The sequence below is a fragment of the Nocardioides sp. genome, assembly GCF_025964975.1.
Taxonomy (GTDB): domain Bacteria; phylum Actinomycetota; class Actinomycetes; order Propionibacteriales; family Nocardioidaceae; genus Nocardioides.
In genome coordinates this window covers 1-45,068 of sequence record NZ_JAOPXV010000131.1, presented here as the reverse complement: position 1 = coordinate 45,068, position 45,068 = coordinate 1, and the positions used below count along the sequence as shown (strand labels likewise).

At 69.4% G+C, this 45,068-nt stretch carries 45 protein-coding genes, 1 pseudogene and 1 riboswitch; of the genes and pseudogenes, 27 read left to right on the top strand and 19 right to left on the bottom strand.

What is annotated here, in order from left to right; genetic code table 11:
• Together JWN68_RS09825 and JWN68_RS09820 are read left to right on the top strand one after the other, a co-directional pair.
• Positions 1-111 (top strand): annotated as a pseudogene (locus JWN68_RS09825) (Lrp/AsnC family transcriptional regulator); the annotation flags it as partial.
• A 45-nt stretch (positions 112-156) separates the two neighbouring features.
• The gene (locus JWN68_RS09820; protein ID WP_297738198.1) at positions 157-1,515 is read left to right on the top strand and encodes a hypothetical protein; all 1,359 of its coding nucleotides are present in this window, start codon (positions 157-159) and stop codon (positions 1,513-1,515) included.
• Here JWN68_RS09820 and JWN68_RS09815 read toward each other — a convergent pair.
• A complete protein-coding gene (locus JWN68_RS09815; RefSeq protein ID WP_297738196.1) occupies positions 1,456-3,234 on the bottom strand; it encodes a DEDD exonuclease domain-containing protein in 1,779 nt (592 codons plus the stop codon). The two genes, JWN68_RS09820 and JWN68_RS09815, sit on opposite strands and share 60 nt — an antisense overlap.
• A 62-nt stretch (positions 3,235-3,296) precedes the next feature.
• Here JWN68_RS09815 and JWN68_RS09810 point away from each other — a divergent pair, with 62 nt between their 5' ends.
• The 6 genes from JWN68_RS09810 to JWN68_RS09785 all read left to right on the top strand — a co-directional run bounded on the left by JWN68_RS09810 (position 3,297) and on the right by JWN68_RS09785 (position 8,997).
• Positions 3,297-3,572, top strand: a complete 276-nt coding sequence (locus tag JWN68_RS09810; RefSeq protein WP_297738194.1) for a hypothetical protein — start codon at positions 3,297-3,299, stop codon at positions 3,570-3,572.
• Between the two features lie 11 nt (positions 3,573-3,583).
• Positions 3,584-4,954: a hypothetical protein gene (locus tag JWN68_RS09805; protein WP_297738192.1), complete on the top strand. Its 1,371-nt coding sequence runs from the start codon at positions 3,584-3,586 to the stop codon at positions 4,952-4,954.
• A 41-nt stretch (positions 4,955-4,995) separates the two neighbouring features.
• Positions 4,996-5,202, top strand: coding sequence for a hypothetical protein (locus tag JWN68_RS09800; protein ID WP_297738191.1), 207 nt, complete (start codon positions 4,996-4,998; stop codon positions 5,200-5,202).
• A 131-nt stretch (positions 5,203-5,333) separates the two neighbouring features.
• A riboswitch (cyclic di-AMP (ydaO/yuaA leader) is annotated at positions 5,334-5,487 on the top strand.
• Between the two features lie 27 nt (positions 5,488-5,514).
• Positions 5,515-6,513, top strand: coding sequence for a C40 family peptidase (locus JWN68_RS09795; protein WP_297738189.1), 999 nt, complete (start codon positions 5,515-5,517; stop codon positions 6,511-6,513).
• A gap of 37 nt (positions 6,514-6,550) precedes the next feature.
• Positions 6,551-7,762, top strand: a complete 1,212-nt coding sequence (locus JWN68_RS09790; RefSeq protein ID WP_297738187.1) for a hypothetical protein — start codon at positions 6,551-6,553, stop codon at positions 7,760-7,762.
• A complete protein-coding gene (locus JWN68_RS09785; RefSeq protein WP_297738185.1) occupies positions 7,759-8,997 on the top strand; it encodes a M48 family metallopeptidase in 1,239 nt (412 codons plus the stop codon). Before JWN68_RS09790 ends, JWN68_RS09785 begins: the two co-directional genes overlap by 4 nt.
• A 52-nt stretch (positions 8,998-9,049) precedes the next feature.
• On the opposite strand, the gene JWN68_RS09780 is transcribed toward JWN68_RS09785, so the two are convergent.
• The 10 genes from JWN68_RS09780 to JWN68_RS09735 all read right to left on the bottom strand — a co-directional run bounded on the left by JWN68_RS09780 (position 9,050) and on the right by JWN68_RS09735 (position 20,355).
• Positions 9,050-9,196 carry a Flp family type IVb pilin gene (locus JWN68_RS09780; protein ID WP_297738183.1) on the bottom strand — a complete coding sequence of 49 codons (147 nt, stop codon included), beginning with the start codon at positions 9,194-9,196 and terminating at the stop codon, positions 9,050-9,052.
• An 80-nt stretch (positions 9,197-9,276) separates the two neighbouring features.
• Positions 9,277-9,453 (bottom strand): Flp family type IVb pilin, encoded by a 177-nt coding sequence (locus JWN68_RS09775; RefSeq protein ID WP_297738181.1) that lies wholly within the window; start codon positions 9,451-9,453, stop codon positions 9,277-9,279.
• Between the two features lie 256 nt (positions 9,454-9,709).
• Positions 9,710-10,357: a response regulator transcription factor gene (locus tag JWN68_RS09770; RefSeq protein ID WP_297738179.1), complete on the bottom strand. Its 648-nt coding sequence runs from the start codon at positions 10,355-10,357 to the stop codon at positions 9,710-9,712.
• On the bottom strand, positions 10,332-11,906 hold the full coding sequence (locus JWN68_RS09765; protein WP_297738177.1) for a histidine kinase: 1,575 nt from the start codon (positions 11,904-11,906) through the stop codon (positions 10,332-10,334). The genes JWN68_RS09770 and JWN68_RS09765 overlap by 26 nt, the downstream gene beginning before the upstream one ends.
• Complete coding sequence (locus JWN68_RS09760) at positions 11,903-12,847, bottom strand: type II secretion system F family protein (protein WP_297738175.1); 945 nt, start codon at positions 12,845-12,847, stop codon at positions 11,903-11,905. The genes JWN68_RS09765 and JWN68_RS09760 overlap by 4 nt, the downstream gene beginning before the upstream one ends.
• Before the next feature lie 3 nt (positions 12,848-12,850).
• Positions 12,851-14,752, bottom strand: a complete 1,902-nt coding sequence (locus tag JWN68_RS09755) for a type II secretion system F family protein (protein WP_297738174.1) — start codon at positions 14,750-14,752, stop codon at positions 12,851-12,853.
• A complete protein-coding gene (locus JWN68_RS09750; RefSeq protein ID WP_297738172.1) occupies positions 14,749-16,293 on the bottom strand; it encodes a CpaF family protein in 1,545 nt (514 codons plus the stop codon). The genes JWN68_RS09755 and JWN68_RS09750 overlap by 4 nt, the downstream gene beginning before the upstream one ends.
• A 1-nt stretch (position 16,294) precedes the next feature.
• Complete coding sequence (locus tag JWN68_RS09745) at positions 16,295-17,527, bottom strand: AAA family ATPase (RefSeq protein WP_297738170.1); 1,233 nt, start codon at positions 17,525-17,527, stop codon at positions 16,295-16,297.
• Positions 17,524-18,300, bottom strand: coding sequence for a Flp pilus assembly protein CpaB (cpaB, locus tag JWN68_RS09740; protein WP_297738168.1), 777 nt, complete (start codon positions 18,298-18,300; stop codon positions 17,524-17,526). The genes JWN68_RS09745 and cpaB overlap by 4 nt, the downstream gene beginning before the upstream one ends.
• A 261-nt stretch (positions 18,301-18,561) precedes the next feature.
• Entirely contained in the window at positions 18,562-20,355 is a 1,794-nt protein-coding gene (locus tag JWN68_RS09735) for an AMP-dependent synthetase/ligase (RefSeq protein ID WP_297738167.1), read from the bottom strand.
• A 90-nt stretch (positions 20,356-20,445) separates the two neighbouring features.
• Between JWN68_RS09735 and JWN68_RS09730 the strand changes: the two genes are divergently transcribed.
• From JWN68_RS09730 to JWN68_RS09710, 5 genes are all read left to right on the top strand, one after another.
• The gene (locus JWN68_RS09730) at positions 20,446-20,883 is read left to right on the top strand and encodes an SRPBCC family protein (protein WP_297738165.1); all 438 of its coding nucleotides are present in this window, start codon (positions 20,446-20,448) and stop codon (positions 20,881-20,883) included.
• A 17-nt stretch (positions 20,884-20,900) separates the two neighbouring features.
• Complete coding sequence (locus JWN68_RS09725; RefSeq protein ID WP_297738163.1) at positions 20,901-22,070, top strand: ArsA family ATPase; 1,170 nt, start codon at positions 20,901-20,903, stop codon at positions 22,068-22,070.
• Positions 22,067-22,486 carry a hypothetical protein gene (locus JWN68_RS09720; protein ID WP_297738161.1) on the top strand — a complete coding sequence of 140 codons (420 nt, stop codon included), beginning with the start codon at positions 22,067-22,069 and terminating at the stop codon, positions 22,484-22,486. The genes JWN68_RS09725 and JWN68_RS09720 overlap by 4 nt, the downstream gene beginning before the upstream one ends.
• Entirely contained in the window at positions 22,483-23,469 is a 987-nt protein-coding gene (locus JWN68_RS09715) for an ROK family glucokinase (RefSeq protein ID WP_297738159.1), read from the top strand. Before JWN68_RS09720 ends, JWN68_RS09715 begins: the two co-directional genes overlap by 4 nt.
• Positions 23,470-23,652: 183 nt before the next feature.
• Positions 23,653-24,621: an ROK family protein gene (locus JWN68_RS09710; protein ID WP_297738157.1), complete on the top strand. Its 969-nt coding sequence runs from the start codon at positions 23,653-23,655 to the stop codon at positions 24,619-24,621.
• Here JWN68_RS09710 and JWN68_RS09705 read toward each other — a convergent pair.
• Genes JWN68_RS09705 through JWN68_RS09695 form a run of 3 tightly spaced genes read right to left on the bottom strand, consistent with a single transcriptional unit; the run spans position 24,606 to position 27,071 of the window.
• On the bottom strand, positions 24,606-25,832 hold the full coding sequence (locus JWN68_RS09705; RefSeq protein ID WP_297738155.1) for a TIGR00300 family protein: 1,227 nt from the start codon (positions 25,830-25,832) through the stop codon (positions 24,606-24,608). The genes JWN68_RS09710 and JWN68_RS09705 overlap by 16 nt on opposite strands.
• A 35-nt stretch (positions 25,833-25,867) precedes the next feature.
• Positions 25,868-26,281: a hypothetical protein gene (locus tag JWN68_RS09700; RefSeq protein ID WP_297738153.1), complete on the bottom strand. Its 414-nt coding sequence runs from the start codon at positions 26,279-26,281 to the stop codon at positions 25,868-25,870.
• A 22-nt stretch (positions 26,282-26,303) separates the two neighbouring features.
• Complete coding sequence (locus tag JWN68_RS09695; protein WP_297738152.1) at positions 26,304-27,071, bottom strand: alpha/beta fold hydrolase; 768 nt, start codon at positions 27,069-27,071, stop codon at positions 26,304-26,306.
• Positions 27,072-27,133: 62 nt separating this feature from the next.
• On the opposite strand from JWN68_RS09695, the gene JWN68_RS09690 reads away from it, so the two are divergent.
• Positions 27,134-27,874: a lysophospholipid acyltransferase family protein gene (locus tag JWN68_RS09690; RefSeq protein ID WP_297738150.1), complete on the top strand. Its 741-nt coding sequence runs from the start codon at positions 27,134-27,136 to the stop codon at positions 27,872-27,874.
• Between the two features lie 44 nt (positions 27,875-27,918).
• A complete protein-coding gene (locus tag JWN68_RS09685; RefSeq protein WP_297738148.1) occupies positions 27,919-29,022 on the top strand; it encodes a DUF5931 domain-containing protein in 1,104 nt (367 codons plus the stop codon).
• 6 nt (positions 29,023-29,028) lie between these two features.
• On the opposite strand, the gene JWN68_RS09680 is transcribed toward JWN68_RS09685, so the two are convergent.
• A complete protein-coding gene (locus JWN68_RS09680) occupies positions 29,029-30,624 on the bottom strand; it encodes a fused MFS/spermidine synthase (RefSeq protein WP_297738146.1) in 1,596 nt (531 codons plus the stop codon).
• Positions 30,625-31,355: 731 nt separating this feature from the next.
• Between JWN68_RS09680 and JWN68_RS09675 the strand changes: the two genes are divergently transcribed.
• Genes JWN68_RS09675 through JWN68_RS09660 form a run of 4 tightly spaced genes read left to right on the top strand, consistent with a single transcriptional unit; the run spans position 31,356 to position 33,918 of the window.
• The gene (locus tag JWN68_RS09675; protein ID WP_297738144.1) at positions 31,356-31,874 is read left to right on the top strand and encodes a flavin reductase family protein; all 519 of its coding nucleotides are present in this window, start codon (positions 31,356-31,358) and stop codon (positions 31,872-31,874) included.
• A 34-nt stretch (positions 31,875-31,908) separates the two neighbouring features.
• Positions 31,909-32,562 (top strand): response regulator transcription factor, encoded by a 654-nt coding sequence (locus JWN68_RS09670; RefSeq protein WP_297738142.1) that lies wholly within the window; start codon positions 31,909-31,911, stop codon positions 32,560-32,562.
• On the top strand, positions 32,552-33,031 hold the full coding sequence (locus JWN68_RS09665) for a GNAT family N-acetyltransferase (protein WP_297738140.1): 480 nt from the start codon (positions 32,552-32,554) through the stop codon (positions 33,029-33,031). Before JWN68_RS09670 ends, JWN68_RS09665 begins: the two co-directional genes overlap by 11 nt.
• Positions 33,028-33,918 carry a hypothetical protein gene (locus JWN68_RS09660; RefSeq protein WP_297738138.1) on the top strand — a complete coding sequence of 297 codons (891 nt, stop codon included), beginning with the start codon at positions 33,028-33,030 and terminating at the stop codon, positions 33,916-33,918. Before JWN68_RS09665 ends, JWN68_RS09660 begins: the two co-directional genes overlap by 4 nt.
• 9 nt (positions 33,919-33,927) lie before the next feature.
• Here the strand turns inward: JWN68_RS09660 and glpK are convergent, their stop codons facing one another.
• A complete protein-coding gene (gene glpK, locus JWN68_RS09655; RefSeq protein ID WP_297738136.1) occupies positions 33,928-35,397 on the bottom strand; it encodes a glycerol kinase GlpK in 1,470 nt (489 codons plus the stop codon).
• 70 nt (positions 35,398-35,467) lie between these two features.
• On the opposite strand from glpK, the gene JWN68_RS09650 reads away from it, so the two are divergent.
• Positions 35,468-36,064 (top strand): class I SAM-dependent methyltransferase, encoded by a 597-nt coding sequence (locus JWN68_RS09650; RefSeq protein ID WP_297738134.1) that lies wholly within the window; start codon positions 35,468-35,470, stop codon positions 36,062-36,064.
• Here JWN68_RS09650 and JWN68_RS09645 read toward each other — a convergent pair.
• Both JWN68_RS09645 and JWN68_RS09640 read right to left on the bottom strand, forming a co-directional pair.
• Positions 36,048-36,869, bottom strand: coding sequence for a DUF1028 domain-containing protein (locus tag JWN68_RS09645; protein ID WP_297738132.1), 822 nt, complete (start codon positions 36,867-36,869; stop codon positions 36,048-36,050). The genes JWN68_RS09650 and JWN68_RS09645 overlap by 17 nt on opposite strands.
• The gene (locus JWN68_RS09640; protein WP_297738130.1) at positions 36,866-37,084 is read right to left on the bottom strand and encodes a hypothetical protein; all 219 of its coding nucleotides are present in this window, start codon (positions 37,082-37,084) and stop codon (positions 36,866-36,868) included. Before JWN68_RS09640 ends, JWN68_RS09645 begins: the two co-directional genes overlap by 4 nt.
• A 114-nt stretch (positions 37,085-37,198) precedes the next feature.
• Here JWN68_RS09640 and JWN68_RS09635 point away from each other — a divergent pair, with 114 nt between their 5' ends.
• Positions 37,199-38,227 (top strand): 6-phosphofructokinase, encoded by a 1,029-nt coding sequence (locus JWN68_RS09635; RefSeq protein ID WP_297738128.1) that lies wholly within the window; start codon positions 37,199-37,201, stop codon positions 38,225-38,227.
• 15 nt (positions 38,228-38,242) lie between these two features.
• On the opposite strand, the gene JWN68_RS09630 is transcribed toward JWN68_RS09635, so the two are convergent.
• Entirely contained in the window at positions 38,243-39,019 is a 777-nt protein-coding gene (locus JWN68_RS09630; RefSeq protein ID WP_297738126.1) for a hypothetical protein, read from the bottom strand.
• A gap of 118 nt (positions 39,020-39,137) precedes the next feature.
• Here JWN68_RS09630 and JWN68_RS09625 point away from each other — a divergent pair, with 118 nt between their 5' ends.
• From JWN68_RS09625 to JWN68_RS09600, 6 genes are all read left to right on the top strand, one after another.
• Positions 39,138-40,592 carry an APC family permease gene (locus JWN68_RS09625; RefSeq protein ID WP_297738124.1) on the top strand — a complete coding sequence of 485 codons (1,455 nt, stop codon included), beginning with the start codon at positions 39,138-39,140 and terminating at the stop codon, positions 40,590-40,592.
• 66 nt (positions 40,593-40,658) lie between these two features.
• Positions 40,659-42,479 carry a hypothetical protein gene (locus JWN68_RS09620; RefSeq protein WP_297738122.1) on the top strand — a complete coding sequence of 607 codons (1,821 nt, stop codon included), beginning with the start codon at positions 40,659-40,661 and terminating at the stop codon, positions 42,477-42,479.
• Positions 42,480-42,522: 43 nt separating this feature from the next.
• Positions 42,523-42,936: a hypothetical protein gene (locus tag JWN68_RS09615; protein WP_297738120.1), complete on the top strand. Its 414-nt coding sequence runs from the start codon at positions 42,523-42,525 to the stop codon at positions 42,934-42,936.
• Complete coding sequence (locus tag JWN68_RS09610; protein WP_297738118.1) at positions 42,900-43,184, top strand: hypothetical protein; 285 nt, start codon at positions 42,900-42,902, stop codon at positions 43,182-43,184. The genes JWN68_RS09615 and JWN68_RS09610 overlap by 37 nt, the downstream gene beginning before the upstream one ends.
• Before the next feature lie 336 nt (positions 43,185-43,520).
• Positions 43,521-44,015, top strand: coding sequence for a hypothetical protein (locus JWN68_RS09605; protein WP_297738116.1), 495 nt, complete (start codon positions 43,521-43,523; stop codon positions 44,013-44,015).
• A 29-nt stretch (positions 44,016-44,044) separates the two neighbouring features.
• Positions 44,045-45,068: 3-deoxy-7-phosphoheptulonate synthase class II (locus JWN68_RS09600; protein ID WP_297738200.1), on the top strand; the 1,024-nt coding region annotated here is incomplete at its 3' end.

Here is a 45,068-nt window from a genome sequence, read left to right as displayed (position 1 = left end):
GCCGATTCGCTCAACAAGGTCACCGGAGTCACCTCGACCGAGACGCACATCGCCTTCCGCACCTTCTCCAAGCACGACCTCGAATCCGCGTTCTCCCTCGGTCTGGAGTAGCAGAGTCCGCAACCGGCCCTCCCGGGCCGGGCTAGCCTCCCGCGGGTGTCCGTCAACACCGACTCCCCGTGGCCCACGCGGCTGCCGCTGCTCGTCCTCCTGCTGCTGATCGCGGCCGGTGCCTTCGGGACGGCTCCCATCCTGGCCGTCAGTGTCCCCCTCACGGGTCTGCTGGTCGTGGCAGCAGCGGCGACCCGATCCCGGGGGAGCGAGTCATCGCTGACTCGACCGGCTGCCGTGGTGGTCGCGCTGCTCGGGGTCGTCGTCCCCTTCCCGCTGGTCGTTCTCGCCGTGCCGGACGCGCCGGTCCTCGTGCCCGTCGCTGTGGTCGTCGTCATGATGGCGTCGAGCGTGATGGCGACCCTCTGGCCGAGCACCTTCTACCTCCACCTCGCCGTGATGGCCGGCTACCTCGTGACGATGATCCAGCGGATCCACCCGACAGGTGACGTCGGCATCTTGGTCGAGGACTCACTCGACGGTTTGCTCCGGGGCGTCAACCCCTATTCCCTGACATTTCCCAACCCCTACAACGCCGAGGACACTGCCGCCTTCTGGTCTCCGGAGTTCATCGACCGCGGTCGCCTCGATGTGGGCTATCCGTACCTTCCCGGCTCGCTGTTCGCCGACCTGCCCGGACACCTCCTCGGCGACGTGCGCTACTCCAGCGCGCTGGCCGTCCTCGTCACCACCGCGTTGGCGTGGCGGCTCACCTCCGAGCTCGTGGGGCGCGTCGTGGTGGCGACACTGCCGGCCAACGCCCTGTCGGTGACCACGGTCGTCAGCTACTGGGTCGAACCGCTGATGCTGCTCGGCGTCGCCATCGTCGCCTTCGCGATGGCACGGGCCTGGGGACGCCTGGGAGCGATCGGACTGGTGCTCCTTCTCACCACGAAGCAGTACGCCGTCGTGCTGTTGCCGATCGAGAGGCACATCCGGGCTCGGCTCGGGACCACGTGCATCCTCGCCGCCGTCGGCACGTCGGCCCTGCTGGTCGCCGGGTTCTTCCTGCTCGGCCCCGCCGACTTCTGGAGATCGGTCGTGCTGCTGCACCTCGAGCAGCCCTTCCGGTCGGACTCGGTGTCGCTCACCGTCGATCTGGTGGGCGCGGGCGTGCCCATCCCGGCCGACGCCATGTCCGTGCTGTCCGTCGTGGGTGGCCTGGCCGTCTCGCTGTGGATCCGACGCACCGCGGAACCCTCAGCGACGTGGACGGCTCTGGGTGTCGGTCTGGCGCTCCTGGCGACGGTGCTGTTGTCCAAGCAGGGCCACGTCAACTACTACTTTCTCGTCTACGGCTGTCTGGTCATCGGTGTTGCCGCCTGGCCGGGCGACCTGGGGACGTCACCTGACCTGCCGATGGACGGAAGCCGGGAGGCGTCGCTCGTCGAACGGGACCACTGAGAGCCGGGACTCGTTGAGGGCGTCGTAGACCGCCAGGTGACGGGTGGCGCCGCCGACCGGGCAGACCCAGTCGCCATCGACCTCGACGAGCCGAACGCCCGGCGCCTCCAGCCAGCGCAGAACTTTCTCGCTCTCCTCTGCCGTGGCAGAGGGGACCGGGCCCGGTGCGCCGCTCACGGTCTCGGCGCCGGCCCGCAGCTGCTCGACGAAGTGGTGGGCGTCCGCCCCGGGTGGAATGACCCCGGCCGAGGCGAGCCTGCCGAAACGCACCACGTGGACCGCCCACCTGCCGTCGTCCTCGCGCCGGGCGGCCACGATCTCAGAACATGCGGCCAGCCCGGAGAGCCGCTGCGTCCTGGCGGCCGACCGCACGAACGTCGCGAGTCGATCCCGGTGGACCCCGGCCTCCTCGAACCGCTCAAGCTGGGCCAGCGCCGTCATCCGTGCGTTGATGGCGTCGACCACCTCGTCGGGGCGGCGCAGCATCGTGTCGCGCACGGACCTGACGACCGCGCCATAGGTCGCCGGGTCGGCGCTGCCGTCGCAGGGGGACAGGCACCGTCCCATCTCGGCCAGCACGCACGGGGTGCGTGACTGACGTGCTCCGATTCGGTCGGAGCACTGCCGCACCGGGAACGTGTCGTGCAGAACCGCCAGACACTTCTCTGCTGTCTTCCGCGACGAGAACGGGCCGAGATAGTCGGCGTCGTCGTCGAGCACGCGGCGGACCAGGGACAGTCGTGGCCAGATCTCGCGGGTGAGCTTGACGAAGTGCATCTTCTCCGGGAACCGCGAGCGCCGATTGTACTTCGGCTTGTGCTCGGCGATCAGCCGCAGCTCCCTGACCTCGGCCTCGAGCGGGGTGGCGCAGGTGATCGCGGTGACGGATTCCGCCAGTCCGATCATCTCTCCCATCCGCGACCTGGTCTCGGACGCCGTGAAGTAGGTGCGGACCCTGCTGCGCAGGTCCTTCGACGTCCCGACGTAGAGCACCCGGCTGCTGTCGTCACGGAACAGGTAGACGCCCGGAGCGTGGGGCAGCCCCTCGGCCAGGTGCCGCTTGCGCCGCTGAGCGGTGGACACCTTGGAGGTGAACGTGCGCAGCTCCTCGAGCGTGTGCACACCGACGCCCCCGAGACGCTCCATCAGCCCGTGCAGGACGTCGACTGTCGCGCGGGCGTCGGACAGCGCGCGGTGGTCGGGCGTGGTGGTGGCGTGGAACAGCTGGGCCAACGACGAGAGCTTGCAGTTGGGCGCGTCGTCCCGGGTGATCACGCGCCGCGCCAGCTTCGCCGTGTCGACGACCTCGAAGCCCGGCCAGGCGATGTCCTGGAGGCTGGCGAAGTGACGCAGGAAACCCACGTCGAACGGCGCGTTGTGGGCGACCAGGACGCTGCCGGCGGCGAACTCCAGGAAGGCGGGCAGTGCGGACTCGATGGACGGGGCGTCGCTCACCATGGAGTTGGTGATGCCGGTGAGCACGGCGATGAAGGGCGGAATGGCGGCATACGGATTGACCAGCGTCTGGAACTCGCCCAGCACCTCGCCGCCGCGGACCTTGACCGCACCGATCTCGGTGATCATGGATCCGGCGGCGGCCGAGCCGCCGGTTGTCTCGAGGTCGACCACGCAGAACGTGATGTCGCGCAATGGCCGCCCCAGCTCGTCGAAGCTGCGCTGGGCCTCCCAACGCGTGGGCGCGGACGCTGTGGTGCTCATGGCGAGGACGCTAGATCGCACCACCGACATCTGCCGGCAGGGCGCGCCACTAGGCTGAGTGCGTGACCCCAGAGCTTCCTGACGAGTCCAACCGGTGGCGATGCGGTGGTTGTGGGAACCTCACCCGCTTCGACGTGACCCGCAGCCGTCGTACGACGGAGTTCTGGCACTTCGACCTCGCGGGTGACCACGGTGTCGAGTCGATCGAGGTCAAGGACGAGTCGGTCGAGCTGGTGTCGTGCCGCTGGTGCGGGCGCGATGATGCGATCGAGCTCGTGAGCCGCCACGAGGCTTCCGTTACTGATGACCCGACCAGCCGCTCCTCGGCCTCCGACTAGACCTTGTCGCTGTGACAGGTGGACGTGACGAGCAGGACAGGACGTGCCGCGCCGTCGGGGCGAGCTTGTTCGTCAGCGGCCTCCTCCTCGCGCTGCTGATCCTGGTGGGGGCGGACCTCCTGTGGCTCGTGGCCATGGGGGATCACGTCCGCGCGACCGGCACGGTGCCCGACGGCGTCCCGTTCGCGGCTGCGAGCAGTGAGGGATGGCCTCCTGCCCTGCTGCTCTCCGAGCTCGTGCTCTCCTTCGTACATGAGGCCGGGCTCGCGGGCCTGCTGGTGTGGCACTACCTCCTTGTGCTCACGGCGCTGGGGCTCGTCGCTGTCGGTGCGCGACTCCGCGGGGGGACAGATCTCACGACGGCCCTTGTGCTCGGGGCACTGTTGCTGGGCGGCATCGCGACGTTCGGGGTCGTCCGTCTGCAGTCGTTCTCCCTCGTTCCGTTCGCGATCGTCCTCATCCTGGTCCGCGCTCAGCACGCTCGACCCAGTCGGGCGATGTGGTGGGCGCCTGCCCTGGTCGCGATCTGGGGCAACCTGCACGGCTCGGTACTTCTCGGGGTCTGTGTGATCGGCGCCTACCTGCTGTTCTCACGGCTCCGCCACCGACTCGTCGAAACCCTTCTCATCGGCATCTCGACGCTGGGTGCGTTGTTGCTCAACCCGGCTGGGTGGCGAACCCCTCACTACTACCTCGGTGTCCTGCGGAACCAGGCTGCAGCGCAGAAGGAAGGGCTCTGGGCCGCCCCCAGCCTGACCAACCCCTTCGACGTGCTCATGATCGTGGCAGCCGTCGTGCTCGGCGGATGTGCGCTCCGGCACAAGCTGGCGCCGTGGGAGTACGTCGCGCTGGCGGGTCTCGCCGTCGCCACGGCCGAGGCCGCCCGCAACGGGGTCTGGCTGCTGCTCTTCCTCGCAGCGCCGGCGGCCTACGGACTGGTCCGGGCGAGAGCCCTCGGGCGTCCCCCGCCGGGATGGCCGGGTCTGCGGCCCCTGATTGTCCTGGCAGTGGGCCTGGGGATCTGCGGTGGCGTGCTCGTGCAGCGGTCGCAGGCGAGGTCCGAGACCGACACCGCTCTCGCTGCAGAGGTACGGGAGTCGGCCCCGGGGCTTGTCGTGCTCGCCCCCGAGCCGGTGGTGGAGAGCTTGGCCGTCCACGGCGTCCGCGTCTGGCTGGCGAACCCCTTGGACGCCTTCGGTCAGGAGGACCAGAGCGCCTACCTCGACTTCATGTCAGGTCGCCCGGGGATGGCGAGAGCCGTCGCAGGCAGCGATGCCGTGCTGGTGGAGGCGGGCACCCCTGCTGCGGCACAGATGGCCGGCACTCCCGGCTTCGACCTGACCGAGCTCTCGAGCGAGTGGTTGCTCTACCTGCGCAGTTGACGATCCGGCCCAGTGTCGGTGCCGACTGTCACGGTGCACCCATGACGACACGAATCGATTGCGACACCTGCTTGGTCCGCGGTCTGGCCTGCCACGACTGCATGGTCACCGTGCTGCTGGGTCCCCCGCCGGAGCTGACCTTCGACGACGACGAACGGCGCGCCCTGGAGGCGCTCGCGGCCGGAGGACTGGTGCCACCGTTGCGCCTGGTCCAGCCGGTGGTGGCGCCCGAGGTGGAGTCTGCCTGAGCGAAGAGCAGGCGGCTGGTGCCGACATCGGGAGAAAGTTCGGCGAAGATTGGCAGGGCCCCCCGCAGGCGACTAGGGTGATGAGCTCAGGCGTTCGTGGAAGTGGGCCACTGGGGTCCGCGCGGACGCCGCGTCGAGTCCGACCCCCCTGACCCCGTCAGTGGGTCGGAGCCGGGGAACCACGTCCCGTCTGGGGTGAATCGCTTCCGAGGACATGCGCTCGTGCATGGCGGAGGGCGCGTAGGGCATGTCGTGCCCGAACCCGTCAGCTCACCTGGTAGACGTACGACACACAAGGAGAACCCCCCGCTCGTGAATCACGACCGGATGCGACTCGGCAGCGCGCTGCTGGGAATCACCGCCCTGCTTGCCATCGGCCTCGCCCCCCTCTCACCCGCCCAGGCCGAACCGGACATCAAGGACGTCGAGGCCAAGGTGGATCGCCTCTACCACGAGGCCGAACAGGCCTCGGAGCGCTACAACGACGCCAAGCTCGACCTCGACGAACTACGCAAGGACCTCGCGGCCCTGCGTGCCGATGAGGACCGCCAGAGCAAGAAGCTCGAGGCGGTCCGCAACGAGGTCGCGGACTCCATCCTGCGCGGCTACCAGGGTGAGGCCATCTCCACCGTCGGCCAGGTCGTCGTCTCGGACGACCCCAGCGCCTTCCTGGGTCAGCTCTCGACCATGTCGGGGTTCAACGACCTGCAGGACAGCATGTTCGACAACTACTCCACCGAGCTACAGGCCCTGGACCTGCGCCGTGCGGCGACTGCCGAGCGCGCCGCGGAGATCGCCGAGACCACTGAACAGCTCGAGGACGAGAAGTCGACCATCGACTCCAAGCTCGCCGACGCCAAGGACCTGTTGGCCGACCTGGAGGCCGAGGAGCGCGAGCGCCTGCTCGCGACCTCCAGCTCGCGCAGCACCGGCCGCATCCCCACGACCGCCGTTCCTGCGTCCGGTCGCGCCGCAGCTGCCGTGGCCTACGCGATGGCTCAGGTCGGCGACGCCTACGTCTACGGCGCCACCGGCGACAGCGCCTTCGACTGCTCGGGCCTGACCATGCGTGCCTGGGGTGCGGCCGGTGTCGGTCTTCCCCACTCATCGAGCGCGCAGTACGGCTCCGGTGCGCACGTCTCCGCCAGCGACCTGCAGCCCGGCGACCTGGTCTTCTACTACTCCCCGATCAGCCACGTCGGTCTCTACATCGGCAACGGCTTGATCGTGCACGCCGCCAACCCGGGCACCGGCGTCGCCGTGGCCGGCCTCTACTCCATGCCCTATGTCGGCGCGGTCCGCCCTGGCTGATGGCCTGACCTCGAAGACCGGGCACCCACGAAGGTGGGTGGCCGGTCTTTCGTTGTCGATGGGCCTGGTCGCCCTGGCCGGCCTGGTGTTGTCGGGACGTGGCGAGCCGTATCAAGCTGATCTGTCACAGCAGGGCCCACCCTCCGCGCGGTCCGGTTCTGCCGCTGGCGCGGTCCAGGACCTGCTCGCCGCCCTCGAGGCCGGCGATCCCGCCGGTGCGGCCGACCTGGCCGCCGAAGGCGACGGGGCCGCCCGTGAGGAGCTGGCGGCAGCCGCCACCAACGTCCGCGCGCTCGACCTGACCGAGCTCTCGGCCCGTTACGTCGACGAGGTGGGCGCCGTGTCACCCGAGGGCTCGTGGACCGCCGCGGTCGCCCTGACCTGGGCCGTTGCCGGCTTCGACCGGGAGCCCGCCAGGGCCGAGGTGCTTGTCGACTTCGCCGGAGACCGCGAACGTGTGGTGATCACCGGGCTCGGCGGCAGCGACCGCATCAGTCCGCTCTGGTGGGGCCAGCGGCTCGCCGTGCGGCGTACCGACACAGCGCTGGTCATGGCAGCCGGCGACGATGCTGCGAGCAGGGCGCAGAGCTATCTCCAGCGCGTGCGTCGGGCCATCCCCGTCGTCCGCCGCGTGCTGCCGCGGTGGCGTCCGTCCGTGGTGATGGAGGTGCCGGCGAGCGCTGCCGGCCTCGACGCGAGCCTCGACGTGGCCGAGGGCACCTACTCCGCCATCGCGGCTGTCACGGCGCAGGCCGACGGCTCCGGTCGCGGCGACGCCCCCGTACGAGTGTTCGTCAACCCGGACGTGACCGGCCGTCTCCGCGGCGCAGGCGCCCAGGTCGTGATCAGCCACGAGCTCGTGCACGTGGCGACCGACGCCGCCAACGCCGAGATCGACCCGTGGCTGCTCGAGGGATTCGCCGACTACGTCGCACTGCGAGACATCGACCTGAGGCTCGATGTCACCGCGGCGCGTGCGCGCGCGAGCGTACGCCGAAGCGGCGTGCCCGACCAGCTGCCCGGGACCGCGGAGTTCGACGTGTCTGCCGACGACCTCGCGGCCGCCTACGAGCTGGCATGGCTGGTCTGCGTCGAGGTGGCCGCCCAGGTGGGCGAGCAGGGTCTCGTACGGGTCTACGAGCTGGCCTCCGAGGGCGAGAGCACCCGCGCCGCCCTCGCCGGCGTCGGCCTGACACCCGCGGAGGTGCTCGTGGCGTGGCAGGAACGGCTCAGGAAGCTGGCCTCGTGACCGACAAGCAGGCAGTGCGTCGAGTAGCGCTCGTGGTCACCGCCATCGCCACGGTCGGGTTCGCGATCGTTGCCCTCGTCTGGGTGCCGTGGCAACCCGTGGCAGGCGGAGCCCCGCCGGCGGTTGCGCCCGAGTCGGTGTTCACGCCGCTTGAAGTCCGACGAGGCGAGGACTACGCCTCGTGGGCACGACTGTGGAGCCTGTCCTCGCTCGCCATCAGCCTGGCGGTGGCGTCCGCCCTTGGCTTCAGCCGCTGGGGGGCGCGCGTGATGGCCCGACTGCCCGGGCCGTGGTGGGTCCAGGTCGTGCTGGGGGTGGCCCTGATCGGTCTGGCCGGGCGCCTCGCGACGCTGCCGTGCAGCGTGATGCTGCAGCGACACCGCCTCGCGGGCGGACTGAGCAACCAGCCGTGGGCCGACTATGCCCGAGACCTCGTCGTCGGTGAGGCGATCGCGGCTATGGGCACCTCCCTGGTGCTGCTCGCCCTCATCGGAGTGGCGCGACGGTGGGCTCGCGCCTGGCCGGCGATGGCCGCTTTCGTGGTGGGCGCACTGGTGGTGCTGACGTCGTTCGTCTACCCGGTCGTCGTCGAGCCGCTGAACAACGACTTCGTCCCCCTGGAGCAGGGCGAGCTGCGCTCGGCGATCCTGACGCTGGCGGACCAGGAGGAGGTGCACGTCGACAACGTCCTGGTGGCCGACGCGTCGCGGCGTACCACCAGCCTGAACGCCTACGTGTCGGGGTTCGGAGCCACCCGTCGCGTGGTCGTCTACGACACGCTGGTCGAGTCGTTGTCGCAGGACGAGGCCTTGTCCGTGGTCGCGCACGAGCTCGCGCACGCTGCGCACGACGACGTGGTGATCGGCACGTCGCTGGCGGCCCTGGGGTGCGCAGCCGGAGTCGGTCTCCTGGGACTCGTGCTGACCCGCAGGGGACGCGGGCCGTCCATGGCCGACCCGGGAGTCGTGCCGCTCGTGCTTGCGCTGGCCCTGTGGGCGACGCTGGTCGCGAGTCCGCTGCAGAACGGCACCAGCCGGCAGATCGAGACCCGGGCGGATGTCGACGCCTTGACCGCGACGGGTGAGAGCGCAGCTTTCGTCGAGATGCAGCGGACGTTGGCGCTGCGATCACTGGCAGACCCGACACCGCCGGCCTGGCTTCACTGGTGGTGGGGGAGTCATCCCACGACGCTCGAGCGGGTGGCTATCGCTCGATCCCTGTCTGGCCAGAAATAGCCGCGACCCGGGCCGCAGACACGGTCCGGGTCTGGTGTTGAGCCTCAGGGCGTCAGAACGTGAGCTCGTAGAGAGGGATGACCTTCGTCCCCAGCACCGCGATCACCACGAAGATGACCGCGGCGACCATCGCTATGAGCACCGCGTATTCGACCGCAGTCGCACCACTCTCTCCTCGGTGCTCAGGCTGTGAATTCATGCTTGTCTCCTGGCGGTGAGGGCGGAATGCAGAAGGCCGGGGCGCCTCGAGGAGAGACGGCCCGGCCACACTGGACTAAATCAGAGCTGGGTGGTGATGGAGCTGAACGCCGTGTTGATCTGGTTGCCGAGGAGGACGACGACGGTGATGATGACGGCGGCGATGAGGGCGACCAGCAGGCCGTACTCGACGGCGGTGGCGCCTTCTTCATCCTTGTTGCGGCCGACGATCATGAAGGTGATGAACTTCTCAAGCATGTGATTCTCCTGGGAGTTTGAGGTCAGTGTTGTCGGGGCCGGGGGGCACCCGGGTAAGAAGAATCTTGCCCCGGCTCGGCTCGCGGGAGATCAGGTGATCGGTCAAGACGCACTAGTCCCATCTGACTACGACGCACCACCCACTGGACTGGACCAGCTGATCCAGACGGATTCGTCGGCCCAGAAATCACCGAGACCGGGACCCCGACGGGTGTCCCGGCCTCGGCGAGCGAAGTCAGAGCTTGTCGATGACGAGTCAGAAGCGCTGGGGTGCCAGATGGGAGAGCAAGCCGATCCGCATTGCGGTGACGAGCGCTTGGGCCCGGTTCGCGGCGCCGAGCTTCTGGTAGATGTGCGTGATATGGGTCTTCGCAGTGGACTCGCTCAGGAACAACCGCCCGGCGATCTCGCCGGTGCCCAGACCATCGGCCAGCAGGGCGAGGACCTCGATCTCCCGGGCCGACAGCGAGGGAGTGGAGGGGGTGCTGGCGCGCCGCATCATCGCGGCGGCCAACCCGGCGCACAGGAAGGTCCTGGGCGCGACGGAAGCGTGCTTGGCAGCGCTGACCACCTCGGCAGCCTTGCTGTCCTTGCCCACGAACCCCGATGCGCCCGCTTCCATGGCGGCGAAGATCTGGTCGTCACCGGCGTGCATCGTCAGCACCACCAGACCCACGCTCTCGCTCTCGCCCCGGATGGCCCGGACGACGTCCAGCCCGTGCCCGTCCATCAGCTGGAGATCGGTGACCACGACGTCGGGCTGGAGGCTGGCGTAAGCGGCCAGTGCCTCGGCCACACCTCCGACCTGTCCGACGACGGTCATCTGGTCGTCGCGCTCGAAGGCGCGGGCCAACCCTTGCCGGATCAGCTCATGGTCGTCAACGAGGAGAACGGTGGTGGTCACGGGGGGTGATCCTTTCGGCGGTGGCCACGTCCGTCGAGCGCAGCAGGACGACTGTGCCCCCGTCTGTGCGTGGCGCGATGGTGAGACGGGCGCCGATGCGCTCGGCTCGCTCGGTCATGGTCTGCAGTCCCCAGTGACGCTCACGAGGAACCGCGTTGCCGACGCCGTCGTCCTCGATCCTCAAGGTGACATCCGCGCCGTGCGAGACCAGGGTGATCCAGACGTTGGCTGCTCGGGCGTGCTTGCGCACGTTGCCGAGGGCTTCTTGCGCGATGCGGAGAAGCTCGGTCTCGATGCGGCTCGGCAGCGCCGGGCCCGACTCGTCGAGGACCAGGTGGACCCGCAGGCCCGTGCCGTGGCTGATCTCGCGCACGTACTCGGTCAAGGCTCCGGCCAGCCGGTGGTCGGCCACTTGGTGGCGGAGGTCGAAGATGGAGAAGCGCAGCTCGGTGACCACGCGGCTGATCTCGCTGCGCAGCGTGGCCGCCAGCTCACGGATCTCCGGCTCCTGAGAGACGGTCTCGATCTCGTCCACGACGTAGCCCAGCGCGACGACCTCCTGAGCCACACCGTCGTGCATCTCGCGCGCGATCCGGTTGCGCTCCTCGGCGGTGGCCATGAGGCGTACGTCGTCGAACAGGACTGCGGTATCCAGACGCAGGACGAACTCGTCAGCGATCTCCTGCGCCCGCTCCAGTTCCTCGTCGGTCCACTCCTTGGTCCGGACGAGCAGCACGTGGCCACGCACCTTCTCGGCGCTGCGAAGGGGGAGCAGAGTCACCCCGGGGCGCGCCGGCTTGCCGTCGGCGATCTGGTCGCACAGGGCCAGCAGCTGGGGTGTGTCGCCATGAGCGGCGAGCAGGTCGACCGCGCCACCGTTGGCGTCGATGAAGACCGCGGACTGCTCGGCACCAGTGGCTGAGCGCAGCTCGACGCCCAGGTCCGACGCCACCTGCGCGCTGTCGAGGCCCACTCGGCCGTGCCGGGCCAGCTGGTGCAGCTGCGACATCAGCTGGTTGGCGGCGGCGTACGGCGCCTGCCGCGCCTCGATGTCGCGCACCGAGCGCAGCTGCCAGGTGGCCAGCAGACCGACGCCGTACCCTGCTAGCAGCCACAGCGCAGCGCGAGCGAGCCGCTCGGCGCCCCCAGGGTCACCAGAGACCACTGCGGTCACCACGCTGGCTGCCGCTGCGACGAAGATCGCGTTGGTCGCCGTCACCAGGCCGAAGCGGACGCCGGCCACCGCGGGCGGGACCGCGAGGTAGGCAAGCACCCCCGGCTGCTCGGGCGTGGACATCACGAGCAGTGCGACGAGCAGGGACTCACCGACCGGCAGCCACCGAGTGCTGACCGTGGGCGTGCCCCATTCCAGAGCGCTGGTGGCACTTGCGATCAGGGCGATGGCAGCGAGCAGGGGAGCTGCTTGGCTAAACGATCCGGCTGCCAGTACGGACCCGGTCGCCAGCGCCAGGCTGAAGACCCGGACGGCGGTGGTGACCCGCCACTGCCTCAACGAGGCAGTGGCTAAGTAGCCGGCGGCCGGGCTCATGTCTTGCCGAACATCTCAATCATGCTGATGACGGCCGGACCCATCACGATGATGAACAGGCACGGCAGGATGAAGAGCATCAGCGGGATCATGATCTTGACCGGCACCTGCTGAGCCTTCTCCTCCGCCCGCTGACGTCGCTTGACGCGCATCTCGGCGCTCTGGATGCGCAGCACCCGACCGATCGGGATGCCGAGGTTGTCGGCCTGCACCATGGCCATGCAGAAGGACTTCAACTCCTGGATCGAGGACCGCTCGGCCATGGCCCTCATGGCCTCGGTCCGGCCCACACCGAGCTGCATCTCCTGAAGCAGGCGGGCGAACTCTTCCGACAACGGGCCCTTGGTGTTGAGGGCGACTCGGCCCACGGCGGAGTCGAAGCCGAGCCCGGCTTCCACCGAGACGGTCAGCAGATCGATGGCGTCTGGCAGGGAGTTGCGCATGAGCTTCGAGCGCTTCTGTCCCGCGTTGTTGAGCAGGATGTTGGGCAGGACGTAACCCAGGGCAGCCAACAGTGCGGAGATGATGATGACCCGCATGAAGGGCATTCCGATGACGACGGCCGTGTAGAAGAGCCCGAGGAGCCCGAGACCGCCCATCCCGAGGACTTTGAGACCGATCAACCGGCTGACGCCCCAGCCGGGAGGGTTGCCGGCGACATCGAGGCGGTATTGCAGCTTCTGGGCGGTGTCGGCACGGGTCAGCTTGCGCCCCAGCGTGACGAGGCGGTCCCCCAGCGGTCCGATGACGCGCTCGGCGAACGGCCGTTCGAGCTCGGCCTCCTTCATCGAGGCTGGCGCGGCCTCGAGTGCCTGGATGGCTGCGACCGAGCGGGCGACACCGCGCCGCTCGGTGCTGGCGACACCGATCATGCTCAGGACGAGGGTGATGGCGGCGAACACCAGGCCCGCGCCGAGCAACAAAAATAGGGTGGGTGACATGACTCAGACCTCTACCTTTGCCAACTTGGACATGGCCATGCCGCCCATGAGGAGCATGACACCGGCGAAGGCCAGGATGATCCAGCCGATCACGGTGCTCCACAGGACTTCGATGTATTCGCGGTTGGCGAAGGACAAGTAGATCATGACGAACGGCGGCATGGCGGTCAGGATGTAGCCCGAGAGCCGACCCTCGGCGCTGAGCGCCTTCACCTGACGGCGGAGATACTCGCGCTCGCGAAGCGTGTCGGCCACCGTGTTGAGGATCTCGGCCAGGTTGCCACCGATCTCGCGCTGGATGCGGATCGCCATCACCACCCAGGCGAAGTCATCGCTCTCCATGCGCTCACCCACTCCTTCGAGGCCCTCGGCGATGTCGACGCCCAGCCTCTGCTCGACCAGGGCACGCCGGAGCTCGCCAGCCATGGGCTCGATCCCCTCACGCACGACGGTGTCCACGGCCTGAGGCAGCGATAACCCTGCCTGGAGCCCGCCCGCCATCAAGCCGAGGGTCTCGGCAAGCTGACCGTTGAACGCACTCAATCGCCGCGAGTGCCGCCACTTGAGATAGATCCAGGGCAGGACGATGCCGATGAGCAGGCCCAGCAGAGCCATGATCGGGCCCAACAGGAAGAAGAAGGCGACGGCGGTGCCGACCGCGATCGCCGCGTGCAGCAGCACCCACTCCGCCACCGTCAGGGCAGACCCAGCGCCTGCGAGGCGCTTGGCGATCTTCGTCTCGAGGTCGTCGTTGACCATGCGCCCGGTCAGGGCGACGGCGGAGTCCTTGAACGCGGGCGACTCGGCGCCTCGACGTCCGCCCTTGGCGTCGTCCTGCCCACCGAAGTAGGAGTCGAGCCGCTTGTCGACGGACGACTTGCGGCCCGTACCACCGGACAGCAGCGTCCACAGGAGAACGGCCAGACCCAGGAACAGGGCACCGGCTCCCGCCAGCATGACGGGGGTGCTCACCAGCGTGGGTTCCACCACGGTCGACGAGGGGCCGGTGTCGGCCTTCGCGCGCTCGCCGACGTTGACAAAGACGGAGTCGTCGAAGGAGGTGCCGACGCCCTCGACGCTGACAGTGATGTCGGCGTCTCCACTCACCCCGTCAGGAAGCTCGATGCTGACCAGCAACTGTTGCGCGAGCGCCTGGGCTTGTTCGGCGACGACGGCAGCCAGGGCCTCGGCTTCGGCCGGAATGACCTGACCCGTTGTCTCGTCCGCGAAGGTGTTCAGGGCATCAGCCTTCGCCGCTCCTCCGATCGACACCACGTCGATCACCACCTCGGCCTCCACCGCCGCCTTCGCCACCTCGTCCAAGGTGGCCTTGCTGCCGGTGTCAGCGCCGTCGGAGACGAGCAGCAGCGAACGAGAGCCCTCGGACCCCGCGAGCTCCAGAGCTTCGGCCACGGCGTCATAGACGCCGGTGCCGCCGGCGAGCTCGAGGCCGGTGAACTCCGCCAGCAAAGCCTGGCGATCGTCAGTGGGGGCCACGACGGTGCCGACGGTGCCCGCGAAGGCCACCATGCCGATCTGGACGTCGGGCGGCGCGGTGGCCAGGAACGCGATCACAGCGTCTGTCGCGGCGTCGAACTTCGCCCCGCGCATGCTGTTGCTGGCGTCCACCACCAGGATCGAGGTACGCGTCACGTCGCCCGCAGTAACCGCCTTGGCCTTGGCGTCGACTGCCTCGCCGTTGATCTGGACCGTGATGTCGGACTCGCCGACCGACGCGCCTGGCACGCCGTCCACCGAGACGACCATGGAGACGACCCCGTCAGAGGTCTCCACGTGGTCGATCGTCACTTCGTCGGCGGCCATGGCAGGCGCGGCGGAGAGGACGGTGAGCGCCGCGAGACTCGCCAGGGACGTAGCGCGGGGGCGCCACCGGAGCGGGATCATCGCAGCCCACTGGGGGTTGCGAAGATGGCCGGGTCGATCTTGACGCCGTGGTCGATGAGGCGCTCGATGAAGCGGGGCCGCAGGCCCATCGACTTGAGCTGGCCCTGGAACTTCCCGTTCTCGTCAGTGCCGGCGGAGTAGTCGAAGAGGAAGACGTCGTGGGTGGTGATGATCTCGCCCTCCATGCCGACGATCTCGGTGATCGCGGTGATGCGGCGCGTGCCATCTTTGAGACGGGTCTGCTGGATGATCAGGTCGACGGCGCTCGCGACCTGCTCGCGGATGGCGCGCATGGGCAGGTCCATCCCCGCCATCAGCACCATGGTTTCGAGGCGGGAGAGTGCGTCGCGCGGTGTGTTCGCGTGCAGGGTGGAGATGGAGCCGTCGTGACCCGTGTTCATTGCTTGGAGCATGTCGAGCGCGGCGGCGTCACGAATTTCGCCGACCACGATCCGGTCGGGGCGCATACGCAGGGAGTTCTTCACGAGGTCGCGGATGGTCACCGCTCCCTTGCCCTCGATGTTGGACGGCCGGGATTCGAGCCGCAGCACGTGGTCCTGGTGCAGCCGGAGCTCTGCGGCGTCCTCGATGGTCACGATGCGCTCGTCGGAGGGGATGAAGGAGGAGAGCACGTTGAGGGTGGTGGTCTTGCCCGAACCGGTTCCGCCGGAGACCAGGATGTTGAGGCGACCCTTGACGCAGGCCTGCAGGAGGTCTGCTCCCTGGCGCGAGATGGAGTTGAAGCTGATGAGGTCCTCGATCGTGTAGGGATCTTCGGAGAACTTGCGAATGGTCAGCTTGGAGCCGTCGAGGGCCAACGGCGGGATGATCGCGTTGACACGGCTGCCGTCCGGCAGCCGGGCGTCCACCATGGGGCTGGTCTCATCGACGCGTCGGCCGATCTTGCTGACGATCTTGTCGATGGTACGGCGCAGGTGGGCCTCGTCGGCGAACTGGAAGTCCGTCTTGACCAGCTTGCCCTTGCGCTCGATGTAGATGCTGTCGAAGGAATTGACCATGACCTCGGAGAGATCCCCGTCACGCAGCAGCGGCTCCAGGGGACCGTAGCCGAGGATGTCGTCGGCAATCTCCTGGGAGACGCGGGCGCGGTCGACCGAGGACATCGGCTGGTCGGCGTCGGCCAGCGCGATCTGCAGGGCGACGTGCACCTGCTGCTCCAGCTCGGACTGGGTCATGTGCGCGTCGTACAGCTTGGGGCCCAGCGCCTCGACCAGCTTGGCGTGGACGATCCTCTTGACTTCGGCGAAAGGGTCGCGTCCGGCAGGCGCTGCCTTGGTGGCCGTCAGCTTGGCGAGGGCCGTGGTGCCGCTCCCGTTCGACGCCACGGACGGGGGAACGGCCGCCTGCGGGGCTGCGGCGCGGGGAGTAGCGACACGCGCGCCGGGGGGTGCGCCTGCGGGCGCCGCGAGGGCCCCGGTGGCGACGCCGGCTGCCGCTTGGGCGGGTTCTCGAGGCGGCGCGGGAGCATCCGAGGACGTGCGGGAGCGTTGAGCGGCGGCGATCCGGTCGCTGAGACTCATATCAGTCCTTCCTGAGACGCAAGCGCGAGCCTGAGGCCTTGCGACCCTTGGACCCGGTGTCGCTGGCGCCGATGAACGAGTGGGCGAATGAGATGAGGGCCTTGGAGTTGGCGTGCGAGGGGTAGGCGCGGACCAGCGCTTCACCCCGGTTGACGGCCGTCAGCACCTCGCGGCTGGAGACCAGCGTGGTGGTCGCCTTGAGGCCGAGGGTGGACTCGAACTCGTCAACCGTGAGGCCGACCTTCCCGTCAGCCCTGTTGAGGACGAACTTCCACGTGTCGCGGGGGAAGTTGAGAAGGTCGAGGGTGCCGGTCGCCAGCTTGAGGCCCTTGAGAGCCGGGATGTCGAGGGTGGCGACCAGGATGATGGTGTCGGTGCGATCGAGAGCAGTGAGCGCGTTGTCGTCGAAGACCCCGGACGTGTCGACCACGACGTAGTCGAACATCGACTTGAGGGTGTCGATCATGTTGCCGATGTCGTCCGCCGTGGCGTGGTCCGGTGAGTCGAGGCGGACGGGGGCAGCGACGATGGACAACCGCTCGGAGTGACGGGTGAGGATGGAGGTGATCGCTTCCTCGTCGATCATGCCGTTGAAGGCGACGAGGTCATTGATGGTGCGCGTCGGTGAGAGCTGCAGCATGATCGCTACATCGCCACTGTTGACGTCGAGGTCGATCAGACAGACCTTCTTGCCTGCGTCGCTGAGGGCGACGGCCGTGTTGGCGGCCACCAGACTCTTGCCGACCCCGCCCTTGGTCGAGAAGACCGTGAGCACCTTCCCCTGCGGAGCATCTGCAGCTGCCTGAGCGGCGGCGGACTCGGCCCTGGCCTGGGCGACGGCAGACGTCGCGGCGGCCTTGGCCTCGCCCTCGAGGATCTTGGACATCTCGCCGGCGACGGATCGGGCGCGGTGCACGGCGGTGGTGATGCCCGCCAGGTCGCTGGCCTCCACCACCTCACGCATCCCGCTGCGAAGGGCAGTGGTCAGGACGTCGTGGTCGATGGCGCGACGAAGGAGGATCACGCCTAGGTCGGGCCGCTGGATGCGCGACCGCTTGGCGAAGGCGGTGGCGACGTCCAGGCCGACCGTCGGACCGATGACCACCGCGAACTCGTTGGGCTGGGCGACCAGGTGAGCGTCCAGCTCGTCCATGGTCTGGTAGGCGATCGAGCCGTGGAGCATGGTCCGCACGATCGCGAGCTGCCCGACGTCGGGCTCCAGGATTGCGGTCACTGTCCGGTCCGGAGGAGCTCGGGCATCAGCTGATCGGCCGAGACACCCGGCTGGTCGGTGATCTTGGTGTTCTTGTTGAGCAGCGCGAACGACACGTCGCTGTTGCGGGAGGCGTAGATCAGCTTCTCCGCGTCCTTCTGGTTGACCGCCACGGTCAGGATGGTCCTCGGCACCGACTCGGTGACCTCGGCGCCCGCTTCGGTGGTGATCGTCGTGGCAGAGACACTGGTCGTGCCGACGCCGATGACCTGGACCTTCGGCAGGAGGAGACGGGTGTACGGCGGCAGGGTCTTCTGGGTGCCGTCGGGCAGGAAGAGCACCGGGTCGGACGAGATGAAGATTGCCACGTCGGAGCCGGGGTTGACGAAGCCGGCGACTCGCTCCGGGTCGGAGAGCTCGACGGAGACAGCAAGCTTGTCGTCGGGGATGACCAGGCTCTCGGCGTCGGACTGACTGCCGAACTTCGCGGCCAGGATCTGCTCGCCGGGGAAGATGGTGCCGAGGGCGACCGCGTCCGCAATCGACGTGGTGGTCGTCAAGGCGCCGTCAATGAGGTCGGCGCGACGTACTTCCCGCTTCTCGAACTTCCCCGCCTCGGTCGCGTCGGAGACGTCCTCGCCCGACTCGATGGTCGCAGAGGCGGTCAGCACCTCGACCATCTCCTGGCCTTCCTGGGCCCGCTGGTCGATGCCTTGGACGTAGACCACGATCAGTGCAGTGCCCGCCAGGGCGATGATCACGGCAACCAGCAGGAGAACGGAGCGGCGAGCCATGTGGCGTTCCTTCGCAGTGTCAGAGAATTCGGGATTTCGTCTGGGTGCTCAGGGCCAACCGGCGGGCGGTGATCTCGGAACATCACCTGATGACGCCGGGGGACCCAGATTCCCAAGACAAAAATCTAGGGGGCGGGCCAGATGCCTGTGGGCTAAACCGAACAAACCGCCCGAACGACGCGTTCGTACCACCCGAATTGACTAGAGATCACCTCGAATCACTAGTCACTTCGGTGACGCGACGCGCGAGGGTGCGCGCGATCAGGGCAGGTAGAGGGCTTCGACGTCGGCCCGGAACTCGCGCATGACCACGTTGCGCTTGAGCTTCAGGCTCGGTGTCAGGTGCCCGCCCTCCTCGGTCCACTCATCGGCGAGGACGGCGAACTTTCGGATCGCCTCGGCCCTGGAGACGGCCGCGTTGGCGTCGTCGACAGCGCGGTCGATCTCGGCGAGGAGGTCCGGGTCGTCGAGGTTGTCCGCCACCGAGCCCGGCTTGCCGTGGGCCTCGGCCCAGGCGGGGAAGGCGTCACGGTCCAGCGTCACGAGCGCGGCGATGAAGGGCTGGCCGTCCCCGACGACGATGCACTGGTCGATGAGGGCGTGCGCGCGAAGGCGGTCCTCGAGCACGGCGGGGGAGACGTTCTTGCCGCCTGCCGTCACCAGGATCTCCTTCTGGCGACCAGTGATCCGCACGAATCCTTCATCGTCGACCTCGCCCACGTCGCCGGTGTGGAACCAGCCGTCCGTGACGGCTTCCGCCGTCGCGGTCTCGTTGGCCCAGTAGCCGGTGAAGACCTGGGGGCCGCGGAAGAGCAGCTCGCCGTCGTCGGCGACCCGCACGGCCGTGCCCGGGAGCGGCCGGCCGACCGTGCCGATCTTCTGGGCGTCCGGGAGGTTGACAGTGAGCGCAGCCGTGGTCTCGGTCAAGCCGTAGCCCTCCAGCACCGTGACCCCGACGCCACGATAGAAGTGTCCGAGCCGCTCCCCGAGGGGGGCGCCGCCGGAGACGGCGAAGGAGCACTTCCCGCCCAGCGCGGCGCGCAGCTTGCCGTAGACCAGCTTGTCGAACAGCGCGTGCTGGGCCTTGACCCGGAGCGGGACCCGGCCCTTGTCCTGCGCCCGCGACCAGGCGATGGCCGTCTCGGCGGCGCGCTCGAACAGCTTGCCGTGGCCATCGGCGGTCGCGCTCTGCGAGGCGCTGTTGAAGACCTTCTCGAAGACTCGCGGCACCGCAAGGATGAAGGTGGGCTGGAAGGCTTCGAGGTCCGCGAGGAGGTGGGTGATGTCGGCACTGTGACCCAGCCGGACCCGCTGCTTGACGCAGCCCACCTGGATGATCCGAGCGAAGACGTGGGCCAACGGCAAGAAGAGCAGGGTGGCGGCGCCGGGCGTGTCGAAGAGGTCATGGAGCTCGGTGGTGGCGACCTCCAGCTCGAAGGCGAAGTTGGCGTGGGTGAGCATGCAGCCCTTGGGCCGACCCGTGGTCCCGCTCGTGTAGAGCAGCGTCGCGAGGTCGCTCGGCCCGGTCGAGGCACGCCGCGCCTCCAGGGCTTCATCGGAGATGTCCTCGCCCAGCTTGCTCAGGACGCGGAGGGCGTTGTCCTCGAGCGACCAGACGTGGTTGAGGTGCGAGCCGGCTCCCGCTTCGCGTGCCTCGCGGATCCGGGCGAGGTGCTGGGCGTTCTCTGCGACGACCGCCCGGGCCGCCGAGTCCTGCAGGATCCAGCCGATCTGTTCGGCGGACGACGTCTCGTAGACCGGCACCGTCACGGCCCCGGCGAACCAGATGGCGTAGTCGAGGAGCGTCCACTCGTAGCGGGTCTTGGAGATCAGGGCGACCCGGTCGCCGGCTTCGATGCCGGCCGCCATCAGCCCCTTGGCGACCGCGGAGACCTCCTCGAGGAACTCGCGTGCGGTCACGTCCACCCAGGCGTCGGCGACGCGGCGGTTGAACACCACGTCGTCAGCAGCCTCGCGGGAATTGCGGACGACGTCGTCGGTGAGGTTGCCCGCAGCCGGGATCTCGATGGTGAGTGGCGCAGCGAACTCGCGCACAGAGGCCTCCTTGAAGGGCGGTGTGCCCGCAGGCTATCGCTGGCCCGCAGCACGAGCTGCGCTGGCTCGGCGTCCGGTAGGGTCACCGGCATGGCCGAGCAGACCACTTCGTCGATCCTCATCGACGCCCCGCCCGCCGCGGTGATGGCGGTGATCGCTGACTTCAAGTCCTACCCCTCGTGGGCCAAGGGCGTCCAGAAGGCCGAGGTCACCTCCGAGGGGGTGGACGGTCGCGCCGAGGAGGTCTTCTTCGAGCTCGACGTCTCGCCCATCAAGGACGAATACACGTTGGCCTACGACTGGGACGGCGACCGCGAGGTCACCTGGTCGCTCGTCGAGGGCAAGATGCTCAAGGCGCTGGACGGCTCCTACGCGCTGCGCGACCTGCGCGACGGTTCGACCGAGGTGACCTACCGCCTCGCCCTCGACGTCTCTATCCCGCTGATCGGCATGCTCAAGCGCAAGGGCGAGAAGATCCTGATCGACACTGCCCTCAAGGGTCTGAAGAAGCGCGTCGAGACGCGCTGAGCACGCAGGCCTGACGCGTGCGGATCGTTCTGTTCACGGGCAAGGGCGGCGTCGGCAAGTCCACGATCGCGGCTGGTACGGCGGCGCTGACGGCCGCCGGCGGTAGACGGACGCTCGTGCTTTCCACGGATGCTGCGCACTCGCTGGCGGATGCGCTCGGCGCCCCTGCGGGATCCGAGCCGACCGAGGTCTCGCCCGGCCTCTTCGTCCAGCAGGTCGACGCCCAGCTCCGCTTCGAGCAGTCGTGGGCGGAGATCCAGGCCTATCTCCTGCGAGTGCTCGACGTCGCCGGCGTCGATCCGGTGGCGGCGGAGGAGCTGGCAATCATTCCCGGCGCAGAGGAGGTCCTGGCGCTGCTGGAGCTGCGTGCGCAGGCACTCTGCGGCGAGTGGGACGTCATCATCGTCGATTGCGCGCCTACCGCGGAGACGCTCCGCCTGCTGGCCCTGCCGGAGGCCCTCGGGTGGTACATGGAGCGGGTCTTCCCGGTGGAGCGGCGCATCGTGAAGGCGCTGGGGCCCGTGCTGTCGAGGGCGGCCAGGATGCCGATGCCCGAGGACTCGGTCTTCGGGGCGATCGAGCGCCTTCACGCCGAGCTGGACGAGGTGCACGGGCTGCTGACTGGACCGGACGCGAGTGTCCGGGTGGTGCTCACCCCGGAGTCCGTCGTGCTCGCGGAGGCCCGTCGCTCCTACACGATGCTGTCGCTCTTCGGCTATCGGGTCGACGGCGTCGTGGTCAATCGCATCTTCCCCGAGGACGGCGGCGACGACTGGCGTGCCGGCTGGGTGCTGGCGCAGACGGACGTGCTCGGACAGGTCTGCGAGTCCTTCACCGGCCTGCCGTTGTGGCGCTCGGTCTATCGGACGGGTGAGCCCATCGGCGTGGAGGCGCTGACGCAGCTGGCGCGTGAGGTGTACGCCGACTCCGACCCCTTGGCGGTCCCCTCGGGGAGCGGACCGTTCCGGGTCATCCGCACGGGCCCGGGTGCCGTGCTCCACCTCGCCCTGCCGCACGTCACCCGCGACCAGGTGGATCTCGCTCGGCACGGCGACGAGCTCGTGGTGAGCGTGGGGTCGTATCGTCGTCTGCTCACGCTCCCCCCGGGGCTGAGCCGTCACCGGGTGGCTGGTGCACGGATGGCCGAGGGTGAGCTCCAGGTCAGGTTTGAGGAGGACACGTCGTGACGCACGCGCAGGAGGGGCACGACCTTGACGTCGGGTCGTTGGCCGAGGAGGCGACCAAGCTGCTGGGGGCGATCAACGACTGGGCCCGCGAACACGGAAGTGGGCTGGGCGAGAGCGTCTCGGGACTGTCCGACCATGCCACGACGGCTGCCCAGGACCTCAGCGGCCACCTCGCGACCGGCGCAGCCGAGTGCACCGTGTGCCCCATCTGTCGCACCGTGCACGCAGCGCGTCACCTGAGCCCGGAGGTCAAGAACCACCTGGCCAGTGCCGCAGCCTCGCTGATGCATGCCGCGGCTGGGATGTTGGCGACGTCGGTGTCGACCGACGAGCCCTCAGCTACCGGCGTCGAGCACATCGACCTCGACGAAACAGGCGATGCAGGCGACGCCTGGCCCGAGGAAGATCCGGCGTGACCGGTCTCGCCTGCGGGATCGACGTGGGCGGCACCAAGATCGCGGCTGGCGTGGTGGACGTAGCCGGCTCGGTCCTCGAGGAGCTCGCGGTGGAGTCGCCAGCCCAGGACGCCCTGGCGATCGTGACCGCGGTCGCATGCCTGATCAGCGACCTCGCCTCGCGACACGAGATCGTCTGCGCCGGCATCGGCGCCGCGGGATACGTCGACCGGCACCAGGCCCGCATCCGGTCCGCCCCCAACCTCGCGTGGCGTGACCTCAACCTCAAGGCAGAGCTCGAGAAGCGGCTCGACCTCCCGGTCGTGGTCGAGAACGACGCCAATGCCGCCGCGTGGGGCGAGTTCACCTTCGGCGCGGGCAGGGACGTCGACGACTTCCTGCTCGTCACTGTCGGCACCGGCGTAGGCGGGGGGATGGTCCTCGACGGAGAGCTCCATCGCGGGGCCCACGGCGTCGCCGGGGAGATCGGTCACCTGCGCGTGGTGCCCGGTGGGATCCGGTGCGGCTGCGGAAACCGGGGCTGTCTGGAGTCCTACGGATCAGGCACGGCTCTGGTGCGCGCCGCGCGCGCTGCAGCGCAGGAAGGCTCCGGGCCTGCCGACGCGCTGCTCCACCTAGCAGGAGGCGTCGTCTCTGCGATCGACGGACCGCTCATCACTGAGGCGGCCCTCGCGGGCGACCCGTTCGCCCTGGCGGCATTCGTCGATCTCGGGACGTGGCTGGGGGAGGGCATCGCGTCCCTGGCCGCCGTGCTCGATCCAGCGATGGTCGCCATCGGGGGTGGCGTCAGTGAGGCGGGGGAGCTGCTCCTGGCGCCCCTACGAGCGGCGTTCAGACATCACGCCACCAGCCGGGGACACGAGTGTGTCGCTGTGATCCGCAGGGCCGAGCTGGCCAACCGAGCCGGCCTCATCGGCGCCGCGGAGCTGGCACGAGGCTGGCCGGCTCGCCGTCTCGTCCCACCGGACCTCACGGAGAGATGACCCATCCCAACGGCACGTCGCCTGTCCAGTCGCCCGACCGACGCGGTGAGGTTCTGCGCCCTGCGCGGACATGCGCTCGGGGGTGAGCGGATAGTTGGGCGGGGTCGCTCGGCTGTGGTCAGCGTGAAATGGGTACGGCCGGTCGTCCTCGATCTCGATCCTCACTGCGCAAGTATGTGCAGCGTGACCTTCACCGCGACTCCAGTCTGGGTCGGCGTCGACGTGGGCGGCACGAAGGTGCTCGCGGGTGTGGTCGATGACCTCGGACGAGTCGTCCGGACTGCCCGCCGGACCACGCCCGGCCGCCGTGTCGACATCGCGCACGTGGAGGACGCACTCGAGGCGGCCGTGCTCGAGGCCGCCGCCGGCGCACCGATCGCGGGCGTCGGGGTCGCTGCGGCAGGGTTCGTCGACGTGACGGGGCAGCGGGTGATGTTCGCCCCGCACCTTCCGTGGCAGGGGGAGGACGTCCGGCAGCGGCTCAGTGACCGATGGGGGGCCCCGGTCGTCCTCGACAACGACGCCAACTGTGCGGCCGTGGCCGAGTCGACGTATGGCGCAGCGCGGGGCTGCCGCTCGGCGATCACGGTGACCATGGGTACCGGCATCGGCGGCGGAATCGTGATGGACGGCCGGCTCGTGCGGGGGGCCAACGGCATGGCGGGGGAGTTCGGTCACATGCAGGTCGTGCCCGGTGGCCGCGCGTGCGAGTGCGGGGGCCACGGGTGCTGGGAGCAGTACTCGTCGGGCAACGCCCTCGTGCGCTCGGCCCGCGAGCTCATGAGCGAGAAGCCGTCGGTGCTTGAGGAGTCCACCGGCGGCGAACCCCCCCGTCTTACCGGACCGATGGTCAGCGACGCCGCGGCGGCGGGAGACCTCGTCGCGCGGGAGGCCTTCATCTCGGTCGGCGACTGGCTCGGTGTCGGCGTGGCCAACCTCGTGGCTGCCCTCGACCCCGACGTCGTGGTCGTCGGCGGAGGCGTCTCCGCAGCCGGCGACCGGCTGCTCGGACCCGCCCGCGACGCACTGGTCAGGTCGCTGGTGGGTGCGGCGCACCGCGGCGTACCACCACTCGTGCCGGCCATGCTGGGCCCTGAGGCCGGGCTCGTTGGTGCGGCGGAGCTCGCGCGGCAGGCTCAGTCGCGACGGTAGCCCGGCACCAGCTCGAGAGCGAGCTGTTCGAGGAACAGTCCGACGTCGGTGACGATCCCCTTGGCCTGGCTCGAGCCGCGGTCGGACAGCTTGGTGACGGTGGCGGGGTTGATGTCGACGCACACCAGCGGGATGGACGCAGGCAGGATGTTGCCGGTCGCCACGGAGTGCAGCATCGTGGCGACCATCAGGCAGAAGCCCACGTCGGCGATCTCGGCGCGCATGGCGCGCTGGCCCTCGATGACGTCGGTGTAGACGTCCGGCAGCGGGCCGTCGTCGCGGACCGAGCCGACGAGCACGAAGCGCTTCTCATGCTTGACGAGGGCATGCATGATGCCGCCGGTCAGCACGCCGTTGTCGACCGCTGCCTTGATGGACCCGTGCTTGCGGATCGTGTTGAGGGCGCGGATGTGGTGCTCGTGCCCGTGCTCCACACCGCGGCCCATGGCCAGGTCGACGCCCAGGCTGGTGCCGTACAGCGACGACTCGATGTCGTGGGTGGCCAGCGCGTTGCCCGCGAACAGCACATCGACGAAGCCTGCGTCGACCAGGGCCACCATCGCCGGCGCGGCACCGGTGTGCACGACACCGGGACCCCCGACCCACAGCACCTTCTTGCCGGCCTTCCTGGCCTCGCGCATGCCGTCGGCGACCTGGCGCACGAGCACCGCCTGCGGCTTCTCGCTCGACACGTCGGAGTCCATGAAGCCGAACGAGTCACCACTCTTGTCGTTGACCGGCACGTTCACCTTGATGCCGGACGCGCCGGTCACCACCTGCATGCCGACACTCACGTCCGACATGGGCAGCGTGTAGACGCGCTCGCCCTCGACGATGAGGCCGCAGTCCATCTCGGGGTTCTCCACGTCGAGCCACCTGCCGCCGAGCCGGATCTTGGTCGCCAGGTTGGTCGTGGAATAGAAACCGTCGGGGAACACCCCGTCCTGCTCCGCCACGCTCACCGAGGCCTCGCCCGGGTCGACCTGGTTGACCCCGCGGGTCTGGAGGCGCATCAGCAGGCGCTGGAGCGACTCGTCGTCCTCGGCCGTCACCACGAGGGAGGCCCGGCTGATGTCGTTGACCTCGTGGCCGACGTCGAACCGGTCGATGACGTAGTCGCCGCCGTACTCCCGGATGTCCTGGAGGACGCGGGAGAGGATCCCGCTGTCCATCAGGTGGCCGCTGACCTCGACGTTCTCGCTCACGCTCACGGCGACGAGACTAGCGCCCAGCGGGGGCATCGCCCCTAGATGCGTGAGCCGTCGTCCCAGGGCTCGCGGCCGGTGCGCGACATCGTCGCCACGAGGTAGGCGAAGCCGCCGACGAACCACGCGATCAAGAGGTAGTCGATGAGCGACGGCAGGTCGATCTGGAGCACCAGCGCGACCAGCATCAGCACCGGCGCGCCAAAGACTCCGGCCCAGGCGATGGCGCGCCTCGGCTCCGGCCGGGGGAGCGGAGGAGGGATGGGCGGGACGAACCGGGGCTCGTCGTCGTACGCCGAAGCGGGCCCGGGTCCAGGCTCCTCCTCCGGCCACGAGCGGGCCGGGGCGGGCGCGACGGGCTCGGGCCCGTCGATCTTGGCGCGCTCGCCGAAGTTGTCGACGATGGCCTGCCAGGTCTCGTCGTTCGTGCGCTCGCTGTCGCCGGTCCCGCTCACGGGACAAACGGTAACCCGAGGATCAACTGGTGACCCGGGCGATGAATTCGGCCGACTCCTCGAGGATCCGTCCGGCGTCGTGGTCGAGGGTGGCGACGTGGAAGCTCTCCTCGAGGAGTCTCTCCTCGACGTCGGTCGAGCTGATCGCCCCCAGGACCGTCGCGCTGGACGACTCGTCGATGACGTTGTCGATCCGGGAGCGGAAGTAGAGCAGCGGCTGCGTGACACGCGGGAGGTCCGGGACGACGACGCGCCACATCGCCACGACCTCAGCAAGACCCTTGAGGGGCAGCATGGGATAGCCGAGCTCGTCCATGCCCGGCTTCTTGATGTCGTTGGTGATGCCCTTGAGCCCGGGCAGGATCCGCTTCAGGACCGGCAGCACCAGGAGCTCGCGGCGCTTGCTGGAGACGAAGGGATTGACGAGCACCAACCCGCTGATCTCCGAGCCACGCTCCTCGGCGAGCCGCAGCGCCACCGAGCCGCCCATCGAGAGGGCACAGACCACGGCGGTCTCGCAGGTCTCGAGGAGGCGATCGAGGGCGGCTGACGCCTCGTGGTACCACTGGGTCCACGTCACGGTGTTGAGGTCCTGCCACTTGGTGCCGTGCCCGGGCAGCAGGGGCATCTCCACGGCGTAGCCGCGCTCGGCGAGGTCCTCGGCCCACGGGCGCATGGATGCCGGCGAGCCGCTGAAGCCGTGGAGCACGAGCGCGCCGATCGGGCGACCTCCGGTCAGCTCGGGGCGGGCGGGGGCCGACATCGCGGTCAGCAGCGGGTTCGTGGTCACGGGGGAGAGTCTGCACCACGGGCGAGGGTGGGGGGACGCCGTTTCGGCGCTAGGCTCACCGGGTGCTCTATTGGTTCTTGAAGTCGGTCGCTCTCGGGCCCATCCTGCGCGTCGTCTTCCGCCCCAAGGTTGAGGGCGTGGACCACGTCCCGGCGCAGGGACCGGCGATCCTGGCGAGCAACCACCTCTCGTACGCCGACTGGCTGTTCATGCCGCTGACCCTGCCCCGCCGGGTGACCTTCGTGGCCAAGGCGGAGTACTTCACGACCCCCGGGGTCAAGGGCTGGTTCCAGAAGAAGTTCTTCTCCGGCGCCGGGCAGGTGCCCATCGATCGTTCGGGGGCCAATGCCGCGGAAGGTGCGATGAGGTCGGCCAAGAAGATCCTCGACTCCGGCGAGCTCTTCGGGATCTACCCCGAGGGCACGCGCAGCCACGACGGCAAGCTCTACCGCGGCAAGACCGGCGTCGCCAGGCTCGCGTTGGAGACGGGTGCCCCCGTGGTGCCGTGCGCGGTCGTCGGGACCGACGTGGTGGCCCCGACCGGCAAGGTCTTCGGCCACTGGACCCGGCCCGCAGTGCGCTTCGGCCCACCTCTGGACTTCTCCCGCTACGAAGGCATGGAGGACGACCGCTACATCCTCCGCGCGATCACCGACGAGATCATGTACGAGATCATGCGGCTCTCCCAGCAGGAGTACGTCGACATGTATGCCTCCAAGGCCAAGGAGCTCGCCAAGGCCGCCAAAGGGTCGGGATCCGCCGACGAGCCGGACTCCACCTCCGTCGAGAAGAAGGCGTCCTGACCACTCGCGGCGTGGAGGCCGCGACCTCTCGGGCAGGGACGGCCGTGGCCGACCGCCTGTTCCGTGCGCTGGCGCTGGTGCGGGTCGTGGTCACGCTCAACCTGATCGTCCTCAACACCTATCGGCGCGACAACTACGACCACCCGTGGGCGGCCGTCGCGGTCGTCGCCGCCCTGGTGGCGTGGACCGGCTACGCGATCTGGGCGTCGAGCAGCGCGCGTCGGCGTACGACCATGTTCTTCGTGCTCGACCTGGGCTGGGCCGTCGGCTCCCTCGCGGCGACCCCGCTGGTCAAGGGCGCCGACTTCAACGCCACGATCCCTGGGTTCTGGGTGATGGGGGCACTGCTCGCGTGGGCAATCCGGTGGCACTGGAAGGGTGGACTGGCGGCGGCGACCATCCTCTCGGTCACCGACCTCGCCCTGCGCGACAGCATCGACCAGGCCAACTACGGCAACGTCTTCCTGCTGATGATCGGCGGCCCGATCGTCGGCTACATGTGTAAGTCCCTCCAGCGGATGGCCGTCGAGCGCGATCTCGCCGAACGTGCCGCTGCGGCAGCCGAGGAACGCACCCGGCTCGCGCGGGCCGTCCACGACGGCGTGCTGCAGGTGCTCGCCCTGGTGCAACGGCGCGGGACCGGCTCCGACAACGCCGACTTCGCCGAGCTGGCCGGCCTTGCGGGAGAGCAGGAGCGGGCGCTTCGGTCGTTGATCCGGCAGCAGGGCACCGTCACCCCGGACGCGGCCGAGCGCGACCTGGCGGGGATGCTCGAGGAGCGGGGAAGCAGCCACCGGCTCCGAGTCGAGGTCGCCACGCCGGGGGTCCCCGTCGCCATGCCCAGCGCGGTGGCGGAGGAGATCACCGCTGCCGTGGGGGCCTGTCTCGACAACGTCGCCCACCACGTGGGCCCCGACGCCCGCGCCTGGGTGCTGCTCGAGGCGATGCCGGACCAGGTCGTGGTCTCGGTGCGCGACGACGGTCCGGGCATCCCGCCCGGGCGCCTCGAGTCGGCGGTCGAGGAAGGCCGGATGGGGGTCACCGGGTCGATCCGCGGCCGGATCGAGGACCTCGGAGGCAGTGCCACGCTGGACACGGGGTCCCACGGGACCGAGTGGGAGCTCACGGTCCCGCGTCGCGCTGAGTGAGAGGCTTCAGTCCAGGACCGCGAGGATCGAGGAGTAGTCGTCGGTCCAGCGGATGATCCGGGAGCGGTCGAGGGCTCGCCAGCCCTCTCGGTGACGCAGGGAGGCTGACGCTGCCTCGTCGCGGGTCAGGACCACCCACCGGCTCTGCGTCGCTCCCACGCCGCTACCGCCCTGCCCGATGACGCCGCTCCAGCCCAGGTCCTCCTCGGCCGCCGCCAGGACGGGCTCGAGGTCGAAGACCTGGTTGCTGACGTGCACGACCAGCGCGCCGTCGGCGTTGACCCGGTCGGCGAAGCCCCGGATGGCCTTCCGCGTGAGGAGGTGCACGGGAATGGAGTCGGAGCTGAACGCGTCCAGGACCACCAGGTCGTAGGCGCCCGCAGGCTGCTCGTCGACCAGCAGCCGACCGTCGCCCACCTGAACATCGATCTCGGCCTCCGAGTCCTCGATGAACGAGAACATCCGCGGGTCGGCGGCCACGGCGGCGATCTCCTCGTCGATCTCGAAGAACGTCATGTGCTGGCCGGGTTCGCCGTACGCCGCCATCGTGCCGGCCCCGAGCCCGACCACTCCGACGTCGTCGTGGTCGAACGCGTCGAAGACGGCTCCGAGCGGGCCGGTGCGGGCGTAGTAGGTGGTGGGTTCCCCGCGCAGGCCGGGTGCGGTCAGCTGGACACCGTGCTTGGTCGTGCCGTGGGTGAGCACGCGCTCGCCGGGCCGGTCAAGGACCTGGTAGCTGCCGAAGAACGTGCGTTCGGTGGCCACGGCCGTGGACTGGTCGTGCAGCCCCACCGCCAGGAGGTCGAGGGCGAGGAACGCTGCCGGGGCAGGGGAGCCCGGGTGAGCCCCCAGCCCACGATGCCGCACACCACGAGGGCGACGACGGCCGATGCCGTCGACCAGGCGGCGAGGACGGACACCGCCCAGGCCAGGACGGCGGCCAGCGGCACGAGCAGGGCGAACACGGCCACCGCGAGGAAGGCGGGGTGATAGCGCCGGAGGACGGCAGCGGGGGCGTTGGTCAGACCCACCAGGAGCAGCGGCACGGCCGCCAGGGTGGAGCCGTACTCCCACACCCGGTTTGAACATCAGAGGTGCCACCAGCCCGTTGAGCACGCCACCCACGGCGCCGCCGACCGCCACCACGACGTAGAAGCCGGTCCGGTGGTCCGGCTCGGGCCGGCTCACCGCGAGTCGGGCGTGGGCGGCGTAGCCCACCGCGGCGAGGGTGCCGAGGTGCACCGAGATGCTGAGCAGCACGGGGAGGTGGACGTCTGCCACCACCAGCAGGGCGCTGACGAACGCCATGGCCGTCGCCAGCCGGGTCGCGCCGAGCGGGGTGGAGCGGCTCGACCGCGCGAAGGCCCCGACGAACGTGGCGAGGTAGATGGCGAGCGGCACCACCCAGAGCAGGGGGATCGCCGCGACGTCGGTGGAGAGGTGGGCGGTGACGGCCAGCATCAGCGACGACGGGAGGAAGGCGAGTGCGTCCCAGCCCAGGACACGGCGCGTCGAGGGGCCGACCGAGGCGCTGGGAGCCGTGCTGGGGTGCGTCTCCCGGGTCGAGTGCCCTCCCGAACGGGTGACCACGAGACCGCACATGGCCACGAGCGCGGCGAAGATGCCGAAGCCGACCGAGAACGCCCACCTCTGCTCGGAGACGAGGAGGTGGGGCTCGACGAGGAAGGGGTAGGCGAGCAGCCCCGCCGAAGCTGCCCAGGTTGGTGGCGGCGAACAAGAAGTAGGGGTCCTGCGAACGAGGACCGTCGGTCCAGGCGTACCACCGCTGCAGCAGGGGACCCGTGGTCGACAGCACCAGGAACGGCAGGCCGATCACGACCAGCACGCGCAGCAGCCACAGGGTCGGGCTGGCGTCGCTGGGCGGTGCCGCAGGTGCCGGCAGCGCCAGGGGCAGCGCGACCACCGGCAGGAGGAGGAGGAGCCAGTGGGCTCGCGGCTGCCAGCGCCATCCCAGACGGGCGGTGCTCCAGTGCGTGTAGAGGTAGCCGGCGAGCAGCAGCACCTGGAAGAACAGCGAGCTGGTGCTCCAGACGGTGGCCGCCCCGCCGAAGCTCGGCAGCATCATCTTGGCAACCAGCGGCTGCACGACGAACGGCAGGCTGGCGCCCACGAGCGCGGTCAGGGTGAAGAGGACGGCGATGCCGGGACGTGTCGTCGGGGCGGACGGGACGGGCCGGTCTGGCACCGTCTGCTGGAAGGTCGGGCTCACCATGCTGGGATCGGTGTCACGAGGGTAGTGGGAGGGCGCACCGGGCGCAGGCGATGGTGCTGCTCGGCGTGCGCCGCGGCGCCCGATGGATAGGTTGGCGGGCGTGACCATCCACTCCGAGCACCCGTTCGCCACCCCCGAGGGAGCACGTGACGCAGCGCGTCGGTTGCGGGGGCGTCTGGGCGGTCAGGTGTCCTTGTGGACCAGCGGTGCCGGCGCCGGTCGCGTGGGACTGACGGTCTCCTCGCTGATGGTCGCCCTCGGTGAGCCGCCCGTCCTGGTCGGCCTGCTCGATCCCGACTCGGACCTCGCCGAGGGGCTGCAGGGCTCGACGCACGAGCGTTGCGTGGTGCACCTGCTGGAGTGGCGCCACCATGACCTGGCCGAGAAGTTCGGCGGGCAGATGCCTGCGCCCGGGGGCCTGTTCGCAGCCGCGGAGTGGGTGGACTCGGCGTACGGCCCGCGACTCGCCGACACCGAGACGTGGGCGGAGTGCGTCGTGCAAGACGTCCGTGAGCTGGGGTGGTCCCTCGAGGTGACCTGCCGGATCGAGTCGGCGACCATCGGCGTGCTGGACGACGCGCTCCAGCACAGGCGTGGCCGCTACTCGCACCAGATGTGATGGCAGGGGGCGTTGCCGCACTAGGGTCAGCCGCATGAGTGACCCGATCCGGATCATGGTCGTCGACGACCACCCGATGTGGCGCGACGCCGTGGAGCGCGACCTGCAGGCCGCAGGGTTCGACGTCGTGGCGGTCGCCGCTGACGGCCACCAGGCTTTGGCGCGTTTCCCCGCGGCCCGTCCCCAGGTCGTCGTGCTCGACCTGCAGATCCCTGGTCCCAACGGGGTCGAGGTCACCGCGCAGGTGCTGCAGCACGATCCGTCGGCCCGCGTGCTCATCCTCTCGGCCTCGGGGGAGCAGGCCGACGTCCTCGAGGCGGTCAAGGCCGGAGCCACGGGCTACCTCGTGAAGTCCGCCTCCCGGGAGGAGCTCCTCGACGCCGTACGCCGCGTGGCGGCCGGCGACACGGTCTTCACGCCCGGCCTTGCCGGCCTCGTGCTGGGAGAGTTCCGCCGGATCGCAGACGGTCCGGCCACCGACCCTCGTGACGAGCTCACCGAACGCGAGACCGAGATCCTCAAGATGGTGGCGAAGGGGATGAGCTACAAGCAGATCGCCGAGCGCCTCGTCATCTCCCACCGGACTGTCCAGAACCACGTGCAGAACACGCTGCGCAAGCTCCAGATGAACAACCGGGTCCAGTTGACACGATGGGCGATCGAGCATGGCCTCGACGATGAGGACTGACCGGCCCGAGGCTGTCTGGCGCAGAGCGACCGTTGCGGACCTCGCTCCTCTGCGCGACCTGGAGCGTGCTGCCAACCTGGTCGGCCTGGCCCACGTCTTCCCGGCGGAACAGTTCCCCTTCCCGGACGACGCGGTGCTCGCGCGGTGGGCCATCGTGCTCGACGACCCGGAGGTGGTCACGGAGGTGGTCGACGGCGACCACGGGCTCCTCGCGTTCGCTGCGTACGACGAAGAGTCGTTGCGGCATCTCGCGGTGCACCCGTCCGCATGGGGGACCGGGCTGGCGACGGCCGGCGTCCGGCGGTCCGTGCAGCACGGTGTGGTCCGCCTGTGGGTGCTCGCTGCCAACCATCGGGCCCGTCGGCTCTACGAGCACCTGGGCTGGCGACCGACGGGCGTGGAGCAGGAGTGCCCGTGGGTGCCGCACCCCACAGAGCTGGAGTATGCGCTCGTAGGATCGCGGGCGTGACCGACCCGCTCCTCGACCTGGCCGACGAGCTCTATGCGCTGCCTCTGGCCGACTTCACGCCGGCGCGAGACGCCTTGGCGAAGGAGCACAAGGCCGACAAGTCCTTCGCGGCGCGGGTCAAGGCACTGAAGAAGCCGTCCCTCGCGGCGTGGGTCGTCAACCTGCTCGTCCGGCGCGACGCTCCGCAGGTGGAGCAGGTGCTCGCGGTGGGGACCGCCCTGCGGGAGGCCCAGGCCAACCTCGACGGCGAGGAGCTCAGGGCCTTGACGCGTCAACGCCGCCAGCTGACGGCGGCCGTCACCAGCCAGGCTCGAGGGCTCGCCCACGAGGAGGGCGTCAAGGTCACCGAGGCCGTGGCCGACCAGGTGGAGGCGACGCTGACGGCGGCGATGGTCGACGAGGGCGCGGCGGCAGCGGTCCGCAGTGGTCTCCTGGTCGCTGCGCTGAGCGCCACCGGGGTGGGCGAGGTCGACGTTGCGGCCTCGTTGGCCGTGCCGGAGGCGCGGGGCTTCGCCGCAGCTCCCCGCGACGCGACACCGCCGCCGCGACCCGAGCTGCACGTCGTGCCCGACCCCGAGGCCGACGAGAAGGCGAGGGCCGCCGCTGCCCGCGCCGTGGAGGATGCCCGTGCCGAGGTCGACGCCTCACGCGAGGCGCTGGCCACCGCCGTCGCGGACATAGATGCGCTCCAGGCACGTGCCCTCCAGCTCCAGGCGGAGGTCGAGGAGCTGAAGGGCCGGATCGCCCAGCTCGAGAGCGACCTCGAGGAGAACGACGACGAGCTCGTCGACGCCGAGGACGTGAAGTCGGAGGCCGAGGACGCGCTGGCCGAGACGGAGACCCAGCTGGCCAGGGCCGAGGCGGCGCTCGCCCGGCTGCCAGGCTAGGTCGCGGACCTAGACAGCCCAGCCCTTGGACCGCTCGACGGCGTCCTTCCAGCGTCCGTGCGCGCGGTCCGCCTGATCGCGGTCAGCCCGGGGCTCGAAGCGTTGGTCGAGCGACCAGGTCTCGCGCAATGCCTCCGTGGAGTCCCACAGGCCGGTGCCCAGGCCCGCGAGGAAGGCCGCACCCAACGCCGTGGTCTCGACGATCTGGGGGCGTTCGACCGGCAGTCCGACCTGGTCGGCCTGGATCTGGCACAGGAAGTCGTTGGCGGCCGCACCGCCGTCGACGCGCAAGGAGGTGATCCCGGGCATGGTCTCGAGCACGTCGCGCACCTCGAAGGCGATGGCCTCCAGCGTCGCGCGGACGATGTGGCCGCGGGTCGTGCCGCGGGTGATGCCGATGATCAGTCCGCGGGCATGCGGGTCCCAGTGGGGGGCACCGAGCCCGGTGAGGGCTGGCACGAACACGACACCGCCGGTGTCGTGCACGGTCATGGCGACGGCCGCGGTCTCGGCCGCGGAGCCCACGATCTGGAGACCGTCCCGCAGCCACTGCACGGCGGCGCCGGTCACGAAGATGGCGCCCTCGTTGGCGTAGGTGAGGGTGCCGTCCGGTGAGCGCCAGGCGGCGGTGTTGAGCAGCCCGGCGTCGGAGCGCTGGATGGTGGTGCCCGTGTTGGTGAGGATGAAGGACCCGGTGCCGTACGTGCACTTCGAGTCGCCCACGTCGAAGCAGGTCTGGCCGAAGAGGGCCGACTGCTGGTCGCCCGCGATGCCCGCGATGGGCAGAGACAGGCCGAGGAACACCGAGGGCTCGGTGGGCGCGACCTCCCCCCAGTTGGGGACGAGGTCGGGGAGCGCGTCGCGGGGTACGCCGAAGAGCTGGCACAGCTCGTCGGACCAGTCGCCGGCCTCGAGGTCGAAGAGCAGGGTGCGTGATGCGTTGGAGACGTCGGTGACGTGCCACGTGCCGCGGGTCATCCGGGCGATGAGGTAGGAGTCGACGGTCCCCACGGCGTAGCGACCGGACTGGACGAGCGCCCACGTGTGGGGCTCGTGCTCGGCGAGCCACATCAGCTTGGTGCCGGAGAAGTAGGGGTCGAGCCGCAGCCCGGTCAACTCGCTCACCCGCTCCTCGTGCCCCTCGTCGCGCAGGCGGGTGCAGATGTCGGCCGTACGTCGGTCCTGCCACACGATCGCGCGCCTCGGGGAGCCGAGCGTCTCGCGGTCCCACAGGACGATCGTCTCGCGCTGGTTGGTGATGCCGATCGCGGTGAGCTCGTCGGCGTCGACCTTGGTCAGCACCTCGCGGGTCGCCTCGAGGGTGGCCTGCCAGATCTCCTCCGGCGCGTGCTCGACCCACCCGGGCCGCGGGAAGTGCTGGTGGAACTCCTGGTAACCCTTGGCGACGACGTGGCCCTGGGGACTGACGACGACGGCGGTGACTCCGGTCGTACCTGCATCGATGGCGAGGACGGACATGGAGCCAACCTAGTGGGATTCGGAGGGGGTACGCCGCCTGGGCCCGAGTCGTTTCCAGTAGGTTCTCCGCATGCGCGACACGGAGGGCTCGGACTACGCCGAACGACTGCAACGCAAGCAGAACGCCACCTGGAAACGGGTGCTCAACGTCCAGGCGCCCTATCAGTGGAACCTGCGCCGGCACGGCCTCGGCCGCACCCTCGACGTGGGGTGCGGCATCGGGCGCAATCTGCCCACGCTGCCCGCCGGGTCCGTGGGTGTCGACCACAACCCCACCTCGATCGCGATCGCCCGGGCCGAGGGCCACGTGGCCTACACGACCGAGGAGTGGGAGACCGCTCCCGAGCGTCGGGCCGGCTACTTCGACGGGCTGCTGCTCGCGCACGTCATCGAGCACCTGACGCCCGAGATGGGTCGGGAGGTGGTCGAGTCCTACCTGCCGTGGCTGCGTCCGGGCGGCAAGGTGCTGTTCATCTGCCCGCAGGAGCGGGGCTACGCCTCCGACCCCACCCACATCCGGTGGACCACCGGGGAGGACCTGATGGATCTCGCGACCGCCCTGGGCCTGCGACCCGAGATGTGGCGCAGCTTCCCCTTCCCGCGCTTCACGGGCAAGGCGTTCATCTACAACGAGTTCAACGTGCTGGCAATCAAGCCGGAGGCGTGATGCCGATGATGTCGAGGACTCGCCGGTCGACCCAGCTGAAGTCCTCGGCCACGCGCATCTCGTAGTTCTCGGCGCCCACCCAGGCGGGGAAGTCCGCGCGCCCATCGGCTCGTGCCCGCTCGTCCAGCCGGTCGCGCAGGGCGCCGTCGACCGGGACCTTCTCGTCGTCGGTCGAGGCAGTGAGATAGAGGTCGTTGAGGTCGAGGAGCCGGACCAGCTCCGCAACGGGATCGGCGTGGTCGTCGACGCGCAGGTCGGCAGCGACGTCGTCGAGACCGCCGTACCCTGCTCCGTCCTTGACCACCAGCAGCGCGGCCGCCTGCCGCCCCCGGGAGTCGCCGCCGGCGTCGTCCCCGGCCTTGAGCGCGGCCGTCAGGCGCCGGGCCAGGGAGGCGCCGGCCGAGGAGAGCCAGGCGGTCTCCATAGCCTCGACGACCTCGGGTCCGGCGAGGATGTTGCCCTGGATGGCGTATCCCGGGCCGGTGCGCCCGCCGGCCCAGGCGTAGCACTCGGCCCCGGTGTGGCTGGCGGCCGTGCCTTCGACATCGACGATCCCGACCTGCCGGTGGTCGCGCTTGTCGTCCTCGGCGAGCAGGCGCTCCAGAGCGATGGGTGCGGTCGCGCCGTCGTCGAGGTGCGCGAGGGCAAGGAACTTGTAGGACACGTTGGCATCGGCCTGGGTGGCGATGGCTCCGACGCCGGCCACAGCGGCCGGGACGGCAGAGCCGACGGCCAGGAACTTCGAGGCGACTGCCACCCCCCACGACTCTCCGTCGTCGGAACGAACCACGATCGAGAACGTCATGCGTCGAGCCTAGTGGGGCCCGGGGAATCGCCGCGGTCGATCCCGTCGACCGCAGCCCTGGCCGCAGCCAGGTCGGCGCCGGTGATGTGCTCCGCGATGCGCTGCCGCAACCGCTCCATCCGAGCGAGCCGTGTGTCGATCGCTGTGCACTTGTTCTCCAGGGCCATCCACAGCACCAGGAGAGCCGCAACGACGCCCAAGAATCCCAACTGCATGGCCATTCCGTAGTGGCCGACGCGACGTCTGCTGCGGACCGGCGCCACCCCTTCCCACCGCGCCGCGGCATGACTAGGGTTTGATCGATCAAATCCAGCGATGAGGGAGAGAAGATGCGCGTCGGAGTGCTCACCGGAGGCGGCGACTGCCCAGGACTCAACGCGGTGATCCGCGCGGTCGTCCGCAAGGGCGTCACGACGCACGGCTTCGAGTTCGTCGGCTACCGCGATGGCTGGAAGGGCCCCCTCGAGGGCCAGACGATGGAGCTGGGCATCGCCCAGTGCCGGGGGATCCTGCCTCGCGGCGGCACGATCCTGGGTTCGAGCCGGACCAACCCGTTCAAGCTGGACAACGGCGTCGAGCAGATCCGGGCCAACCTCGCCAAGGACGGCGTCGACGCCCTCGTGGCGATCGGCGGCGAGGACACCCTGGGTGTGGCGACCAAGCTCGCGGACCTCGGCGTGAAGGTGGTGGGCGTCCCCAAGACCATCGACAACGACCTGTCGGGCACCGACTTCACCTTCGGCTTCGACACGGCCGTCAACGTCGCCACGGAGGCGATAGACCGGCTGCACACGACCGCGGAGTCGCACCACCGCGTGCTCGTGGTGGAGGTGATGGGCCGGCACGCAGGCTGGATCGCATTGCACAGCGGCATCGCGGGTGGTGCCAGCATGGTGCTGATCCCCGAGCAGCCCTTCGACATCGAGGACGTCTGCAACCGCGTGCAGACCCGGTTCGAGAGCCAGTACGCCCCGATCATCGTCGTGAGCGAGGGGGCCGTCCCGCGCACGGGCGGCGAGATGACGCTCGTGTCGGGGGAGAAGGATGCCTTCGGTCACGTCCGTCTGGGGGGGATCGGTGACCGGCTCGCGAGCGAGATCGAGAACCGCACCGGCAAGGAGGCGCGAGCCGTCGTCCTCGGACACATCCAACGCGGTGGCACGCCCACCGCGTTCGACCGCTGGTTGGCGACGCGCTTCGGACTGCAGGCGATCGACGCGGTCGCGGAGGGGGACTTCGGCACGATGATGGCGCTGAAGGGCACCCGGATCGAGCGACTGCCGCTCATCGAAGGCACCGGCGAGCTCAAGCTCGTCAGCGAGGCGGAGTATGCCGAGGCCCAGGTCTTCTTCGGCTGACCGGCCCCGTCATTGCTAGGCGGGGGGAGAGTCGCGCGTGAGCGCGGCGCAACCCAGCGCATACCTGCTGACGTAGTCCGAGTGCTCCTGGGCGGCCGCTTCGGCGCGAGCGATGACGTCGCCGAAGATCGGCTCCAGACCCCGCGCGACCCGCAGGTCGTTGACGGCATGTCGCATCGCATCGTGCTCCGCCGCCATCCACTCCGAGATCAGGATCGGTCGGCCGAGAGTGTCCATCGAGGGAAAGCGGGTGCCGGGTCGCTGACGGCGGCGTCCGGTCTCCGCTCTCAGGACGGCGACGAGGTGCTCGTAGTCCTCGAGGTGCTCCCGATCGGACACGTCAGCCCCAGTCGGGACGTCGGTGCGGCCCTTGACCCGGGGGTCGACGAGGGCTCGGGCCGCTGCGGCCAGGACACCGTCCGGGCACAGACTGGGGGCACCGATGAGGACGACCTCGTTGTCCTCCCACGCCGCGACGTCCACGCCCGGTCGGGCGGTGATCGCGTCCTCGATCGCCAGGTCGGCGTCATCGTCGTACGCGAACCGGGTCACCTCACCCAGCCACAGCATGTAGTCCCACGTCCCGCCGCGTGTTGCGGCCTTCCCGGCACGTCGCCGGCGTCCGTGAAGTGCATGGACCCCCATGGCGCCTCGGTCGAGGAGCGCACCGATCGTGAGCTGTGCGTCCGGACGCCACCGGGCCGCTGCCGGTTCGACGATCAGGTCCCGCAGGTCCTCGATGTGCTCGTAGTAGGCACAGCGGCCTCGCTGGATGCGACGGAACAGGCTCACGGGTGGACGATACGGGGCGGTGGCAGCGTTCGGCTGGGACAAAGGTCCCGGCGGTGCTTGCCTTCGCCCTCGCCCACCGCCAGAGTGTGCTGACGTCAGCGCGACTCCAGGAGCGGCCATGCCCACCAACAGCACTGTGCACCAGGACGTCAGCGGTCCCGAGCCCGACCTGGTCCGGGTGATGGGACCCAAGCTGCTGTTGTTGTTCATCGTCGGTGACATCCTGGGGACCGGCGTCTATGCGTTGACCGGCTCCGTCGCGGCTGAGGTCGGCGGGGCAGCCTGGGCCCCCTTCCTCGTCGCCTTCGTCGTCGCGACGATCACCGCCTTCTCCTACCTCGAGCTGGTCACGAAGTATCCGCAGGCGGCCGGCGCGGCGCTCTACACGCACAAGGCCTTCGGGATCCACTTCCTGACGTTCCTGGTCGCATTCACCGTCATGTGCTCCGGCATCACCTCCGCCTCGACGGCCTCCAACGCGTTCGCCGGCTTCCTCAACGACGGCTTCGGCCTCGGCTTCGAGGTCGGTGGCACCGGAATCCTGCTCATCGCGCTGGCCTTCATGGCGCTGGTGGCTGCCGTCAACTTCCGCGGGGTCGGCGAGAGCGTCAAGGCCAACGTCGTGCTCACCCTGGTCGAGCTCTCGGGCCTGCTGATGATCATCTTCATCGGGCTGTGGGCCGTGACCCAGGGCAACGCGGACTTCTCCCGGGTCGTGGTCTTCGAGAGTCCCAGCGACAAGAGCACGTTCTTCGCCATTACCGCCGCCACGTCGCTCGCGTTCTTCGCCATGGTCGGTTTCGAGGACTCCGTCAACATGGCGGAGGAGTGCCATGACCCCATCCGTGACTTCCCCAGGATGATGCTCACCGGCCTGGGCGTCACCGGCCTGATCTACTTCCTCGTCTCGATCACGGCGGTGGCCCTGGTCCCGGTCGGGGACCTGGTCGACCCGCAGAAGGGACAGGCCCTGACCCAGGTGGTCGCGGCCGGCGCGCCCGACCTGCCCTTCGACACGATCTTTCCCTTCATCGGCATGTTCGCCGTGGCCAACTCGGCCCTCATCAACATGCTGATGGCGAGCCGGCTGCTCTACGGCATGGCCAACCAGGACGTGCTGCCCCGCGCCTTCGGCAAGGTCCACCCGCGCCGCCGTACGCCCTGGGTCTCGATCCTCTTCACGACCGCGATCTCCTTCGGGCTCATCATCTACGTGGTGCGCGCCACCGCGTCCGTGGACGGCGCCACCTCGGTGGCGCTGCTCGGCGGGACGACTGCGCTGTTGTTGTTGTGCGTCTTCACGGTCGTCAACATCGCGGTCCTCGTCCTGCGCAAGCAGCCCGTGGACCACCAGCACTTCAAGGCCCCGACCGTGCTCCCCTACCTCGGAGCCGTGGCCTGCGCCTTCCTGGCCGGTCCATGGGCCCGGAGCGACGACCAGCTCCAGCAGTACGAGATCGCGGGCATCCTGCTCGGTGTCGGGGTGGTGCTGTGGGTGCTGACCTGGCTGACCAACCGGGGCATCCGGGCCAAGAAGACGGGCTTCCGTGACATCGAGCACCTGGAGAAGTAGGCGCACACCGGTCGCTGTTGGTCTTCGACGAACAGCGGAACGGGTTCTGAACTACTCTCCTCCCTCGTGGGGGAGCCGGAAGGGACGGAGACGGCGGCACGGGCGCGAAGGGATCAGCTGAGCAGGTCCGCGATCGTCTTCCTCGCCGTCCTGGTCGGTGTGCTCGAACAAGTGGGCCGTTTCATGCCGGCCCAGCGCCCCCGCCGGCACCTCGACATCAGCTGGATGATGGGGCTGGACCTCGCGCGCGAAGAGGGCTTCAAGCACGGGACGGACTTCGTCTTCACCTACGGGCCCTGGGGCTTCCTGGCTTCTCCGACGGGCATCGACCTCGCTTCGCAGGTCGCCTCCGGGACGATGAGGATGATCGCGGTCGGGCTCCTGTTCGCCGCGCTCGCGGACACGCTGCGCTCCTGGCGCCTGCGCGTCGTCGTCGCCAGTGCGCTGGCCCTGCTCATCAGCAACGGGGGTCAGCCGGACTGGACCCTGATGCTCGCGATCATGGTCTGGACGCTCACCTGTGTGAGCCGTGGCGTCCGGGTGCCCCTGTGGGCACTCGCCCTGGTCGCGGCGGTCGCCGCCTTCCTATTCCAGGTGAAGCTCACGGTGGGACTCATTACCCTGGTGATGGTCGCGCTGCTCGTGATCTTGCATCGGCGTCGGGTCACTGCGCTGGCGGCATCCACCGGGTCGTTCGCAGTTGCCTTTGTTTTGCTCTGGGTGTTGGCGGGCCAATCACTGACCGCCTTGCCTCGCTGGCTGCGACTGGGGTGGGAGATCGTCGCGGGGTACGGCGACGCGATGGCGTACTGCGACGCGAACATCCTGATGATCTTCATGGTCCTCGCCGTGCTGGTGGCGGCAGTGACGACCGTGACGGCGCGGGGGCTCGGTTGCCCTGCGCGTCTCGGACTCCTGGGTGCACTGCTGTTCTTCGCGAAGCTCGCGCTCAGCCTCCCCGACGGCGGGCACCTGCTCCCGGGCTACGCGGGCGTGGCCGCCGTGGTGACGGTCCTGCTCGGGCTGCACCTGCCCCGACCCGCCAGGTGGGGGAGCGGAGGGATCCTGGTGTGCCTGTCCCTGCTGCTGTCCATCGGATCGCCGGTCATCCCTGCGCGAGACACGAGCATCGAGCCGTTCACGACCGACACCTGGGGCGAGGGTCGAGCCGACCGACTGTCGTCCGCGCGCGCCGAACTCATCGCCGATCTCGACGTGTCGGCACCTGTCCTGGCGGCGCTGGAGAACCATCCCGTGTCCGTCGACCCGTGGGAGATATCGGCGGTCTGGGCCTACGATCTCGAGTGGCGTCCGCTTCCGGTCTTCCAGCAGTACAGTGCCTACACGCCGAGGCTGGATGCCGAGAACGCTGCCGCGCTCCTGTCCGACCCGGAACGACGCGTCCTGCGCGAACGAGTGGCGGACCACGACCACAACCCGGTGTGGGTGACACCGGCGTACACGTTGGCCCTGGTCTGCAACTTCGAGGCGGTGGCCACCGATGGCGAATGGGCGGCACTCGCCCGCGGTGTTGACAGGTGCGGTGAGGAACGTGGCGTCTCGACCCACGAGGTGGAAGCGGACGAAGAGGTCACCCTCGAGGCCCCGGACTCCTCGCTGATCGCCGTCCGGTTCGTGCCCCAGCCCAGATCGCTGGGCGACCGGTTGCTGGGTGTCACCGGAGTCCAGCGGAACTTGTTGCACGCGACTCTCGACGGGGAGCGCTACCGCGTGCCGGAGGTGTTCGTCGCTGGGCCCCTCATCGTCGGGGCGCCCGAGGGGGAGGCGGTCTTGTTCGACCTCTCAGCTGCCACGAGGATCTCCTTCGACCGCGCCGGCCTGCTCGAGATCGTGGAGATCCCGCTCGCCGACCGCGAGTCGGAGTAGGTCGCGCCGCCGCCGGCACTGCGACTGACTACTCTCGGTCAACGTGACGGACCAGGAGGCAGACGCCGCGCGGGCGACCGCGACGACGACGCATTCCCGGTCCCGGCCGGTCGGTCTCCTGCTGGCGGCAGTGCTGGCGCACCTCGCGGGCTCTCGTCGACCTGCTCCGTGGCTGCTTGCCGCAACCGCGGCGCTCGCTGCGTTGGCCTTCCAGATCGAGTTCTCCGACGGGGTCCTCGCCATCGCCGCGGTCGGGCTCCTCACCCTCGTGACCTGGAGTCCGCGCGCGTGGCTGCTGAGTGCCGGCTCGTTCGTCACGGCCTCGATCGGCCTCTGGCTGGCGGCGGGGCAGCGATTGGCAGACCTGCCGGACTGGCTCCGGCTCCCGGCGCCGAGATCGTGGGCGGGTACGACGACGCCATGGCGTTCACCTCGACGAGCTGGATCGTCTGGCTGATGCTCGCGGGCGCCCTGGCGGCCGCGATCGCCGTCGTGTACGCACGTCGTCTCCCGCTTGCAGCACGGCTCGGCGCCCTCGGCCTCGTGCTCTTCGCGATGAAGACGGCCCTGACCCGGCCGGACGGACCTCACGTGCTGCCGGGCTACACGCTCGTCGTGCTCGTCCTGCTGGTCGCGTTCGTCGCCGGCACGCCGTTCGTCGTCCGGGCGTGGCCGCACCAGTCGCGCTGCTGCTCAGCCTGCTGATGATGGTCAACATGCCCATCCTGCCGCCGCGGCAGTGGTCGCCAGAAGCGCTTCCCATGGATGCGCTGCCGGCGGAGCACGCCAGACGAACCGACCAGGTCAGGAGTGATTTGGTCGAGGACCTCGCGATCAGCCCCGAGGTGCTCGGGGCCCTGCGCGGCCATCCGGTCTCGATCGACCCCTGGGAGATCTCCGCCGCCTGGGCGCACGAGCTGGACTGGGACCCGTTGCCCGTGTTCCAGGGATATTCCGCCTACACCAGCACCCTGGACGAGGCGAACGCCTCGGCGCTGCTCGCCGACCCCGACCACCGCGTGCTGCGAGAGGCTGGCACCTATGATCCAGGGCTACCAGGCCTGGGAGGGTCCCGGCCCCACGCTGGCCCTGTTGTGCACCTTCGAGGAGGTCGCCACCGATGCGCGCTGGTCCGTCTACGCGCGGGCAACGGATCGTTGTGGGGGAGAGCGCACGCTGATGTCCCCGCGGGTGTCGGCCGGCGAGTCGCTCGAGCTTCCCGAGCCGGACGACCCACTCGTCCTCGTGCGTTTCGAGCCCGACCCCCGACCATGGGTGGACCGGCTCATCGGGGTCCCCGACTTCCAGCGGAACCTCCTGCACGCACGCCTCGACGGCGTGGTCTACCGCGTGACCGAGGGGCTCGCGGGCGGCCCGCTCGTGGTGGGGTCGAGCGAGGACGAGTCGGTCCTCTTCGACGCGGCACCCGCCCGAAGCATTTCCTTCGACCGGACAGCAGAGCTCGAGATCGTCGAGATCCCGATCACCGGTCGCGAGTCGGATAGGGCGCTCCCCACCCGTACTCTTGACCGGTGAGCATCCCCACCCTCGAACAGCTGCACGCCATGCGCCCGGTCCAGCAGCCGACCTACCCGGACGCGGACGCCGTCGCGGCCGCCGTCGCGAAGCTCCGGCTGTCTCCGCCGCTGGTGTTCGCGGGCGAGTGCGACGAGCTCAAGACCAAGATCGCCGCCGTCGGACGCGGTGAGGCGTTCCTGCTCGCGGGCGGCGACTGCGCGGAGACCTTCGCCGAGGTGACGGCCGACAACGTCCGCAACAAGCTCCGCGTGCTGCTCCAGATGGCGGTGGTCCTGACGTACGCCGCCTCGGTGCCGGTGGTCAAGATCGGCCGGCTCGCCGGGCAGTACGCCAAGCCTCGCTCCAGCGACCTCGAGACCCGCAACACGCCCGACGGTCCGGTGACGCTGCCCGCCTACCGCGGCGACGCGGTCAACGGCTTCGACTTCACCCCGGAGTCGCGCATCCCCGACCCGCAGCGACTCGTCGACGTCTACAACGCCTCCGCAGCGACGCTCAACCTCGTCCGGGCGTTCGTCACCGGTGGTTTCGCCGACCTGCGTCAGGTGCACACCTGGAACAACGACTTCGTGCGCGAGTCGCCGTATGCCCAGCGCTACGAGCTGGTCGCAGGCGAGATCGAGCGGGCCCTGACCTTCATGAAGGCCATCGGTGCCGACCCGGACGAGTTCCACCGCGTCGACTTCCACTCCAGCCACGAGGCGCTGCTGCTCGACTACGAGCACGCCATGACCCGTATCGACTCGCGGACCGGGCTGCCCTACAACGTGTCGGCCCACATGGTCTGGATCGGCGAACGCACCCGTCAGCTCGACGGCGCCCACGTCGAGTACTTCAGCAACATCCGCAACCCGATCGGCTGCAAGCTCGGACCGACCGCCACGGCCGACGAAGCACTGGGCCTGGCTGCCAAGCTCAACCCGGACAACGAGGCGGGCCGCCTCACCTTCATCACCCGCTTCGGCGCGGAGAAGATCCGCGACGGCCTGCCGCCGCTCGTCGAGAAGGTCACCGCTGAGGGCGTCCAGGTCACGTGGGTCAGCGACCCGA

What these genes read in the sequence shown, in the direction of transcription:
- JWN68_RS09815 (WP_297738196.1), bottom strand. Translation starts at nt 3,234, where the DNA reads ATGAGCACCACAGCGTCCGCGCCCACGCGTTGGGAGGCCCAGCGCAGC.
- JWN68_RS09800 (WP_297738191.1), top strand. Translation starts at nt 4,996, where the DNA reads ATGACGACACGAATCGATTGCGACACCTGCTTGGTCCGCGGTCTGGCC.
- JWN68_RS09780 (WP_297738183.1), bottom strand. Translation starts at nt 9,196, where the DNA reads ATGAATTCACAGCCTGAGCACCGAGGAGAGAGTGGTGCGACTGCGGTC.
- JWN68_RS09775 (WP_297738181.1), bottom strand. Translation starts at nt 9,453, where the DNA reads ATGCTTGAGAAGTTCATCACCTTCATGATCGTCGGCCGCAACAAGGAT.
- JWN68_RS09765 (WP_297738177.1), bottom strand. Translation starts at nt 11,906, where the DNA reads ATGAGCCCGGCCGCCGGCTACTTAGCCACTGCCTCGTTGAGGCAGTGG.
- JWN68_RS09760 (WP_297738175.1), bottom strand. Translation starts at nt 12,847, where the DNA reads ATGTCACCCACCCTATTTTTGTTGCTCGGCGCGGGCCTGGTGTTCGCC.
- JWN68_RS09755 (WP_297738174.1), bottom strand. Translation starts at nt 14,752, where the DNA reads ATGATCCCGCTCCGGTGGCGCCCCCGCGCTACGTCCCTGGCGAGTCTC.
- JWN68_RS09750 (WP_297738172.1), bottom strand. Translation starts at nt 16,293, where the DNA reads ATGAGTCTCAGCGACCGGATCGCCGCCGCTCAACGCTCCCGCACGTCC.
- cpaB (WP_297738168.1), bottom strand. Translation starts at nt 18,300, where the DNA reads ATGGCTCGCCGCTCCGTTCTCCTGCTGGTTGCCGTGATCATCGCCCTG.
- JWN68_RS09730 (WP_297738165.1), top strand. Translation starts at nt 20,446, where the DNA reads ATGGCCGAGCAGACCACTTCGTCGATCCTCATCGACGCCCCGCCCGCC.
- JWN68_RS09680 (WP_297738146.1), bottom strand. Translation starts at nt 30,624, where the DNA reads ATGTGCGGTCTCGTGGTCACCCGTTCGGGAGGGCACTCGACCCGGGAG.
- JWN68_RS09670 (WP_297738142.1), top strand. Translation starts at nt 31,909, where the DNA reads ATGAGTGACCCGATCCGGATCATGGTCGTCGACGACCACCCGATGTGG.
- JWN68_RS09665 (WP_297738140.1), top strand. Translation starts at nt 32,552, where the DNA reads ATGAGGACTGACCGGCCCGAGGCTGTCTGGCGCAGAGCGACCGTTGCG.
- glpK (WP_297738136.1), bottom strand. Translation starts at nt 35,397, where the DNA reads ATGTCCGTCCTCGCCATCGATGCAGGTACGACCGGAGTCACCGCCGTC.
- JWN68_RS09650 (WP_297738134.1), top strand. Translation starts at nt 35,468, where the DNA reads ATGCGCGACACGGAGGGCTCGGACTACGCCGAACGACTGCAACGCAAG.
- JWN68_RS09645 (WP_297738132.1), bottom strand. Translation starts at nt 36,869, where the DNA reads ATGACGTTCTCGATCGTGGTTCGTTCCGACGACGGAGAGTCGTGGGGG.
- JWN68_RS09640 (WP_297738130.1), bottom strand. Translation starts at nt 37,084, where the DNA reads ATGCAGTTGGGATTCTTGGGCGTCGTTGCGGCTCTCCTGGTGCTGTGG.
- JWN68_RS09635 (WP_297738128.1), top strand. Translation starts at nt 37,199, where the DNA reads ATGCGCGTCGGAGTGCTCACCGGAGGCGGCGACTGCCCAGGACTCAAC.
- JWN68_RS09625 (WP_297738124.1), top strand. Translation starts at nt 39,138, where the DNA reads ATGCCCACCAACAGCACTGTGCACCAGGACGTCAGCGGTCCCGAGCCC.
- JWN68_RS09610 (WP_297738118.1), top strand. Translation starts at nt 42,900, where the DNA reads ATGGCGTTCACCTCGACGAGCTGGATCGTCTGGCTGATGCTCGCGGGC.
- JWN68_RS09605 (WP_297738116.1), top strand. Translation starts at nt 43,521, where the DNA reads ATGATCCAGGGCTACCAGGCCTGGGAGGGTCCCGGCCCCACGCTGGCC.